This window comes from Eoetvoesiella caeni (assembly GCF_003315175.1).
Taxonomy (GTDB): Bacteria; Pseudomonadota; Gammaproteobacteria; order Burkholderiales; family Burkholderiaceae_B; genus Eoetvoesia; species Eoetvoesia caeni.
Genome location: NZ_QNRQ01000007.1, coordinates 165,620 through 223,290 on the forward strand (window position 1 = coordinate 165,620; position 57,671 = coordinate 223,290).

47 protein-coding genes, 1 tRNA gene and 1 riboswitch (1 of these 49 cut by a window edge) are annotated in these 57,671 nt (G+C 58.2%); of the genes, 25 read left to right on the top strand and 23 right to left on the bottom strand.

Annotated elements, in window-relative coordinates:
- A protein-coding gene (locus DFR37_RS14145; protein WP_242341848.1) for a CocE/NonD family hydrolase crosses the window boundary here: on the bottom strand, positions 1-1,408 show its 5' portion. The gene continues 545 nt to the left of window position 1, outside the view; the window shows 1,408 of its 1,953 coding nt (coding positions 1-1,408); the start codon lies at positions 1,406-1,408; the stop codon falls past the left edge of the window.
- A gap of 493 nt (positions 1,409-1,901) precedes the next feature.
- Here DFR37_RS14145 and DFR37_RS14150 point away from each other — a divergent pair, with 493 nt between their 5' ends.
- The 5 genes from DFR37_RS14150 (at position 1,902) to rfaE2 (ending at position 6,745) form a co-directional block, all read left to right on the top strand.
- The gene (locus tag DFR37_RS14150; protein ID WP_113933960.1) at positions 1,902-2,882 is read left to right on the top strand and encodes a Tim44 domain-containing protein; all 981 of its coding nucleotides are present in this window, start codon (positions 1,902-1,904) and stop codon (positions 2,880-2,882) included.
- A gap of 134 nt (positions 2,883-3,016) precedes the next feature.
- A complete protein-coding gene (locus DFR37_RS14155; RefSeq protein ID WP_113933961.1) occupies positions 3,017-3,661 on the top strand; it encodes a ubiquinone biosynthesis accessory factor UbiJ in 645 nt (214 codons plus the stop codon).
- Positions 3,655-5,211, top strand: a complete 1,557-nt coding sequence (gene ubiB, locus DFR37_RS14160; RefSeq protein WP_113933962.1) for a ubiquinone biosynthesis regulatory protein kinase UbiB — start codon at positions 3,655-3,657, stop codon at positions 5,209-5,211. The genes DFR37_RS14155 and ubiB overlap by 7 nt, the downstream gene beginning before the upstream one ends.
- A 198-nt stretch (positions 5,212-5,409) precedes the next feature.
- Positions 5,410-6,264: a ferritin family protein gene (locus tag DFR37_RS14165; RefSeq protein ID WP_113933963.1), complete on the top strand. Its 855-nt coding sequence runs from the start codon at positions 5,410-5,412 to the stop codon at positions 6,262-6,264.
- A 4-nt stretch (positions 6,265-6,268) separates the two neighbouring features.
- The gene (gene rfaE2 / locus DFR37_RS14170) at positions 6,269-6,745 is read left to right on the top strand and encodes a D-glycero-beta-D-manno-heptose 1-phosphate adenylyltransferase (protein ID WP_113933964.1); all 477 of its coding nucleotides are present in this window, start codon (positions 6,269-6,271) and stop codon (positions 6,743-6,745) included.
- Between the two features lie 44 nt (positions 6,746-6,789).
- Here the strand turns inward: rfaE2 and DFR37_RS14175 are convergent, their stop codons facing one another.
- From DFR37_RS14175 to DFR37_RS14200, 6 genes are all read right to left on the bottom strand, one after another.
- A complete protein-coding gene (locus DFR37_RS14175; protein WP_113933965.1) occupies positions 6,790-8,142 on the bottom strand; it encodes a TolC family outer membrane protein in 1,353 nt (450 codons plus the stop codon).
- Between the two features lie 3 nt (positions 8,143-8,145).
- Complete coding sequence (locus DFR37_RS14180; RefSeq protein WP_113933966.1) at positions 8,146-8,826, bottom strand: protein-L-isoaspartate O-methyltransferase family protein; 681 nt, start codon at positions 8,824-8,826, stop codon at positions 8,146-8,148.
- A gap of 96 nt (positions 8,827-8,922) precedes the next feature.
- On the bottom strand, positions 8,923-9,741 hold the full coding sequence (thiD, locus tag DFR37_RS14185) for a bifunctional hydroxymethylpyrimidine kinase/phosphomethylpyrimidine kinase (protein ID WP_113933967.1): 819 nt from the start codon (positions 9,739-9,741) through the stop codon (positions 8,923-8,925).
- Between the two features lie 14 nt (positions 9,742-9,755).
- Positions 9,756-10,556: a thiazole synthase gene (locus DFR37_RS14190; RefSeq protein ID WP_170139924.1), complete on the bottom strand. Its 801-nt coding sequence runs from the start codon at positions 10,554-10,556 to the stop codon at positions 9,756-9,758.
- Positions 10,557-10,720: 164 nt separating this feature from the next.
- Positions 10,721-11,650: a cobalamin-binding protein gene (locus DFR37_RS14195; RefSeq protein ID WP_113933969.1), complete on the bottom strand. Its 930-nt coding sequence runs from the start codon at positions 11,648-11,650 to the stop codon at positions 10,721-10,723.
- A 98-nt stretch (positions 11,651-11,748) separates the two neighbouring features.
- A complete protein-coding gene (locus DFR37_RS14200; RefSeq protein ID WP_113933970.1) occupies positions 11,749-13,632 on the bottom strand; it encodes a TonB-dependent receptor domain-containing protein in 1,884 nt (627 codons plus the stop codon).
- A gap of 85 nt (positions 13,633-13,717) precedes the next feature.
- Positions 13,718-13,918: riboswitch (cobalamin riboswitch) on the bottom strand.
- A gap of 339 nt (positions 13,919-14,257) precedes the next feature.
- On the opposite strand from DFR37_RS14200, the gene metH reads away from it, so the two are divergent.
- Positions 14,258-18,031, top strand: a complete 3,774-nt coding sequence (metH, locus tag DFR37_RS14205; RefSeq protein ID WP_113933971.1) for a methionine synthase — start codon at positions 14,258-14,260, stop codon at positions 18,029-18,031.
- Positions 18,032-18,064: 33 nt separating this feature from the next.
- Positions 18,065-18,901, top strand: a complete 837-nt coding sequence (locus DFR37_RS14210) for a helix-turn-helix transcriptional regulator (protein WP_113933972.1) — start codon at positions 18,065-18,067, stop codon at positions 18,899-18,901.
- A 102-nt stretch (positions 18,902-19,003) separates the two neighbouring features.
- Here the strand turns inward: DFR37_RS14210 and DFR37_RS14215 are convergent, their stop codons facing one another.
- Positions 19,004-20,440, bottom strand: a complete 1,437-nt coding sequence (locus tag DFR37_RS14215; RefSeq protein WP_379881443.1) for a DHA2 family efflux MFS transporter permease subunit — start codon at positions 20,438-20,440, stop codon at positions 19,004-19,006.
- 64 nt (positions 20,441-20,504) lie between these two features.
- Between DFR37_RS14215 and DFR37_RS14220 the strand changes: the two genes are divergently transcribed.
- The 4 genes from DFR37_RS14220 (at position 20,505) to DFR37_RS14235 (ending at position 22,831) form a co-directional block, all read left to right on the top strand.
- Entirely contained in the window at positions 20,505-20,693 is a 189-nt protein-coding gene (locus tag DFR37_RS14220) for a DUF3460 family protein (protein ID WP_113933973.1), read from the top strand.
- Positions 20,694-20,703: 10 nt separating this feature from the next.
- On the top strand, positions 20,704-21,582 hold the full coding sequence (locus tag DFR37_RS14225; RefSeq protein ID WP_113933974.1) for a segregation and condensation protein A: 879 nt from the start codon (positions 20,704-20,706) through the stop codon (positions 21,580-21,582).
- Between the two features lie 81 nt (positions 21,583-21,663).
- The gene (gene panC, locus DFR37_RS14230; protein WP_113933975.1) at positions 21,664-22,506 is read left to right on the top strand and encodes a pantoate--beta-alanine ligase; all 843 of its coding nucleotides are present in this window, start codon (positions 21,664-21,666) and stop codon (positions 22,504-22,506) included.
- 82 nt (positions 22,507-22,588) lie between these two features.
- Positions 22,589-22,831 carry a response regulator transcription factor gene (locus DFR37_RS14235; protein ID WP_113933976.1) on the top strand — a complete coding sequence of 81 codons (243 nt, stop codon included), beginning with the start codon at positions 22,589-22,591 and terminating at the stop codon, positions 22,829-22,831.
- Here DFR37_RS14235 and DFR37_RS14240 read toward each other — a convergent pair.
- The gene (locus DFR37_RS14240) at positions 22,828-23,547 is read right to left on the bottom strand and encodes a hypothetical protein (protein ID WP_113933977.1); all 720 of its coding nucleotides are present in this window, start codon (positions 23,545-23,547) and stop codon (positions 22,828-22,830) included. The genes DFR37_RS14235 and DFR37_RS14240 overlap by 4 nt on opposite strands.
- 148 nt (positions 23,548-23,695) lie before the next feature.
- On the opposite strand from DFR37_RS14240, the gene DFR37_RS14245 reads away from it, so the two are divergent.
- The 7 genes from DFR37_RS14245 to DFR37_RS14275 all read left to right on the top strand — a co-directional run bounded on the left by DFR37_RS14245 (position 23,696) and on the right by DFR37_RS14275 (position 35,184).
- Positions 23,696-24,469 (top strand): prepilin peptidase, encoded by a 774-nt coding sequence (locus tag DFR37_RS14245; RefSeq protein WP_113933978.1) that lies wholly within the window; start codon positions 23,696-23,698, stop codon positions 24,467-24,469.
- A gap of 19 nt (positions 24,470-24,488) precedes the next feature.
- Positions 24,489-25,112: a dephospho-CoA kinase gene (gene coaE / locus DFR37_RS14250; protein ID WP_113933979.1), complete on the top strand. Its 624-nt coding sequence runs from the start codon at positions 24,489-24,491 to the stop codon at positions 25,110-25,112.
- A 39-nt stretch (positions 25,113-25,151) separates the two neighbouring features.
- Positions 25,152-25,904: a cell division protein ZapD gene (gene zapD, locus DFR37_RS14255; protein WP_113933980.1), complete on the top strand. Its 753-nt coding sequence runs from the start codon at positions 25,152-25,154 to the stop codon at positions 25,902-25,904.
- Positions 25,905-26,097: 193 nt separating this feature from the next.
- The gene (locus DFR37_RS14260) at positions 26,098-27,366 is read left to right on the top strand and encodes an MdtA/MuxA family multidrug efflux RND transporter periplasmic adaptor subunit (RefSeq protein ID WP_113933981.1); all 1,269 of its coding nucleotides are present in this window, start codon (positions 26,098-26,100) and stop codon (positions 27,364-27,366) included.
- Positions 27,367-27,381: 15 nt separating this feature from the next.
- The gene (locus tag DFR37_RS14265) at positions 27,382-30,486 is read left to right on the top strand and encodes an MdtB/MuxB family multidrug efflux RND transporter permease subunit (RefSeq protein WP_113933982.1); all 3,105 of its coding nucleotides are present in this window, start codon (positions 27,382-27,384) and stop codon (positions 30,484-30,486) included.
- The gene (locus DFR37_RS14270) at positions 30,483-33,608 is read left to right on the top strand and encodes an efflux RND transporter permease subunit (protein WP_113933983.1); all 3,126 of its coding nucleotides are present in this window, start codon (positions 30,483-30,485) and stop codon (positions 33,606-33,608) included. Before DFR37_RS14265 ends, DFR37_RS14270 begins: the two co-directional genes overlap by 4 nt.
- A 31-nt stretch (positions 33,609-33,639) precedes the next feature.
- Positions 33,640-35,184 (top strand): efflux transporter outer membrane subunit, encoded by a 1,545-nt coding sequence (locus DFR37_RS14275; protein WP_113934027.1) that lies wholly within the window; start codon positions 33,640-33,642, stop codon positions 35,182-35,184.
- Between the two features lie 35 nt (positions 35,185-35,219).
- Here the strand turns inward: DFR37_RS14275 and DFR37_RS14280 are convergent, their stop codons facing one another.
- Positions 35,220-36,272, bottom strand: a complete 1,053-nt coding sequence (locus DFR37_RS14280; protein ID WP_113933984.1) for a thiamine phosphate synthase — start codon at positions 36,270-36,272, stop codon at positions 35,220-35,222.
- Positions 36,265-37,131, bottom strand: a complete 867-nt coding sequence (locus tag DFR37_RS14285; RefSeq protein WP_113933985.1) for an ATP-binding protein — start codon at positions 37,129-37,131, stop codon at positions 36,265-36,267. The genes DFR37_RS14280 and DFR37_RS14285 overlap by 8 nt, the downstream gene beginning before the upstream one ends.
- A 351-nt stretch (positions 37,132-37,482) precedes the next feature.
- Here DFR37_RS14285 and DFR37_RS14295 point away from each other — a divergent pair, with 351 nt between their 5' ends.
- The 4 genes from DFR37_RS14295 to DFR37_RS22840 all read left to right on the top strand — a co-directional run bounded on the left by DFR37_RS14295 (position 37,483) and on the right by DFR37_RS22840 (position 40,992).
- Positions 37,483-38,448, top strand: a complete 966-nt coding sequence (locus tag DFR37_RS14295; RefSeq protein ID WP_113933987.1) for a polyprenyl synthetase family protein — start codon at positions 37,483-37,485, stop codon at positions 38,446-38,448.
- Positions 38,449-38,585: 137 nt separating this feature from the next.
- Positions 38,586-38,662 (top strand) — tRNA-Pro (locus DFR37_RS14300).
- A gap of 219 nt (positions 38,663-38,881) precedes the next feature.
- Positions 38,882-40,471 carry a tyrosine-type recombinase/integrase gene (locus tag DFR37_RS14305; protein ID WP_113933988.1) on the top strand — a complete coding sequence of 530 codons (1,590 nt, stop codon included), beginning with the start codon at positions 38,882-38,884 and terminating at the stop codon, positions 40,469-40,471.
- A 266-nt stretch (positions 40,472-40,737) separates the two neighbouring features.
- Positions 40,738-40,992, top strand: coding sequence for a hypothetical protein (locus DFR37_RS22840; protein WP_147251628.1), 255 nt, complete (start codon positions 40,738-40,740; stop codon positions 40,990-40,992).
- 210 nt (positions 40,993-41,202) lie between these two features.
- Here the strand turns inward: DFR37_RS22840 and DFR37_RS14310 are convergent, their stop codons facing one another.
- The 4 genes from DFR37_RS14310 to DFR37_RS14325 form a co-directional block, all read right to left on the bottom strand.
- Complete coding sequence (locus DFR37_RS14310) at positions 41,203-41,832, bottom strand: hypothetical protein (protein WP_113933989.1); 630 nt, start codon at positions 41,830-41,832, stop codon at positions 41,203-41,205.
- A 532-nt stretch (positions 41,833-42,364) separates the two neighbouring features.
- A complete protein-coding gene (locus DFR37_RS14315) occupies positions 42,365-42,973 on the bottom strand; it encodes an AAA family ATPase (RefSeq protein ID WP_113933990.1) in 609 nt (202 codons plus the stop codon).
- A 337-nt stretch (positions 42,974-43,310) separates the two neighbouring features.
- A complete protein-coding gene (locus DFR37_RS14320) occupies positions 43,311-43,658 on the bottom strand; it encodes a single stranded DNA-binding domain-containing protein (protein ID WP_113933991.1) in 348 nt (115 codons plus the stop codon).
- Positions 43,659-43,739: 81 nt separating this feature from the next.
- Complete coding sequence (locus DFR37_RS14325; protein WP_242341847.1) at positions 43,740-45,116, bottom strand: replication-relaxation family protein; 1,377 nt, start codon at positions 45,114-45,116, stop codon at positions 43,740-43,742.
- A 729-nt stretch (positions 45,117-45,845) separates the two neighbouring features.
- Between DFR37_RS14325 and DFR37_RS14330 the strand changes: the two genes are divergently transcribed.
- Positions 45,846-46,475 carry a hypothetical protein gene (locus DFR37_RS14330; protein WP_113933992.1) on the top strand — a complete coding sequence of 210 codons (630 nt, stop codon included), beginning with the start codon at positions 45,846-45,848 and terminating at the stop codon, positions 46,473-46,475.
- Here the strand turns inward: DFR37_RS14330 and DFR37_RS14335 are convergent.
- From DFR37_RS14335 to istA, 6 genes are all read right to left on the bottom strand, one after another.
- Positions 46,453-47,502: a filamentous hemagglutinin N-terminal domain-containing protein gene (locus DFR37_RS14335; protein WP_113933993.1), complete on the bottom strand. Its 1,050-nt coding sequence runs from the start codon at positions 47,500-47,502 to the stop codon at positions 46,453-46,455. The two genes, DFR37_RS14330 and DFR37_RS14335, sit on opposite strands and share 23 nt — an antisense overlap.
- A gap of 306 nt (positions 47,503-47,808) precedes the next feature.
- Entirely contained in the window at positions 47,809-48,516 is a 708-nt protein-coding gene (locus DFR37_RS14340) for a transglycosylase SLT domain-containing protein (protein ID WP_242341846.1), read from the bottom strand.
- Between the two features lie 355 nt (positions 48,517-48,871).
- Positions 48,872-49,765, bottom strand: a complete 894-nt coding sequence (locus DFR37_RS14345; RefSeq protein WP_113933994.1) for a DMT family transporter — start codon at positions 49,763-49,765, stop codon at positions 48,872-48,874.
- Between the two features lie 107 nt (positions 49,766-49,872).
- Positions 49,873-50,619 (bottom strand): SDR family oxidoreductase, encoded by a 747-nt coding sequence (locus DFR37_RS14350; protein ID WP_113933995.1) that lies wholly within the window; start codon positions 50,617-50,619, stop codon positions 49,873-49,875.
- 266 nt (positions 50,620-50,885) lie between these two features.
- On the bottom strand, positions 50,886-51,662 hold the full coding sequence (gene istB, locus DFR37_RS14355; protein WP_113933996.1) for an IS21-like element helper ATPase IstB: 777 nt from the start codon (positions 51,660-51,662) through the stop codon (positions 50,886-50,888).
- Positions 51,659-52,690, bottom strand: a complete 1,032-nt coding sequence (istA, locus tag DFR37_RS14360; RefSeq protein ID WP_113933997.1) for an IS21 family transposase — start codon at positions 52,688-52,690, stop codon at positions 51,659-51,661. The genes istB and istA overlap by 4 nt, the downstream gene beginning before the upstream one ends.
- A 236-nt stretch (positions 52,691-52,926) precedes the next feature.
- On the opposite strand from istA, the gene DFR37_RS14365 reads away from it, so the two are divergent.
- Positions 52,927-53,760, top strand: a complete 834-nt coding sequence (locus DFR37_RS14365; RefSeq protein WP_113933998.1) for an IclR family transcriptional regulator — start codon at positions 52,927-52,929, stop codon at positions 53,758-53,760.
- Positions 53,761-53,841: 81 nt separating this feature from the next.
- Here DFR37_RS14365 and DFR37_RS14370 read toward each other — a convergent pair whose 3' ends face one another.
- Positions 53,842-54,927, bottom strand: coding sequence for an aromatic ring-hydroxylating oxygenase subunit alpha (locus DFR37_RS14370; RefSeq protein WP_113933999.1), 1,086 nt, complete (start codon positions 54,925-54,927; stop codon positions 53,842-53,844).
- 177 nt (positions 54,928-55,104) lie between these two features.
- Here DFR37_RS14370 and DFR37_RS14375 point away from each other — a divergent pair, with 177 nt between their 5' ends.
- Complete coding sequence (locus DFR37_RS14375; RefSeq protein WP_113934000.1) at positions 55,105-56,280, top strand: ABC transporter substrate-binding protein; 1,176 nt, start codon at positions 55,105-55,107, stop codon at positions 56,278-56,280.
- Positions 56,281-56,553: 273 nt separating this feature from the next.
- On the opposite strand, the gene DFR37_RS14380 is transcribed toward DFR37_RS14375, so the two are convergent.
- Positions 56,554-57,456, bottom strand: a complete 903-nt coding sequence (locus DFR37_RS14380) for a LysR family transcriptional regulator (protein ID WP_147251629.1) — start codon at positions 57,454-57,456, stop codon at positions 56,554-56,556.
- Positions 57,457-57,671 lie beyond the last annotated feature (215 nt).

Here is a 57,671-nt window from a genome sequence, read left to right on the forward strand (position 1 = left end):
CCGGTTTGAAGCGCCAGGTGGTGAAGTGAATCGAGGTGGCCAGCGTAGTCGGTTCGCCGGGTATCAGCGCAGCAGGTTCAAGCCGTGAAAAACGCTGGGAGGGATTGATGATTGCACCGCTAACCAACGACACCTTGCCGTCCGGAGCAACGTCTTCCAAGCGTACCGTCCACTGATACAAAGGAGCGTCTGCGGCCACACGCAAGCGTACTTGCGGCATGCCCATGATTTCCACAGCTTCGGTTAAAGGGGCCGAGTCGTAGATCAAGCTGTGCGCGTCATCCGCTGCCATGTCGCCCGTTTGTTCGCCCCACCAGCCGCCCGCGGCCATGCCGGTGCCGGCGCGGTAGAACAGGGTTTGGGCGGTTTCCCGCGCTGAGGGCGCATTGCCCAATTGTTGCGCAATTTGAGGGTAGAGGCGCTGGGTAGGGCCGCCCTCCAATGGCAATTGCTTGTCGCAGCGCCAGTAACCGGGGACGGCGGCCAGATTTGTAGCGGGCGGATGCCCGGTGCGCATGAATGCCATCCACCGGGGTTCATCCAAAATTCCGTTGTCTATCCCTTTAAGCCAGTAATCCCACCAGCGCACAGCTTTTTGCCGCCACTCGTAGTTAGGCCCGGGCACGCCGTATTCCGGCCATGCGTGGTTCCATGGTCCGATTTCCGCAATGACTGGAGCCTTGGAGGTCCGGCCCACATCCATGACGAAATCCCGGTAGCCGTCGAGCAATCCACCGATCAGATAGGCTGGGACTTCCAGCGGCGTTTTGAATTTGAGGGACTCCTTGCGCCAGAATTCGCCATCTTGCTGCTGACGCAGCCAGGTGAATATCCAGGGTTCTCTGTCGAAGCGGTTCTGGAAATAGTCTTCATCAATACGATAGTCCGGGCTTTGCGGCATTGAATTATCAGTGTCGATCTGATGCGCATAGGAGTCTATGTGCAAGGCTCCGTCAATGTAGTGAACGTCGTTGTAGAAAAGATCGGTCGAGCCGTGCGCCGCAATAATGGCCTTTAGCGCGGGCGGCTTTCTGTGGGCCGTCATCAGGGAATTGAAGGCGCTCCATGAAAGGCCGTACATTCCCACATTGCCATTGGACCAGCTCTTTTTGGACAGTTGTTCAATCAGTTCCTCGGCATCGGCGATCTCTGCCTGGGAATATTCGCTTTCTGGGATGCTGCCTTCGCTGCCCCCGGTGCCGCGCACATCCACCCGGGCAACGACATAGCCGCGCTTGGCAAAATAGGCACCATACTCATAATCGCCCAGCGCGAAAAAATCATCCTTGCGATAGGGCAGCATTTCCAGAATGACCGGAAAAGTCTCGTTGGGGGTTCTGGCCGAGGGACGATAGTAGGTCACGGCCAAATGCACGCCATCTTTCATTTCAAGTGTGCTGTTCTCCAAGAGAAACTCGTACCGGGCCGTTTCTGCGGGGGGTACTGTGTCCCCAGAGCAGCCGAGTAAACCGGATGCCAGGAAAAGGCAGATCGCCGGTTTTTTTAGGAAGGTTATAGCCCAGCGCATCATTTTCCCCACGTCTTTTGTGCCGCTTTCGGTCGCCCATGGCGAATGTCAATGTGATGATTGCGGCACGGCCTGCCCGCGATCGCCCCGCATCATGGCAGCGGTCATTGCTTTAAGCAAGCCAGCAGGGCAAAAAGCCAGGGGATTCGTTGTCGGTGGATGGGATTTGGCATAGCGGTCTGCTGTCGGGACGGTTAAATAGGGCTTGTATAGGCATTTCTTTGTGTTTCAAAGGCCTTTTCTTTCCACACCGCGGCTCAAGTTTCTATATAATATTCAGGTTCCAGTAAGAAAAGCCCGTGCGGTTGGCGTGGCTTGCCACTACATGCATTTGTCGCGAGCCTCGGCTACGCGTCTCACGGAGAGCACTTTTATGTCTCGAGGTTTTACCAGGTTTTTTGCCATGGCCGTTTTGGCCATCTCGACAGGCGTCCTGCTGACGGCGTCTTTTGACGCCGAGGCGCGGCGCATGGGCGGCGGCCGCAGCTTCGGCCGCCAGTCATCCAATATCACGCAGCAAACCAAGCCGGTGACACCGCCGGCTGCGGCTTCGACAACGCAGCGCAGCGCCGCACCAGCAGCGGGCGCAGCGGCAGGTGCCGCCGGCACTGCGGCAAAAAGCGGCATGTCGCGTTTTCTGGGCCCCATTGCCGGCATAGCGGCCGGGCTGGGCATTGCCGCCTTGCTGTCCCACCTGGGCCTGGGCGGAGCATTTCTTGAAATGCTCTCCAGCATGGTGTTGATCGGCCTGGTGATATTTGCCGTCATGTTCATTGTGCGCCGCATGCGCGGGGGCGGCAGCAAGCCCGCCATGCAAGGGGCGCACGGGGCCGAAGGCGGCATGTTCAAGCAAGCCCATCCTCAGCCGCAGCCGCAAACCGGCTGGCAGCAGCCTGCCGCAGCGGCAGACGCTGCCACGGCCGAAGACCTTGCGCCGGTACCCGCGGCTCCGGTCGACGAAAAATGGTTTATTCCCGCCGACTTCGACACGCCCGCTTTCCTGGCCACGGCCAAGGCGCAGTTCGTCGCCATCCAGGCCGTCTGGGACAGCGGCGACCTGGACAAGCTGGGCGACTACCTTACCGACGACCTGATCGCCGAGTTCAAGCCGCAGATCCTGGCGCGCGAAGGCAAGCCCGAATCGACCGAAGTGGTCTTGCTCAATGCCGAGCTCATGGGTATTGAGGCTGTGGCCGGCGGCCACCTGGCCAGCGTGCGCTACTCGGGCATGTTGCGCGAATCCAGCCAGGCGGAAGCCTTCCGTTTCGAAGAGGTCTGGAACCTGTACAAGGCCGATAACGCTGGCTGGCTGTTGGCCGGCATCCAGCAAATTCCGGTCGAAAACGCAAGCTAGGGTCCAAAAGGCCCATACGAAACAGGCTGGGTTGGCTCCTGCGGGCGCCAGCCCGGCCTGTTTCGCTTATTGTCAGTTAAACTTAAGGCCTTGAACTATCTTCGGGCATTTCGCGCCAGTTGCGAATTTCTGTCATGCTTCCAATTCCCTCCTTCCTGGCCCCTGCAACGGTTTGTGCCGGCGCGCTGAACAAATTGCTGCAGCGCGAGCCGTGGGCGCGCGAACGCCTTGCCCGCCATGCGGGTAAAACCGTGCGCTTTGTCGCCGGTTCCTGGGTTGTGAGCTTGTCTTTGCAGGCCGGTGGCCTGGTGCAGGCCTCCGACCCGGCCATCGTGCCGGATGTCACCTTGACCATTCCAGCCAACCGACTGGGGCAATTGCCCCAAGTGCTGCGTTCGGCCGACCCCGGCGAAATCGCCGAACTGATGCACGTGCAGGGCGATGCCGGCCTGGCCCGAGTGGTTTCCGACCTGGCGCGCGAACTGCGATGGGATATTGAAGACGATCTGGCCGCAGTGGTGGGCGACGTGGCCGCCGTGCGCCTGATAAGCGGTGCGAAGCTGTTTGTCGGGGGTGTGCGCCAGGCCGGTAAACGGCTGGCCGGCAACGTGGGCGAATACTTGTCCGAAGAAAGCGGCGTGCTTTTGTCGCGGCCGGCCTTCTACGAATGGCAGCAGCGCATGCAGTCGGCGCAGCAGCGGCTGGCCGAGCTCGAGCACACTGTGGCCGGGCTGGAGCGCCGTGTGGCAGGCAAGGGTAACCGGAATACCGCATGTTGACGTTGCTTCGCCTGATCCGCATTGTTTTTATATCGCTGCGCTACAGGCTCGACGAGCTGGTGCTGTCCAGCATCAAGCATCCCATCGCCTATTGCCTGCTGCGTATTGTGCGGTTCGGGCGGCCGCCCCGCGTTGCGCGCGGCGTGCGCTTGCGTTTGGCGCTGGAATCCCTAGGCCCGATTTTCGTCAAGTTCGGGCAGGTGCTGTCGACGCGCCGCGACCTTATTCCCTTGGATGTGGCCGCCGAACTGGCGTTGCTGCAAGACCGCGTGCCGCCGTTCCCTTCGGACCAGGCGGCCGCCTGCATACAGGCCGCGCTGGGTGCGACGCCGCAACAGCTGTTCCGCCACTTCGAGGTCGACCCGGTTGCATCGGCCTCGATCGCCCAGGTGCACCTGGCCGTCATGCACGATGGGCGCGAAGTCGCCGTCAAGGTCTTGCGTCCAGGCATGCTCAATATCATTGAAAAAGACCTGGCGCTGATGCGGGCCCTGGCCGGCGTGGTCGAGCGGCTGGCCCCCGACAGCCGGCGCCTGAAGCCGCGCGAAGTCGTGGCCGAATTCAACAACTACCTGCATGACGAGCTGGACCTGGTGCGCGAGGCGGCCAATTGCAGCCAGTTGCGCCGCAATTTCGGGCCTGATACAGGGCGTGCGAATTTGCTGATGGTGCCGGAAGTCGTCTGGGAATACACCACGACCACGGTCTTCACCATGGAGCGGATGCACGGCATTCCGGTAAGCCAGACAGACCGGCTGCGGGCCAGTGGAATCAACGTCAAGGACCTGGCTCGCACAGGGGTCGAGATTTTCTTTACCCAGGTCTTCGCCGACGGCTTTTTCCACGCGGACATGCATCCGGGCAATATTTATGTTTCCGACGCACCCGAAACGCTAGGGCGCTATATTGCGCTGGACTTCGGTATCGTGGGTTCGTTGTCGGAGCACGACAAGAATTACCTGGCCCAGAACTTCCTGGCTTTTTTCCGGCGCGATTACCGCCGCGTGGCGCAATTGCACATCGAGTCGGGCTGGGTTCCCGCCGACACGCGCGAAGAAGAACTGGAAGGGGCCGTGCGCGCGGTGTGCGAGCCTTATTTCGACCGGCCGCTGGCCGAGATTTCATTGGGGCAGGTATTGTTGCGCCTGTTTCAGACCTCGCGCCGCTTCAATGTCGAGATCCAGCCGCAACTGGTGCTGTTGCAAAAAACCCTGCTGAATGTCGAAGGCATGGGGCGCGAACTGGATCCTGGACTGGACTTGTGGCAAACAGCCAAGCCCTTCCTGGAAAAGTGGATGCACGAACGGATGGGGCTGGCCGGTTTGCGCCAGCGCCTGGACAAAGAGGCGGCCCAGTGGGCTCAGATGCTGCCGCAATTGCCGCGCCTGGTGCACACCGCGCTGTCGCGCCCCGACTCGCTGCCGTCCATGAATGCTGAAATCAGCCGCCTGCGCAAGGCGCAAGAACAGACCAACCGTCTTTTAATGGTGTTTGCCGCAACCGTTGCCGTAGCGGTAGGTGTTGCAATTTGGGCACTTGCGGGACAATGAATTGGGTATTACGCTAGTTTCATGTCTTTTTAGTGTAGTGCACCGCATGTAGACTTACCTTAACCGTCACTGGCGTTTCACTGACAGGCGACACCATGAAGGCGCCGCCTTCGATTTTTGCCGTAAATGCCGTCGCAGGACCGGCACGTTTCCGGGCTGTTATCCGGAAGCCACAAACATTACACAAGAGAGATCCTTATGCTTTATCCTGAATTGTTCAAATCGATGGAAGCGGTACGCTGGAATATGGCGTCCGACATTCCATGGGACGACTTTGATGGCAGCAAGCTCTCGGATGATCAGGCATATACAATCAAGATGAATGCCATTACCGAATGGGCGGCCTTGCCAGCTACTGAAATGTTCTTGCGCGACAATCGCGACGACAGCGATTTCTGCGCGTTCATGTCCATCTGGTTTTACGAAGAGCAAAAGCACTCGCTGGCCCTTATCGAGTATTTGCGCCGTTTTCGGCCGGAACTCACACCCACCGAAGAAGAACTGCACAAGGTGCGGTTTGAATTCGACCCGGCGCCCGCGCTCGAAACCCTGATGCTGCACTTTTGCGGCGAAATCCGCCTGAACCACTGGTACCGGCGCGCCTCGGACTGGCACTCCGAACCGGTCATCAAAAGCATCTACAAGATTATTGCGCAGGACGAAGCCCGCCATGCCGGCGCCTATCTGCGCTACATGAAGCGTGCGCTGGTCCACAAGGGCAAAGAATTCGGCGAGCAGGCCCGCCTTTCGTTCGCCAAGATCGGCGTGCTGATGGCTTCGGCCCATCGTACGCCGCAGGCGCTGCACCCCACCAATCTGCACGTCAACAAAGACATGTTTCCCAACGACACCGTACAGTCCAAGCTGCCGTCGCCGGGCTGGCTGGAAAACTGGCTCGACAACCAGATTTGTTTCGATAAAGAATGGGAAGGCAAAGTCAGTTCGCGTATTTTGCACAATATGTCGCTGCTGATGGATACCACCTTCAATACGGTGCAAGACCTTAACCGCTATCGCAAGGAAATCATCAAGTCCTTGCCGGTGGTGGCTTAAGCAGGTGGCGGCCCGTTTTGAAGCCAAGGTATTAAGCCGCGAAGCTTGCGTTGCCGCAGCGGGCGAATTCGCCCGGCCGCTGGTGTTTACCAACGGCGTATTCGACATCCTGCACCGGGGGCATGTCACATACCTTGACGCCGCCGCCCAGTTGGGCGCGACGCTGGTCGTGGCGGTCAACACCGACGAGTCCGTGCGCCGCCTGGGCAAGGGGGCCGACAGGCCGCTGAACCGCCAGGAAGACCGCGCCGCCATGCTGGCCGCGCTGCAATGCGTTTCCGCCGTGACGGTGTTCGAAGAAGACACGCCGCAGGCGTTGATCGAACAGCTCAGGCCGGACATCATCGTCAAAGGGGGCGACTACGACATGGCCAGCTTGCCCGAGACCGCCAGCGTTGAAAGCTGGGGTGGCAAGGCGGTGGCGATACCGTTCGAGTTCGAACGTTCGACCACGGCGTTATTGCGCAAAATACGAGGCTAGTTTTGATCGGGCAACTGCGGCTGCGCCGTGGCCTTCTTGTTGATTTACCGGCTTAGCGCTGCGGCCGGGCCGGTTTCAAGCAACTGGTTGATGGCCGTGATGTCGGCTTCGCTGAGGATGCCGCTGCTGGCCTTGAGCCGCAGGCTGTTCATCAGCGTATCGTATCGGGCGCGAAGCAGGGCGCGCTGGGTTTCGTAAAGCTGTTGCTGGGCATTGAGTACGTCGATATTCACGCGCACGCCGATTTCGTATCCGATTTTGTTGGCATCGAGCGAAGCCAGGCTGGATTTTTCGGCTGCCTGCAGGGCCTCGATTTGGGCCAGGCCCGAGGTGACGCCCGAGAAATACTGCTGGGTTGACTGCACCGCCTGGCGCCGCGCGGCTTCAAGATCGTAGCGTGCCTGTTGCAGGCGCGAGGTCTGCTCGCGCACCTGCGACGAAATCTCGCCGCCGGAATAAATGGGAATCAATAGCTGTACGCCGACCGTGGTGTCGAGCGAGCGCGGGCCGTTTTGCATGCCGTAGACGCCTCGGTCGCTGATGCTGCCGGTCTGGGCATACAGGCTGAGAGTGGGCGCGTGCCCGCTTTTGGCGATGGCGATTTGCTTTTCGACGATTTTGGCGGAGAGCTGGGCACGTGCGACGGCCAGGTTGGCTTGGCCTGCCTGCGCCGTCCAGTCGCCCAGCTTGTTGGGCTGCGGGGGCGGCAGCGTGGTCGTGGAGGCCAGGCCGGCCAGCGCGCCGGGACGTTCGTAGATGATCTTGGCAAGCTGGTCTTCGCTGACCTGGACCGCATTGCGGGCTTGCAGTTCGCCGGCATTGAGCAGGTCCAGCCGCGACTGCGCTTCATAGGTGTCGGCGATGGTCTTGCCGCCCAACTCGAATCCCTTTTTGGCGGCATCCAGTTGCGAGCTGACCGCTTGCTTCTGGGCCAGCACGGTGCGCAAAGTGTCTTGTGCCGCCAGCACATCGAAATAGGCTTGCGAGACGCGCAGTATCAGGTCCTGATAGGCTTGCTGCATGCCCAGGTCGGCAGAATTGGCCACAAACTGGGACTGTTCCAGCTTGTTCCAGTTGCCGATGTCGATGATGGGCTGGGTCAGCGTCAGCGCCCATAGGCCGCGCCGCTTGGTTTCGCCTTGGCTCAAGCCGCGCAGTTCGCGGTTGGTGTCGACTTCGCCGGCGGCGCTGGCGCTTATGTAGGGCAAAAGCTTGGCTCGTGCCTGCGGGACGATTTCCTGGTCGGCGTTGCGCTGGGCTCGGGCGGCTGCGTAAGCGGGGTCGCGTTGCAATGCGGCATCCCAGACCTGTTGCAGGTTCTGGCGATGCTGGGCATGCGCCGGACTGCCCAGCAGAGCCAGGGCAATAAGGCTTGGCACCCAGGATGCGATGCGCATGGTCTAGAACTTGAACTGCGACACAGCGGTGCCGCGCAGCGGCTTGATGACAGTGTCGAACAGCGCGACGGTATCGAAGCTTGCAGCGCTGGTTCGGGTAATGCGCATTGCCGTCATGATGGGACCCTGGCCGACGACAGCCACCATGCGCCCGCCGATGCACAACTGATACTTGAGTGCATCGGGGACGGTGGGGGTAGAGCCGCTAAGCAAAATGGCATCGTATTCGGCGGTTCCCCAGCCGGCATTGGCCGCGCCCACTTCGACCTTGACATTGTTGATCTGGTTGCGTTGCAGGTTGTTTTCGGCAAACGCAGCAAGGCGGCTTTCGATTTCTATGCTGGTAACCTGCTGGGCCAGTTGGGCCAGCAGGGCAGCCTGGTAGCCCGAGCCTGTGCCGATTTCCAGTACACAGCAATTGCTCGTAAGCTGAAGTTCTTGCGCCAGCCTGGCCTCGACCTTGGGCGCCAGCATGGTCTCCCGCGTGTCGATGGAGTTGATGATCAGCGGCAGCTCGATATCCGAGAAGGCCAGTGCCTGTAGGCCGGGCGGCACAAATCGCTCGCGGCGAACCGTAAACAAGGCTTGCAGAATGTTTTGGTCAAGGACGTCCCAGGGACGGATTTGCTGCTCGACCATATTAAAGCGAGCTTGTTCGATTTCGGAAAGACCAGTCACGTTCATGGGTATGAGATAGGAAAAACCAGGATGGAATCGATCATTGTACTAAGGAATCCCGCCGTCAAGGCGGGGGGGCCTTTCAGGCTGGAGCGTTACGGGTTATTGGGCCGGCCACGCGGCATGGAAATGATGCACCGGGCCGTGCCCGCTGCCCACTTGCAGCTCGCCCGAGCGGGCGATGGCCGCCACGAGATAAGCTTTGGCCTGGCGGGCGGCTTCGGGCACATCTTCCAGGCGCGGCAACAAGGCGGCCAGCGCGGCCGACAAGGTACAGCCCGTGCCGTGGGTGTTCTTGGTTTCGATGCGTCTTCCCGGCAGCTCGATCATGCGGTCGCCGTCGTGCAGAATGTCGATGGTGTCGTTGCCGGGCAAGTGCCCGCCTTTCAGGAATACCCAGCGCTCGCCGCGGTCGTTCAGCAGGCGCCGCAGCTTTTCGGCGACGCGGCGCATTTCCTTGACCGAGTCGACCGGGCTGCTGCCAAGCAGCACGCCCGCCTCGGGCAGGTTGGGCGTGATGACGGTGGCCAGGGGAATAAGGTGTTCGCGCAATTCCTGTATGGCCGATTTTTCCAGCAGGGCATCGCCGCTTTTGGCGATCATGACCGGATCCAGCACAATATGCGCCGGCTTCCAGTGGGCCAGCCGCTCGGCCACGACGCGTGTCACGGCCTGCTGGCCCAGCATGCCGATCTTGACCGCGTCGATGCGCACGTCGGCGAACAGAGTATCGATCTGCAAGGCGACGAAGTCGGGCGGCACTGGGCAGACGCCGGCCACTACTTGCGTGTTCTGCGCGGTAAGCGCCGCAATGACCGCCGTTCCGTAGGCGCCCAGCGCGCTCATGGTTTTTATGTCGGCCAGGACGCCGGCTCCGCCGGAGGGGTCGACGCCGGCAATGGTCAGGGTATTGGGGATCATGCTGCGGGCGCGCCTTATTTGCCGACGGACTGCAGTAGCCCTTCGGTGGGCGAGCTGGGGTCGGCGCTGTAGAACTTGCGCGGCATGCGGCCGGCGCGGAACGCTTCGCGCCCGGCCTCGACGGCCTTTTTCATGGCGCCGGCCATCAGTATGGGGTCGGCGGCGCCGGCAATGGCGGTGTTCATGAGGATGGCGTCGCAGCCCAGCTCCATGGCAATGGCAGCATCGGAGGCTGTGCCTACGCCGGCGTCGACCAGCACGGGCACGGTGGCCTGGTCGAGAATCAAGCGCAGATTCCATGGGTTGAGAATGCCCATGCCCGACCCGATAAGCGAGGCCAGAGGCATGACGGCAACGCAGCCCATGTCGGCCAGCATGCGGCACTGGATGGGGTCGTCGGTGCAGTAGACCATGACCTCGAAGCCTTCATTGACCAGGGTTTGGGCCGCTTTGAGGGTTTCGGGCATATTGGGAAACAGGTTGTCCTTGTCGCCCAGTACCTCCAGCTTCACCAGCTTGTGTCCGTCCAGCAACTCGCGCGCCAGGCGCAGTGTGCGCACGGCGTCGTCGGCGGTATAGCAGCCGGCCGTATTGGGCAGGATGGTGAATTTGGACGGCGGCAGGAAGTCCAGCAGATTGGGTTCGCCCGCGTTTTGGCCTATGTTGGTGCGGCGGATCGCCACGGTAACGATCTGGGCGCCGCTGGCGTCGATGGCCTGGCGGGTTTCGTCGAAGTCTTTGTATTTGCCGGTGCCTACCAGCAAGCGTGAGTCGTAGTTGCGGCCGGCAAGGTTGAAGGTGTCAGAGTGGTTCATGTGAGGTGCTGCGCTTGGGGTGGTTGTCGTGTGCCTGAAAGGATAATCGATTTTACGGCGCATCCGTGAAAAAGCCCATTCCGCTTGCGGCTTTGCCGGTGCGCAGCGTCATGGATCCAGGCAGCAGCGGATCAGCATGGAGGAAGCAGGTAGCAACGCCTAATTCAGTTTCTTGCTTGATCCAGGTCCTTGCACAATTGTTCCGCGGCGTCGATCAGGCGGGGGCCGGGGCGAAAGAGCTGGTCCGGGTCCAGGGCGTAGATGCGGTGCTTCAGTGCGGCGCCCAATTGCAGCCGAGTCCATGCCTGGACGCGTTGCTCAAAGCCGGTTTCAGTGGATTCGGCAGTGACGATGGCGTCGGGCTGCCTCAGCATCAGGGTTTCGGCGCTGACTTGTGGCGCGGCGATGGCGGAATCGGCGAAAAGATTGACGCCGCCGCAGGTTTCGAGGACATCGTTAAGCAAGGGGTCGCGGCCGATGGTGTAAAGCGGTGCGGCACCTACTTCAATAAAGACGGTGACGGGGCGCTTGCCGGCATAGCGCCGCCGCAGCGTGTCTATGCGCTGAGCCAGTGCCGCGGCGGCTGGCTCGGCACTGGCTTCGGTGCCGAATATCCGCCCCAGCCTCAGGACTTGTGCGGGGATGTCTTGCAAGGTTTGCGGCGCGGAATAGATCAGCGGGATATGCAGCTTGGCCAGGCTGGGGGCCAGCGTCCGGGCAGCCCCGGAAGCTTGCCAGGCGGCGACCAGGTCCGGATTCAGGGTCAGGGCTTTTTCGACATTGATATTGAGGCCGTCGCCGATTTTCGGAATGCCCGCGGCCGCGGCGGGATAGTCGCTGCTGATGACCGTGGCGACAATATGCTGGCCCGCGCCGGCGGCAAAGATCAGTTCGGTAATGTGCGGCGCCAGCGATATGGCGCGTGTTGCGTGCCGCGGTTCCGGTTTTTCTGCGGACGTTGCCACAGATGGAGCGGCAGGCAATGGAGTGGTCGCGGCCCAGGCTTGGCCGGCATCCGATCCCGCCAGCGCTGCTACGCAGGCTATGGCCAGCGGGCGCGCGATACGAAGAAGAATACGTGTGCAGGTCTGCATGCTGTCTGTTCCGGGCTGGGTCCGTGGGCTATTGCGTAAAACAAAAGGCCGACGAAGCCGGGCCGCAAGTCCGGCTTCGCGAGGCGGCCTTCAACCTTCTACATGCGCACGGCCAGGTTCACGAACACGTTCGAACCGGCCGTGTTGTAGCCGTACGGAGCGTTGTAGAGGGCGTTGGAATATTCCTTGTTCAGGACATTGTTCCAGCGCACCTGAACCGCCACGTTCTTGGTGAAATCATAGCTGGCCGTCAGGTTCAGCAGGCCATAACCGCCCAGGCTGTTCTTGTTGGCCCCGTCGTCATAGCGCTTGCCGACAAACATGTATTCGCCGCCCAGAACCCATTGGTTTATGCGGTGGTCGGCATTAAGCCGGTAGACCTGGCGCGCGCGGCGGGCAAGCTGGTTGCCGTTGGAGTCGTCCTTGGGGTTGACGAAGTCCGCATTGGCCCGAACGGTTGTGGCGCCAAAGCGCTGTTCGGCGGTCAGCGTCAAGCCGCGTATGGTCGCTTCGTTGACATTCTCGGGGCGGCCCAGCACGCACCAGCCGCCGGCATAAGACTGGCATACATAGGTGCTGACAAGGTCGCGAATCTTGTTCTGGTACACCACGGCTGCCAGCTTGGTGGTTTCGGTCTGGTAGCGCAGGCTGGCTTCAACATTCCTGGACTTTTCAGGCTTGAGATCGGGGTTGCCTTTGTAGTCGTAGTAGGGGGCCGACAACGGGTAGTACAGGTCGGCGAATGTCGGGGCTTTGAATCCCGTATTGCCGGCCACGCCGATGCGCCACTGGTCGCTGATGTCGAAGTCGTACGCCAGGCCGCCGGTGGTCTGGTTGCCATAGCCGGAAATATTATCGTTGCGCACGCTGGCCTGCACATGGTGGGCGCCGAAATTGCCGCGGTAAATAAGCCCGGCTGCATTGGTGTTGCGCTGTTCGGTCAAGTAGGGTTGCGAGCCCAGGGTGCGTTCTTCGCGGCGTTCAAGCACAAGCGAGACTTGCTGGCCCGAGCTTAGCTTGAGGTTGTTCTGCCATGTGTACATGCGTTGCAGGCTGCCGAAGGTGCTGCTGCTGTCCGGGTCGCGATTGTCGCCGGCGTCCCGGGTAAAGCCGAAACGCAGGACGCTTTGCCAGAAGTCGGTGATGTCGTCGGTGCTGGTCAGTGAATAGGCTTCCTGGCGCGTGATGGCAAGCGCGGGCTCCGGCGTTGCGAAGTAGGCGTCCGTGTCGCCCCGGGTATAGCCGTTATAGGCCGTTATGCCCAGATGGTGGCCGGGACGCCATTTATATCCCAGCGAAGCGGACAAAGTATGTTGCGTATAGCCGTCGTTGTCGGTCCTGCCCGGATACGAGGTAACGCTGTAGCCGCCGCTGTCGGCCAGGCTGGTGGCCAGCGCATAGTCCCAGCCGGAACTCGCGCCCGACAAGCCCAGGCTGGACTTGAACGTGTTGTAGCTGCCCAGTCCCAGGTTGGCATAGGCGCTAAGGGGCCGGTCCGCGCCGGATTTTTTGGTGATGATGTTGATGACGCCGCCGATGGCGTCCGAACCGTAAAGACTGCTTGCCGCGCCCCGCACGATTTCGACGCGGTCGATGTTGGCCGGGTCGATGGCGTTCCAGTTGACGCTGCCGGTTGTCGAGCCGTTTATCCGTAGTCCATCCACCAGTACCAAGGTCTGGTTGGCGTTGGTGCCGCGCAGGAACACGCCGGTTGCGGTTTGCGGGCCGCCGCTGTTGTACATCTCGATGCCGTGGTGGCGCGACAGCACTTCGGCCAGGCTGCTTTGGCCGGCTTGTTCCAGCTCTTTGCTGTCGATTACCGTTACGTCGCCCAGCGTTTCTTTTTCCAGTTGCGCAATGCGGCTGGGAGTGACGACGACATGCTCAAGCTGGGGAATTTGCGAGGCGGTTTGGGCCAGGGAGGCCAGGGGCAGGGCACAGGCTGCGGCGGCCAGCGCGCGCAGGGTGGGTTTCGGATTCATTGTCAGACCTGAAGATAGCAGGCGTCCCCGCATGCTATTGATGGGTAAATCGCTGCGCGCCGGTTTTGCTTTTCAGGGCTGCGCAACGAGCCGTGTGATGGGGGCCGGTGTCGGGCTGGCATGCGAGGCATGCTGACCGTTGCGGGGGCAGCACAGCTACGTGCGCGGGGCGTCGAAGACGCAATGCACGTTCTGTTTCCCGTTTAACTTTCGCAGGGCGGGGCGCTGTTGTTTGCAACAGCGCGGCGGACAATCCGCTCCGAAAGCACCTCAATCAGACGAAAATTTAACACGGCACAGCCTGTTGCGCTGTTGCACGCATAGTGTGCATTCTTTAGTTGAGAAATACTCATGTTAATAAAGTCCCTGGCTTGCCGGATGCCGTTGCATGCCCTCGTACAGGCAGTCATGGCGGGCGATTCCACAGGTTTGGGAATCCGGCGCGCCCGTAGACGGCCCAATGGCGCAGCGCTCGAAAGGTCGTCCGGCCAAAAGGGTTACATGGCGGCCCGCCGGGCGAAGCCGATACAATAGTCCCTTACTTTCCCGCCTTCACGACAAGTGCCGCCGGCTTGCGCCGCGCCATTTCGCTCCATGGCCCTTCAACTGTCTTCAGGTAATACGCGTGTCCTATCCAGCCTTGCCCTATCCTATATCCGCTTATACCCACGGCGCCGAGTTCGCGCGTTTGCTGGCCAAGCGTATTTTGATACTCGACGGGGCCATGGGTACCATGATCCAGCAGTACAAGCTGACCGAAGCGGATTTTCGCGGTACGCGTTTCGCCTCTCATTCCAAGGATGTACGCGGCAACAACGAATTGCTTTCGCTGGTCCGGCCCGACATCATTGCCGCCATACATCGCCAGTATCTCGAGGCCGGCGCCGACGTCATTGAAACCAATACATTTGGGGCAACCACCGTGGCCCAGGGCGATTACGCCCTGGCCGAGATCGCCTACGAACTCAACCTGGAATCGGCCAAGCTGGCGCGCGCCGCCTGCGACGAGTTCAGCACGCCCGACCGTCCGCGCTTCGTAGCGGGCGCCTTGGGGCCCCAGCCCAAGACGGCCTCCATTTCGCCCGACGTCAACGACCCCGCCGCACGCAACGTCACGTTCGAGCAGCTGCGCGTGGCTTACACCGAACAACTGAACGGCCTGCTGGACGGCGGCATCGACGTGGTCCTTATCGAGACAGTCTTCGACACCCTCAATGCCAAGGCGGCCATCTTTGCCGTCGAAAGCGTATTCGAAGAGCGCGGCGTGCGCTTGCCGGTCATGATTTCAGGCACGGTCACCGATGCCTCGGGCCGTATTCTGTCGGGCCAGACGGTTGAAGCGTTCTGGAACTCGGTGCGCCATGCGCGGCCCATTACCATAGGCCTGAACTGCGCCCTGGGTGCCGCCTTGATGCGCCCCTATGTGGCCGAACTGTCCAAGATCTGCGACACCTACGTCTGCGTCTATCCCAATGCCGGCCTGCCCAACCCCATGGCCGAGACCGGCTTCGACGAGACGCCGGCCGATACGTCCTCCTTGCTTGAAGAGTTCGCCCGTTCGGGCCTGGTGAACATGGCCGGCGGCTGCTGCGGCACGACGCCGGACCATATCCGCGCCATTGCCGACAAAGTGGCCGCGTTGCCGGTGCGCGAAGTTCCGGTCATTCCGGTCATGACCCGCTTGTCGGGCCTGGAAGCCTTGAACATCGACCAGGATTCGCTTTATGTAAACGTGGGCGAACGCACCAACGCAACCGGCAGCAAGATGTTCCTGCGCCTGATCCGCGAAGAAAAATACGAAGAAGCTCTCAGCGTGGCGCGCCAGCAAGTTGAAAACGGCGCCCAGATCATCGATATCAATATGGACGAAGCCATGCTGGATTCGGCCGCATGCATGCACCGCTTTGTCAATCTGATCGGTTCGGAACCCGACATTTCGCGCGTGCCGCTGATGATAGACAGCTCCAAGTGGTCGGTCATTGAAACCGGCCTGCGCTGCGTGCAGGGCAAGGCCATTGTCAATTCCATTTCCATGAAAGAAGGCGTCGAGCCCTTTTTGCAGCAGGCGCGCCTGTGCCGCAAGTATGGCGCCGCCGTTGTCGTGATGGCATTCGACGAGAAAGGCCAGGCCGACACCCTGCAGCGCCGCAAGGACATCTGTGGGCTGGCCTATAAGCTGCTGGTCGAAGAAGTCGGCTTCCCGCCCGAAGACATTATTTTCGACCCCAATGTATTTGCCATTGCCACGGGCATCGAAGAACACAATCATTACGCCGTCGACTTTATCGAAGCCACCAAATGGATTACCGACAACCTGCCGTATGCGCGGGTGTCGGGCGGCGTCTCGAACGTCAGTTTTTCGTTCCGCGGCAACGAGCCCATGCGCGAAGCCATTCATACGGTCTTCCTGTATTACGCCATTCAAAACGGCATGACCATGGGCATCGTCAATGCCGGGCAACTGGGCGTGTATGCCGACATCGACAAAACCTTGCTTGGCCTGGTCGAAGACGTGGTGCTTGACCGTGCCGAACCGGTGGGCAAGACCGATCCCGCCGACGAGCGCAGTTCCACCGAACGTCTGGTCGAGTTTGCCGACAGCATCAAGAACTCGGGCGTCAAAAAAGAAGAGAACCTGGCCTGGCGCGATCAGCCGGTCGAAGACCGTCTGTCTCATGCGCTGGTGCATGGCATCACGACATTTATCGTTGAAGACACCGAGGAAGTGCGGGCCAAGATCGCGGCGGCCGGCGGGCGGCCCATTCAAGTAATCGAAGGCCCCCTCATGGACGGCATGAACGTGGTCGGCGACTTGTTCGGCGCCGGCAAGATGTTCCTGCCCCAGGTGGTCAAGTCGGCCCGGGTCATGAAGCAGGCGGTTGCGCACCTGGTGCCCTTCATCGAAGAAGAAAAGCTGCAAATTGCCGCTGCCGGCGGCGACGTGCGCTCCAAAGGCAAAATGGTCATCGCCACCGTCAAGGGCGACGTGCACGATATCGGCAAGAACATCGTTACCGTGGTCATGCAGTGCAATAACTTCGAAGTCATCAATATGGGCGTCATGGTGCCTTGCGCGGAAATCCTGGCCAAGGCCAAAGAGGTCAATGCCGACATCGTCGGGCTTTCGGGACTGATCACCCCCAGCCTTGAAGAAATGGCTTATGTGGCGTCGGAAATGCAGCGCGACGAGTACTTCCGCAGCCGTAATCTGCCCCTGATGGTGGGCGGCGCGACCACCAGCCGCGTGCATACTGCCGTCAAGATTGCACCTCATTACGAAGGCCCGGTCATCTATACGCCCGACGCCAGCCGTGCCGTCGGCGTGGCGACCAATCTGGTTTCCGATAACGTGGAAACCTTTCTGGCTGAAATACGCGAAGAATACGAGGTGGTACGTACCCGCCACGCCAACCGCAAAGAAACGCCTCTGATGCCGTTGGCCGAAGCGCGCGCCGGCAAGCCGCAGATCGACTGGAGCAGCTATGTGCCGCCGCGCCCCAAGTTCATCGGGCGGCGCACGTTCGAAAACTACGACTTGAACGAAGTCGTGAAGTATGTGGACTGGACGCCGTTCTTCCAGACCTGGAGCCTGTTCGGCCAATATCCGGCCATCCTGGAAGACAAGGTGGTGGGCGAACAAGCCCGCAAAATCCACGTCGAAGGCCAGGCCATGCTCAAGAAGATCATCGAGGGCCGTTGGCTCAAGGCCAGCGGCGTGGTGGCGTTTTACCCGGCCAATACGGTCAACGACGAAGACATCGAGGTTTATCGCGACGAGACGCGTTCCGAAGTGCTGTTTACCTGGCGCAATGTGCGCCAGCAAAGCATCAAGCGCGAAGGCGTCGACAACAAATGCCTGGCCGACTACATTGCGCCGAAATCGACGGGCATTCTCGATTACATCGGCATGTTTGCCGTAACCGGCGGCCTGGGCATGGAAAAGCACGACGAAGCTTTCCTGGCCGACAACGACGACTACTCGAGCATTATGCTCAAGTCCGTGGGCGACCGGCTGGCCGAAGGCTTTGCCGAATGCCTGCATGCCCGTGTGCGTCGCGATCTGTGGGGCTATGTGCCCGACGAAGCCCTGGGCAACGAAGAACTTATCGCTGAAAAATACCAGGGCATCCGCCCGGCGCCCGGCTATCCGGCCTGTCCCGAACATACCGTCAAGAAAGATATGTTCAGGGTTCTGGAACCCGAGGAAATCGGCATGCAGCTTACCGATTCCTTCGCCATGTATCCGGCCTCCAGCGTATCGGGCTTTTATCTTAGCCACCCGCAGTCGCAGTACTTCAATGTAGGCCAAATCGGCGCCGACCAGGTCGAGGACTACGTGCGGCGCAGCGGCCGCAGTGAAGAAGACGTGCGCCGCGCCCTGGCCAGCGTCCTGCGCTAAGCCCGAACTTTCAGCGCCGCCGCGAGAGCCAGCATGGACGAGCCTTCCATCGACACCGGCACCGGAGCATCGGACTCCCAGGCGCGCTCGGTCAGGCGGCGGGCGCTGGGAGAATTCCTGCGCAGTGTGCGCGCCCGGGTATCGCCCGAAAGCGTGGGCCTGCCCAGCGGTACGCGGCGGCGCACGCCGGGCCTGCGGCGCGAAGAGGTTGCACAGCTTTGCGGCATAAGCGTTACTTGGTATACCTGGATAGAGCAAGGCCGCGATGTGTCGGTTTCGGCCGGCGTCTGGAGCCGTTTGGCGACTATCCTGCATTTGTCGCGTGCTGAACGTCATTATCTGTTCGAGCTGGCCGAATGCGCCGACCCGGAGCATGGACGCGAACACGACGAAGCCTTGCCCCAGGGCCTGGCCGCGTGCGTGCACAGCATTACCGCGCCGGCCTATATTCTTGATCGTTGCTGGAACGTGCTGGCGCGCAACGAACCCCTGCTGCGCTTGTTCGACGGCTGGCCCGACCGCTCGGCGCAGCCGAATTTGCTGCGCTATATTTTCCAGGATCCCGCCGCCAAGCAATTGGTCGTGGATTGGGAGTCGCGGGCACGGCGCGTGGTGGCCGAATTCCGGGCCGATGCGGCGCCATACGCCGAAGAGCCCGACCTTCGCCTATTGATCGACGACCTGTCGCAAAGCAGTCCGGTCTTCGCGCATTGGTGGACGCGCCAGACTGTGGTCGAACGCGAAGGCGGCCGGCGCGAATTCCGGCATCCCGACATGGGCATTGTGCATTATCAGCAGATTACCTTCCGACTGGCCATACGTCCCGATTGCAAGCTGGTGATGCTGCTGGACGAGGACAGCCAGGGCTGACCCGATTTTCCGGCCGAGCCTGCGCGGCGCCTCGTGCCTGCCGGATCACGGCAGGGCCGGGCCGTATCAAGGCCTATCAAGGCCGTTGATTCTGCGATGGCGCTATTTTGCCTGCCGGTTGATATGCTCGGCGGTGTTGGCGGGCAAGCGCGCAAACGAAAAGTACGCCGCCATGGCCAGTGCGCCAATGATTACAAAGGCCCACATGACGTCCACTTGTTCTAGGTGGACGGCACCGCGCCAGGCCATGCTCAAGTTCAGGATAAGCGCCGCGCAGCCGACGCCCAGGCTGATCCCCAACTGCTGGGCCATGGCGGCAAAGCTGCTGGCGCGGCTCATGTCGGCAGAGCTCAGGTCGGCATAGGTCAGCGTATTGACGGCGGTGAATTGCAGCGACCGAAAAATGCCGCCAATGAAAAGCACCACGATTATCAGCCAAACCGGCGTATCTGCCTGGAAAAAGCCGCAAACTATCACGAACGCGCCGGTTAATAGCGCGTTATAGGTCAGAATAGGCTTAAAGCCCAGGCGGCCAATTACGTGGGTGACGATCAGCTTCATGAACAAGGCGCCCGCCGCGCTGGTAAAAGTAATCATGCCCGCGGCGAACGGCGTCATGCCAAAGCCCACTTGCAGCAAAATTGCCAGCAAGAAGGGTGTGGCCCCGACGCTGAAGCGGCATAAATTGCCTCCCAGGATGGAGACTGCAAAAGTCTGGGTGCGCAGCAGGGTCAGGTCGATAATCGGATTGGCCGCGCGCCGGGCATGCCAAACGTAAAGCAAGCCGCAGGCCAGGCCCGTGCCCAGCAGCAGGGCCACGTACTGGCGCGACACATCGCTGCGGCCCAGGGCTTCGAAGCCCGAGACCAGAGTGGCCAGGGCAATGCCGCTAAGTATGAACCCCGGCCAGTCCAGGCGCGGCCTGCTTGCCGGGATGTCGTCAGGGATATAGCGTAGTATCAGCGCGATGCCCAGCGCCCCCACCGGTACATTGATCAGGAATATCCAGTGCCAGGACGCGTAGGTAACCAGAAAGCCGCCCAGAGGGGGGCCGATAATGGGTCCCAGCAGTGCGGGCATAGACAGGAAGGACATGGCCTGCAGCAGCCGGTCCTTGGGCGTTATGCGCAATAATATGACCCGGCCGACCGGAACCATCATGGCGCCGGCCATGCCCTGGAATATGCGCGCCACCACCAGTTGGGGCAGGCTTTGCGAAAACGCGCAGGCCACCGAGCTGAGCGCGAACAGGACAATGGCGGCAATAAATATGCGCCGGGCACCGAAGCGGTCCGCCGCCCAGCCGCTGATCGGCACGAACACTGCCAAGGCCAGCAAATAGCTGGTGATGGTGACGTTCATTTTGACGGGCGTGGTCTGCAGCGCATCGGCCATGACAGGCAGGGCGGTAGCCACGACGGTTGCGTCCAGCATTTGCATGAAAAGCGCGCATCCGACAATGAAGGGAATCATCCGGATGGCGGTTTGTTCGCGGGCGGACAGGTGCCGGCTTGGTTTTGAAGTCGAATCGGTTCGCATGCGTAATTCTAACTTTGTTAGTCTGAAGTAAACTGGGGCCTCCAGGTAAATTTATTGACGCATCATGGCCAATCATTACGAGTCGGAAATTACCCAATTTCTGAACCAATACAAGAAACAGCACGCGGGCACCGAACAGCGCCAGCGCGAAGGGCGCGCCCGCTTGTGGGACAAGCAGATCGACCCCGAGCTGCAAGAGGGCTTTCGCGCCGCGCGCGTTCCGCAGCAGCCTTATGTGTACCAGACCGAATAAATATAGCTAAATGGCACAGTCCGGTGGCATGACGGCCGATCTGAATGCGCTGGTCGATCCCAAGGTCGACAGTACGCCCGACGTCGTCGATAGCGTGGCTTTGGCTCGCCTGTACGGCGAGCCCTTGTTTTCCATGCCGCAAGACCTCTATATTCCGCCAGACGCGCTCGAGGTCTTCCTGGAAACCTTCCAGGGTCCCCTTGACTTGCTGCTGTACCTGATCCGCAAGCAGAACTTCAACGTCCTGGACATCCCCATGGCCGAAGTCACGCGCCAGTACCTGTCGTATGTCGAGCAGATCCGCGACCAGAACCTGGAGCTTGCGGGCGAGTATCTGCTGATGGCGGCCATGCTTATTGAAATCAAGTCGCGCATGCTGCTGCCGGTCAAGAAGTCCGATACCGGCGAAGAGCCGGACGATCCGCGCGCCGAGCTGGTGCGCCGCCTGCTTGAATACGAGCAGATGAAGCTGGCCGCGCAAAAGCTGAATGAATTGCCGCAGATGGGACGCGATTTCCAGCGCTCGCATGCTTTCCTGGATTTAAGCGTCGAACGCATGCTGCCCGAAGTCAGCCCCGAAGACCTGCGTCTTGCATGGGCCGACATCATGCGGCGCGCAAGCCTGAATGCGCATCACCGGATCACCAAAGAGCATTTGTCGGTACGCGAGCACATGACCAGCATTTTGCGGCGCCTGAGCGACGTCCGCTACATGGAGTTCGGCGAGCTCTTCCTCGAGCGCATCAAAGAAGGCGATGCGGTAGCTGTTATCGTTGTGCATTTCCTGGCCATGCTGGAGCTGGCGCGCGAGTCGCTGCTCGAGATCACGCAGGCCGAGCCCTATGCGCCCATTTATGTGCGCCTGTCCTACATTCGCGCGGCCGCTTAAGGCGGCCTGGCCGTTTGCCGTACACCAATCGATATATCCAATAAACCAGTCATCCAGTTTTATTCCGGACGGAGAAGATTCTTGAAGGTAGTTCATACGATTGAAGAATTGCGCGACCAGTTGCGCGGCCAGTTGCGTGCGGCGTTTGTGCCGACCATGGGCAATCTGCACGACGCCCACTTGTCGCTGATGCGCATGGCTCGCCAGCATGGCGATCCCGTGGTGGCCAGCATATTCGTGAACCGCCTGCAATTCGGTCCAAATGAAGATTTCGACCGCTATCCGCGCACTTTGCAGGAAGACATTGAAAAGCTTGAACGTGCGCGCGATGTTTATGTGCTGTTTGCGCCCAACGAGTCCGAAATGTACCCCGAGCCGCAAAGCTACCGGATCCAGCCGCCCGCCGATCTGGGCGGCATACTCGAGGGCGAATTCCGCCCCGGCTTTTTCGATGGCGTCAGCACGGTGGTGCTGAAGCTCTTTTCCTGCGTACAGCCCAGCGTGGCGGTGTTCGGCAAGAAGGACTACCAGCAATTGATGGTGGTGCGCAATATGTGCCGCCAGTTCCAGTTGCCGGTGCGCATACTGGCGCACGAAACGGTGCGCGACGCCGATGGCCTGGCGTTGTCTTCGCGCAATAGGTATTTGTCGCCGGCCGAACGCGCCGAGGCGCCGCAGCTTTATGCCGCGCTGCAAAGCGTGCAGGCCAAGATCAAGTCGGGCCTGACCGACCTGGCCGAAATCGAAGGCACGGCGGCACAGGAGCTTGCGCGGCGCGGCTGGCAGGTGGATTACATTGCCCTGCGCCGCCAGCTTGACTTGCACATGCCCTCAGACGGGCAAATCAAGCAGGGCGAACCGCTGGTCGTGCTGGCCGCGGCCAAGCTGGGCAAGACACGCCTTATCGACAATCTGGAGATTTAAAACTCTGTAAGAAATGACAGGCGACAGGGCCGCGGCTTGTGTGACAGAATCCCGCTCACAATTAGTGCAGAAGGAGTGTTTCATGACCGCAGTCCCTGTTCCAGACTACTCTCTTTACTCGGCGCTAACGCCCCGTGAATTCGATGTCATGCATTACGTGGCCATCGGCAAGCCCAATAAAATCATCGCCGCCGAACTCGGGGTGTCGCAACGGACCATCGAAGCACACCGTGCCCGTATCTTTCAGAAAATGCAGGTCAAGAACGCCGTAGAGCTTGCGCGCTGCGTGTTGCAGCAGCCGCCCAAGCCCGGCGCGCACGGCTAGCCTTGGTCGGCCCCGCACTTCAGCGCGGCGCGCTTGCCCATTTCGTCGATGCCATCTACATCGGCCTGGCGCGTCAGGTGGTAGTCCAGCGCCGGCTTGTTGTCGTTGATGGCGTTAATGCGCAATACATTGTCATTCAAGAAGCTCAGGCTGGCGGTGCGTGGCGTGTTTGGCGATTTCAACAGAATGCGCCACGGGTCCATGCCGGTCAGGCTCCAGCAGCCTTGCTCCAGCACAGGCTTTTGTTGGCCGGCGGCTCCCAGTATCTGCGTACGCGAGCGCCACTCCCCGCTGGGAGCCAGAGTCAGCGTTACGCGCGCGGCGCTGCAAGCGGCTTCGCCGGTCAGGCAGGGTACTGTGCCAAGAAAGGTTTTGGCTTCAAGCAGCGGGCGCACGGCGGGCATGGCGCTGGTGGCCGCGGCTTCGGCGGGGGCGGCTTCATCGGCGGGTTTTTTCTTTTGTTCGGTGTCGCCAAAGCCCAGCTGGATTTGCGACGGCGCGCGTGCCGCGTTGCGACCCTGGGCCTGCTGCCGGGCATCGCTAAGCGTGCTGTCATGTTCTGTGTTGTAGTAGCCCGGGGCGCTTTGCTTGGCACAGCCGGCAAGCATCAGGGCCAGAACCGCGGCGCCCAATGCGGGGCGCACGGCGCTTCCGCGAAATATGTTCAAGCCATTTTTACGTACAGAGTCTTGCGCAGTTAAAACGGGGGCGGACATGACGGCTTCCATCGAATAGTTAAGTTTGCATATTCTACGCATATATCGGCCCTGCTGTATAACCTTGCGCCGTCCTGTTTCATACAGTATTGGCGCCGATATCGAAGTTTGCCCCCGAGAAGCCGTGTTTTGGGGGCAAGGGGGGGCGATGTTGTCGTCTTTTTTTCCGGATAGCGGGTGGTTTGCCTGGCCTTGGGCCGCATTCGCGGGCTGCGCCGCTTTGGCGGGCTGGTGGTGCGCCGGCTTCGCCTGGCGTTGCAGCCGGTTGTTGCTTGTGGCGGGGCAGGCCGGCTTGCCTTGCTTTGCGGCCATGGATCCCGGGGCGGCCGTGCTGGCCGCCTTGTGGGGCCGGTCGGCAAAACGGCCATCCTTCCAGGGCGGCCCGCCGCTGGCCCTGGCCTTGTTCATTTCGGCCATATCGGCGGCGTCGGCCTTTGCGCTGGCCAGCCGCTACGGTATAAGCCTTGCCGGCGCGGCCTCGGCGCTTGCCGTACTGGTGCTGCTTGCGCTGGCTGTCATCGACGCTTATACCGGGCTTTTGCCGGATGTCCTGACCTTGACGTTGTTGTGGCTGGGCCTGGCTTTGGCATGGACCGGAAGCGCCATCGGGCTGCACGACGCGGTTGCCGGCGCCATGCTCGGCTACGGTTTGCTGTATGCCTTGTTTCTTGGCTTCAAAGCCTGGCGCGGACGCGAGGGCATGGGGTACGGCGACTTCAAGCTGGCCGCCGCATTGGGCGCCTGGGTTGGGCCCTTGCCTTTAGCTTATATATTGCTGGCCGCCAGCTTGCTGGGCACCGCCTATGCCTTGTGGCGCTGGAAGGCGCGGGGTTTGTCTGCCAGCTATCCCTTCGGACCTTTTCTGGCCGCGGCGGGAATCCTTGTTCTGGGCCGCTTTACTGAGTTACATTTGGGGTTTTGAATCAAAGGCGGACGGGCGCATGTACAAGATTGGGCTCACCGGAGGGATAGGTTCGGGTAAAAGCCGGGTAGCCGATTTTTTCCAGGAATGGGGCGCCAGCGTCATCGACACCGACGCGATCGCGCACGAGCTTACGACGGTTGGCGGCGCGGCCATCGAACCGCTGCGCGCGGCCTTTGGGGCAGGCATGATCACACCCGAGGGCGCCTTGAACCGGCAGGCCATGCGCGATGCTGTGTTTCGCGACCCCTCGGCCCGTTTGCGGCTTGAAGCCATTATTCACCCAATGATAGGTCGAGTTACACAAGAGCGAGCGGCGCTGGCGACGGGATGTTATCTTGTGTTTGTGGTGCCTTTATTGGTAGAGTCGGGACGTTGGCGCGACAAGGTCGATCGCATCTGTGTCGTCGACTGCGACCCTGCTACGCAAGTGGCCAGGGTGCAGGCACGCAGCGGGCTGACGCCCGAGGCTATTGCGCGTATTATGTCAGCGCAAGCCTCTCGCGAAGAACGCCTGGCCGTTGCCGACGATGTTGTGCTCAACGATAAAGACACTAGCCTCCAGGCCCTGGCCCAGAGTGCGCGCATATTGCACGATGCTTGGTGCACCGCGGCGCGTCAACGCCAGGCCGGGACGGATTAATGAACGAAACAAGCAATCACTGAATAGGTTACTGATCGCGTGATCCTTTACGAGTATCCATGCAACGAACGGGTCAGGACTCTTCTAAGGGTCGAGCACCTCTTTGGGCGGCTGTTTTTCTTTGCCGATGGCGCCGATATTCATCACCATCAAATTGCGCTGGCCACTTTATTCGACTTGCTTGAAATCTCCGACCGAACCGACCTGCGCGGCTCGGTCCTGCAAGACCTGGAGCGTCAGCGGGTGGCCTGCAACTCCTTGCGCCAGCATCCGGGGGTCGATGTCCAGGCGCTCGACGCCGTCATTACTGAAATGCAGCTGGTTTCGTCCGAATTGGGCGCCCAGGGGCGTATCGGACAGGTGTTGCGCGACAATGAATGGCTGGCCAGCCTGCGCGGGCGCCTGTCTGTGCCGGGCGGCTCGTCGCCTGCCGACATCCCGTCTTTCTACGCATGGCAGATCAAGCCCCATGAGGTCCGTGTGCACGACCTCAAGGTCTGGATAGAGCCATTTCTGGCTTTATATAAAGGCCTGGCACTGGTCCTGCGCTTGCTGCGGGAATCCAGCGAAGTCGTGTCCTTTCAAGCGACCCAGGGCGCCTACCAGGAAATGCTTACTGGTAAAACCTTCCAGTTGCTGCGGGTCTGGGTCGATCCGGCGCTGGGCGTATTCCCCGAAATGAGCGCCAACAAATACGTAATCTGGGTGCGCTTTTCAACCCAGGACAACGAGCTCAAGCCGCAACCGGTCACGCGCGACATTCCCTTCAAGCTGGCGCGCTGCAACGTCTAGGCGGCAGCCTTCCCAACAATACACCGGAGGCGCCGCGGCTATGCCCGTGAACTGCGCCGGTTGCCTTGGACCCATGCTTTGCCGGAAGCGGGAAGTTGTTGCGCCTGGTTTCAAAGCTTATGGTTTTTTGTCCATTCGGTCGTTAATCGGAGAAAATAGCGGCATTGCGTTATTTTGAGATGGAGAAACGCGTATGCCGGAACCTGGCTTCGCATTGAGTCGGCCCTCGCGCACCCGCAAGTGGGTGGTGGGCCTGGTCGTTTTGGTGGTGCTGGCTGGCGGCGCTTATTGGATCTTCGGTAAGCCGCCCGGCGGCGCCGCTCCCGGGGGCTTTGGCGCGCGCGGCGCGGCCATGGGGTTTGCCAAAGTCCCGGTCAAGATTGCCGTCGCGCAATCAGAGCCTATCAACGTAGTGCTGAAGGCCATTGGCACGGTTACGGCCTACAACACTGTCACGGTAAACAGCCAGGTTGCGGGCCAGTTGAAGAAAGTGGCTTTCCAGGACGGTCAAAAAGTCCAGGCCGGCGACCTGCTTTTCCAAATCGACCCGCGCGCGTATCAAGTCCAGCTTGACCAGGCCTTGGGCCAGCAAAAGCAGAACCAGGCACAACTGGACAATGCCCGCCGCGATCTGCAGCGTTATCAACTGCTTTACAAGCAAAACTCCATTGCCAAGCAGCAGGTCGACACTCAGGCGGCGCTGGTTCAGCAATACCTGGGTTCCCAGAAAAGCGACCAGGCCGCCGTCGACAGCGCCCGGCTGCAGCTAAGCTATACGCAAATTACGGCACCGATCAGCGGTCGCGTGGGCTTTCGCAGCGTGGACGAGGGCAACCTGGTTTCGACCTCCAGTACGACCGGTCTGGTCGTCATTACGCAAACCCAGCCTATCTCCGCCATATTTACCCTGCCGCAGTCGCAGCTGGCGCAGGTGCTCGAGCAAATGCGCGCAGGCCAGACCTTGCGCGTCGACCTCTACGATCGCGACGACATAAAAAAACTGGCGACCGGCGAATTGATGTCGGTCGACAATCAAATCGATGTCGCCACGGGCACGGTCAAGTTCAAGGCGCGTTTCGCCAATGAGGACGAGGCCTTGTTCCCCAATCAGTTCGTCAATGTGCGCTTGCTGGTCAGCACCCAGGCTGGAGCCGTCGTCATTCCCACGGCGGCTTTGCTGCAGGGCTCCATCGGCGGCTTTGTGTATGTGGTGGACGATGGCAACAAGGTGCATATTCAGCCAGTTACGGCTGGAACCATCGACGGCGCGCGCGTTGCCATCGTCAAGGGGCTGGAGGCGGGGCAGAAAGTCGTGACCGAAGGCGTGGACAGGCTTAAAGAGGGCGCCGAGGTCGAGGTGGTTACGCCCGAGGCCCAGGCCGAAGTAGCCAGAAAGGCCGACGAGGCCAAGAAGGCGGCCAAGCCGGCCCGCGGCGGCCCGGCCGGCGGGCGCCGGCACTGACGCCAGGCGGATACTGTGAATTTGTCGCGTATTTTCATTCTTCGCCCGGTTGCTACGACGCTGGCCATGGTGGCCTTGCTGATTGCCGGCCTGCTGGCTTACCGGCTGTTGCCGGTATCGGCGCTGCCGGAAGTGGACTACCCCACTATTCAGGTGTCCACGCTGTATCCGGGTGCCAGTCCCGACGTCATGACGGCGCTGGTGACGTCCCCGCTTGAGCGCCAGTTCGGGCAGATGTCCGGTTTAAGCCAGATGACCTCCAGCAGTTCGGGCGGGGCGTCGCTCATTACGCTGCAGTTCGACCTGAACCTGCCTTTGGATGTGGCCGAACAAGAGGTGCAGGCCGCCATCAACGCGGCTTCCAACCTGATGCCCAACGATTTGCCGGCGCCTCCTGTTTATAACAAGGTCAATCCGGCCGATACGCCGGTGATCAGCCTGGCGATCACTTCGCCCACCATGCCCTTGTACCAGGTGCGCGACTTGATCGATATTCGCGTGGCGCAGAAGCTGTCGCAGATATCGGGCGTGGGTCTGGTCAGCATTGCGGGCGGGCAAAGGCCCGCAGTGCGCATTCAGGCCAATCCGCGTGCCCTGGCCGCGCATAACCTGACCCTGGCCAATGTGCGCACGGCCATAACGGGCGCCAACGTCAATCAGCCCAAGGGCAATCTGGACGGGCCGCAGCGCTCGACCACGATCAACGCCAACGACCAGCTAAGTTCAGTGCAGGACTACGAAAACCTTATCGTTGCCTACGAAAACGGGGCGCCGCTGCGCCTGAAGGATGTGGCAACGGCGGTTCAGGACGCCGAAAATCTGCACCAGGCCGCATGGATAGGAACGACGCCCGCCATTTTGCTGAACATCCAGCGCCAGCCGGGCGCCAACGTCATCGACGTGGTCAACCGGGTAACGGCCATGCTGCCGTCGCTGAAGCAATCCCTGCCCGTGGGAGTGGATGTCAGCGTAGCGACCGACCGTACGCAGACCATACGCGACTCGGTGAATCATGTGCAGATCGAAATGCTGCTGGCGATTGCTTTGGTGGTGCTGGTTACCTTCGTGTTCTTGCGCAGTTGGACGGCCACATTCATTCCCAGCGTGGTGGTGCCTTTATCGCTGGTCGGCACGTTCGCCATCATGTATTTGACGGGCTTCAGCATAAACAACCTTACCCTGATGGCGCTGACCATTGCCACCGGCTTTGTGGTGGACGACGCCATCGTCATGATAGAGAACATTGCCCGGCATATCGAAGATGGCGACAGCGCCTTGCAGGCCGCCCTGAAAGGCGCGTCGCAAATAGGCTTTACGCTGATCTCGCTGACGCTGTCGTTGATCGCCGTGCTTATTCCCCTGTTGTTCATGAGCGATGTCATTGGACGCTTGTTCAGCGAATTCGCCATTACCCTGGCCGTCGCGATTTTACTGTCGCTGCTGATTTCGCTGACGCTTACCCCCATGATGTGCGCCAAGCTGCTGCGGCCCGAAGCGGAAATGAAATTCGGGCTTTTCCAGCGCAAGGCGGGACAATGGATGGATGCGCTCATTCATAAATATGACCAGGGCTTGCGCATTGTGCTGTCGCACCAGGTGCTGACCCTGTGGGTGGCGCTGGGTACGCTGGTGCTGACCGGCATCTTGTACGCGCTGGTGCCCAAGGGATTTTTTCCGCAGCAGGATACCGGCCTTATCCAGGCCATCAGCCAGGCGCCGCAAACGGTCTCCTTCCGTTCCATGGCGCAGCGCCAGCAGCAGGCGGTCCAGGCCATACTCAAAGACCCGGCGGTCGAGGCGGTCTCGTCCTTCATCGGCATCGACGGCACCAACGCCACCCTTAATACCGGCCGCATGCAGATTGCGCTGAAGCCCCTGGTCCAGCGCAGCGACAACGCCCTGGCGGTCATCAATCGACTGAGCGGCGAGCTCAAGGCCTTGCCGGACATCCAGGTGTTCATGCAGCCGGTGCAGGATCTTAGCGTCGAAGACCGGATCAGCCGCACACAATACCAGATGACGCTGTCGGATCCGGACCGTGCCAACCTGGTCGAGTGGGTGCCGCGCGTGGTCCAGGCCATGCGCGCGTTGCCGCAGTTGACCGATGTCGCCGACGACCTGCAAAGCAGCGGTTTGCAAACTGTCTTGCGCATAGACCGCGATGCGGCCGCAAGGCTGGGAGTGACGAATTCCACCATCGACGATGCCCTGTACGACGCCTTCGGCCAGCGCCTGATTTCCACGATTTTTACGCAGTCGACGCAATACCGGGTGGTGCTGGAAGTGGCGCCGCAGTTCCAGCAAGGCCCGGCTTCGCTGTCGCAGATTTATGTGGCGACCAGCGCCGGCGCGCCCGTGCCCTTGACCAGCATTGCGCGTGTTGAAGAGGCCAGCGCCTTGCTGTCGATAGAGCGTCTGGGCCAGTTCCCGGCAACCACTATTTCGTTCAATCTGGCGCCCGGTTCGGCCTTGTCGGACGCCGTCGAAGCCATTGACGGAGCCCAGGCAGAACTGGATATGCCGGCTTCCATCGAAAGCCGCTACCAGGGCGCGGCACGGGCGTTCCAGGCCTCATTGAGCAGCACGCTGTGGCTGCTGCTGGCAGCCATCGTGGCGATGTATATCGTGCTGGGCATTCTGTACGAAAGCTACATCCACCCCATTACCATCCTGTCCACTTTGCCGTCGGCCGCGATCGGAGCATTGCTGGCCTTGCTATTGACGGGCAGCGAGCTGGACATGATAGGCGTCATCGGCATCATTCTGCTGATAGGCATCGTCAAGAAAAATGCCATCATGATGATCGACTTCGCCCTGGATGCCGAGCGGCATCGCGGCCTATCGCCGCAAGCCGCCATTCACGAGGCGGCGCTGTTGCGCTTCCGGCCCATACTCATGACGACGCTGGCGGCATTGTTCAGCGCGATTCCTCTGATGCTCGCCACCGGCGCGGGTTCCGAATTGCGCCAGCCCCTGGGGCTGGTAATGGTCGGCGGCCTGCTGTGCAGCCAGTTGCTTACCTTGTTCACCACTCCTGTCATCTACCTGATGTTCGATCGCATAGGTATGCGCTTCAAGGCTGCGCCCGTTGACCGCGTGGGCAGCGAGGGTGCGCTATGAGGTTTTTCGCCCTGTTCATCATGAGGCCGGTGGCAACCACCTTGTTATGCCTGGGCATGGTGTTGACGGGCGTTCTGGCGTATAGGCTGCTGGCCGTTTCGCCGCTGCCGCAAGTGGACTTTCCCATTATTTCGGTTTCCGCCCGCCTGGCCGGCGCCAGCCCCGAAACCATGGCCTCCAGCGTGGCCACGCCTTTGGAGCAGGCGCTGGGCTCGATAGCCGGCGTTACCGACATGTCGTCGCGCAGCACCGAAGGCTCGACGCGCATTACCCTTATGTTCGATCTAAGCCGCGACATCAACAGCGCGGCGCGCGACGTGCAGGCAGCCATCAATGCGGCGCGGACCATGCTGCCTTCGAGCCTGCGCAACAATCCCACCTACAACAAAGTCAATCCCAACTCCGCACCTGTCATGGTGCTGGCGCTGACCTCGCCGACGCAGACCCAGGGCGAACTCTACGATCTGGCATCGACGGTCATTGCCCAGAAATTGGCGCAGGTGCAGGGCGTGGGCGAAGTCACTGTGGGCGGCAGCTCGCTGCCCGCCATCCGCGTAAGCCTGAATCCGCAGGCCTTGGCGGCTGCCGGCATTGCATTGGACACCGTCAGGACCGCGTTGACCAATGCCAACACGATGCGGCCCAACGGCATGGTCGAAAGCGACAGCCACCACTGGACGATTGCGTCGGGCGGGCAATTGACGCGCGCCGCGCAGTACGCGCCGCTGGTGGTGGCATGGCGCGACGGTTCGCCGGTGCGGCTCAAGGACATTGCCACCGTTGAGGACTCGGTTGAAGAAATCTACAACGTCGGTTTTTTCAACGACAAAACGGCGGTGCTGCTTATTATCCGGCGCCAGCCCGACGCCAATATCATTGAAACCGTCGACGCCATTCGCAGCCAGTTGCCCAGTTTCCAGGCCATGCTGCCGGCGCCGGTAACGCTTTCCGTGGCGCAGGACCGCACGCCCAGCATACGGGCTTCGTTGCACGAGGCCGAGCTTACGCTGATCATTGCGGTGATCCTGGTGGTGCTGGTGGTATTGCTGTTTTTGCGCAACTGGCGCGCGGCGCTGATTCCCAGCATTGTGGTGCCGGCCTCGTTGATCACCTCGTTCAGCCTGATGTGGTGGTTCGGGTTCACGCTGAACACCATCTCCTTGATGGCACTGATCGTCGCCACCGGCTTTGTCGTAGACGATGCCATTGTCGTGCTCGAGAACATCATGCGGCATCTCGAGAAAGGCGTGCCGCCTGTGCGTGCCGCCATGCGGGGCGTCAAGGAGGTCGGTTTTACGGTCGTTGCCATGAGCTTGTCATTGGTGGCTGTATTTATTCCCTTGCTGCTGATGGGTGGCTTGATAGGGCGTTTGTTCCGGGAGTTCGCCATTACGCTGTCGGCCACCATCATGGTTTCGCTGGTGCTGTCCCTTGTCCTTACGCCCATGATGTGCGCGCGTTTTCTGAAATGGCAGCCGCAACGCGAGCGGCGCAGCGGCGCATTGCAGCGGCTGACGCAAGGCATGGGCGAAAGATTCTGGCGCGGCTATCGCGCGTCGCTCGATTGGGCGTTGGCGCACGGCCGCTTCATGATGCTGCTGCTGGCGGCAACGGTTGGGCTCAATATCTATTTGTATGCGTCGGTGCCCAAGGGGTTTTTCCCACAGCAGGACACCGGTCAGCTGCTGGGTTTTTTCCGGGTGGACCAGGGCACCTCGTTCTATGCCATGCGTCCCAAGCTGGTGCAGTTTCGCAACTTGCTGCTGCAGGACCCGGCCATTGAAAGCGTGACCGGCTTTGCCGGCGGGCGCGGCGGAAGCAACAGCAGCTTCTTGATGATACAGCTCAAGCCCCTGGAACAGCGCCAGGCCAGCGCCAATGACGTGGTGAATCGTTTGCGCAGCAAGTTCCTGGGCGTGCCGGGCGCGCGGCTGACTTTGGTTCCGCAGCAGGATATCTTCCTGGGCGGCCGCCAAAATTCTTCGGCTTCCTACGACTACAGTTTGCTGGGCAGCGACCTGGCGCTGCTGAAGCAATGGCTGCCCAAAGTACAGCAGGCCATGCTGGCCCTGCCGGAACTGGTCGACGTGGATAGCGACGTCGAAGACAAGGGCCGGCGGGTCAACCTGATCATCGACCGGGACGCGGCGTCGCGCCTGGGGGTGGATATGTCGCTGATAGCCTCCACTTTGAACAACTCTTTCAGCCAGCGCCAGGTTTCGGTGATCTACGGTCCGCTCAACCAGTATCACGTTGTCATGGCTGTGGACCCGCGCTACGCGCAGGATGCGGAATCCTTGAAGCTCGTAGAGGTGATTACCAAGGACGGCAACCGCGTGCCGTTGTCGGCGTTTACCCGCTACGAGGTCGGCACGGCGCCGCTTAGCGTTTCGCACACGGGGCTGTTCGCCGACGAGTCGATTTCGTTCAGTCTGGCACCGGGGGTGTCGCTGGAACAGGCAACGCGTTCGATCGAAGACGCGGTGGCGCGCACCGGGCTGCCGTCCAACGAAATCCAGGCCGGCTTCCAGGGTACGGCCAAGGCCCTGCAGCAGTCCTTGTCGCAGCAGCCCTGGCTGATACTGGCGGCCCTGGTCACCATGTACATCGTGCTGGGCATGCTGTACGAAAGCTATATACATCCGCTGACCATTCTTTCGACATTGCCTTCGGCCGGTATCGGCGCTTTGCTGGCCCTGATCATGCTGGGCCAGGAGTTTTCGCTGATTGCGCTTATTGGCGTGTTCCTGCTGATCGGCATCGTCAAGAAGAATGCCATCATGATGGTCGACTTTGCCGTGCGTGCCGAGCGCGAGCGCGGCTTGTCGTCGCGCGATGCCATTTACGAGGCCTGCCTGATACGGTTCCGCCCCATCATGATGACCACGGTTTCGGCTTTGTTCGGCGCTTTGCCGCTGGTGCTGGCTTCCGGCGCGGGCGTCGAGATGCGCCGGCCTTTGGGTATAACGATAGTCGGCGGGCTTATTCTTAGCCAGATCCTTACGCTGTATACGACACCGGTGGTGTATCTGTACCTGGACCGCTTCCGTTTATGGGTGGACAGCCGGCGCCAGCGCCGTTTGGCCCGCAGGCAATTGCGCGCCGCCGGCGGTGCCGAGTGACGCAGGCATTTTTATGCAAAACCAAGAGCCAATGCAAAAACACAATACGAAAACTGGGACAGTGCGCACTTTCAGGCTGACGCGCTTCAAGGCGGCGGGCCTGCTTGCGCTGGCGCTGCTGGGGGGCTGCGCGGTCGGTCCCGACTACCAGCGGCCCGAGGTTGCGGTGGGCGAAAGCTATGGGGAAATCCAGGGCTGGGTCCAGGCCAATCCGGCCGATACCGAATTGCGCGGCGACTGGTGGAAAACATATTCCGACCTGGAGCTGAACCGCCTGATGGACGATTTGCTGGCGTCCAATTTGTCGATAGTCCAGGCCGAAGCGCAATACCGGCAGGCCCAGGCACTGGTGCAATCCGCAACGGCCGGCTTTTTTCCGACGGTTGGCGTGAATGCTTCCGTGGCCCGTTCAGGCTCGGGTTCAGGCAGTGGGCAGTCGAGCTTTTCGGGGACGTCCGGTTCCAGCGGCAATGCGAATCAGCAATATGCATTGAACGGCAGCGTCAGTTGGGAGCCCGATGTCTGGGGCAAGGTGCGCCGGTCGGTCGAATCCAGCGAGGCTGGTGAACAGGCCAGTGCGGCCGACCTTGCCAATACGCGCCTGAGCATGCAGTCCACGCTGGCCCAGACCTATTTCCGGCTAAGGGCGCTTGATGCCGAAAAACGTTTGTTCGACCAGACCGTGGCGGCCTACGAGCGCTCTTTGCGCACCACGCGCAACCGCTACGAAGCCGGTGTGGCCGGACAGTCGGACGTGGCGGTTGCGCAGACCCAGCTGGAGAACGCCAAGGTGCAGCAACTGGCCTTGAACTGGCAGCGCGCGCAGCTTGAACATGCGTTGGCTGTATTGGTCGGCAAGACGCCCTCGGCCTTCAGCCTGAAGCCGACATTGGCAACCAATACCGTGCCGGTCATTCCGGTTGACGTGCCCTCCAAGCTGTTGCAGCGCCGCCCCGACGTGGCCGCCGCCGAGCGGCGCACGGCCGCCGCCAATGCGCAGATAGGCGTGGCCCAGGCGGCCTGGTTTCCGGACCTGACGCTTAGCGCCCAGGGCGGGTATCGCAGCGGCCAATGGGCTCAGTGGCTGACGGCGCCCTTCAGTTTTTGGTCCCTGGGCCCGACGCTGGCCATGACCATATTCGACGGCGGCGCCCGGCAGGCGCAGATAAAGCAGGCGCGCGCCGGATACGATGTACAAGTGGCGTCGTACCGCTTGACGGTGCTGACGGCCTTGCGCGAAGTTGAAGACTACCTGGTGCAGCTGCGCGTATTGGAACAAGAGCAATTGGCGCAGAACCGCGCCTTGGAGTCGGCGCGCGAATCGCTGCGGCTTATACAGAACCAGTATGACGCTGGCTTGATCGACTATTTAAGCTTGGTTCAGGTCGAGACTGCGGCCTTGAGCGCCGAGCGTTCGGCTTTGTCCATGACGGCCGACAGGCTGGTGGCCAGTGTGCAATTGATTGCGGCGCTGGGCGGAGGCTGGCAGGCTGCGCCGTCCATGGCCGCGGGTCTGTCAGCCCCGGCTCCGGCATTAGCCCCGGCGCCCACCCCGGCTTTTGTTCCAGGAAATTAAAGCGCAAGGCGGCGCCTTGCCGCCCGTATTGGCTTCTAGCCCGCCGCGAGCAGGCCCCGCATTCCGGCAATGCCATGGGCGCCGTGCTGACGGGCGCTGGCCAGCGTGGTCTGGGACTGGCCGCCAATTGCAAATACGGGCAGCCCCGAAGCTTGAGCCAGTGTGGCAAAGGCATTCCAGCCCATGCCCGGTTGGTTCGGGTGGGAAGGCGTTTCAAGCACGTGTCCCAGCACTGCGAAGTCGGCATTCAAGCTGCGCGCCGCGGCCAGGTCTTGCGCCGTGTGCGCCGAAACGCCCACCAGCTTGTGCGACTGCAGGTGCGCATCGGGCAAGGGCGCTTCAACCGGCAGCGTCGTGTCGGTCTTGGCGGCGGGTTGGTCGGGGCCAGCGCCTGGGGCGCTGATCGCCGCCGCCTGTGCTGCCGCGTCCCGGGCGCGCCAGTGCACGCCGTCCGCCTGGGCTTGCCATGCTTGCGGATGCACGCTGTTGAGGAGGCAACGCGCGCCAAACTCGTGGCAGCACCGCAATACTGCTAGAAAGCCTTCATGGACTTCGTCTTCGCACGCCTGCTCGGCCCAGGCAGGCTCGCGAAACTGCACCAGCCGCACGCCCGCCTTCAGGGCCGCGGAAAGCTGTTCCAGGAAGCCGGCCAGCCCTTGTTGGCTGCCGATGGCGGTGACCAGATAGCGGTCGGGCAGTTGCAACCAGCGCAACGGCGGCTGGGTGGCAGGCAGCAACGGGCCTACGTCCAGGGGCGCGTGGGGATTCACCCAGGCCAGTCTTTGGCCTTCGATGCCGGTCGGGCTGCCTTGCCACTGGGTAACGCGGCAAAATGCCAGGCGGACGATGTTCTTGGGGTACTCGTGCACATAGGTAACCCAGGGCGTGGCGGTGGTGACGACGATGTCCAATTCTTCTTTCAGTTCGCGCGCCAACGCCTGCAGTACGGTTTCGCCGGCCTCGATCTTGCCGCCGGGCAACTCCCACCAGCCCGGCCAGGGCTTGTCGCCGGGTCTTTCAGCCAGCAGCAGCGAGCCGTCTTCTTGCAGGATGAGCCCTGCCGCAACATCGATGAACGGCTTAGACATAGCGGGCGGCCCAGTCGCGTGCGAACTGGCGTGCCACGCGGCCCGAGCGCGAGCCTCGTTCCAGCGCCCATTGCAAGGCCTCGGTGCGCGAAGCTTCGATGTCGGCCTGCGCGCAGCCGTGAACGCCCAGCCAGTAGTTCACGATATCCAGGTAGTCGTCCTGCTTGAATGGGTAGAACGACAGCCACAGCCCGAAGCGCTCGGAAAGCGAGATTTTTTCTTCGACAGTTTCGCCCGGGTGGATCTCGCCGTCTGCCTGGTGCTTGGCGTCCAGGTTTTCGCTCATGTATTCGGGCATGAGGTGGCGCCGGTTCGAGGTGGCGTAAATAAGGACATTGTCGCCGGAGGCGCTGATGGACCCATCCAGCACCGACTTGAGCGCCTTGTAGCCGGGTTCGCCTTCTTCGAAGGAGAGATCGTCGCAGAAGATGATGAAGCGTTCCGGGCGCGGGCCGAGAATGTCGACGATGTCGCCAAGGTCGGCCATGTCGGCCTTGTCCACTTCGATCAGGCGCAGCCCCTGGCCGCTGTATGTGTCCAGCATGGCCTTGACCAGCGAACTCTTGCCCGTGCCCCGGGCTCCTGTCATAAGGACGTTGTTGGCCGGCTTGCCCGCCAGGAAATGCCGGGTATTGCGGTCGATGATGTCTTTCTGGCGGTCGATGTGCTGCAAATCCTGGCTGTGGATGCGCGAAACGTGCCGCACCGCATCCAGCCACCCCCGCGAACCGCGCTTGCGCCACCGGAACGCTTGGGCGGACCAGTCTGTTTCGGGCGGTGCGGGCGGCAACCAGGCTTCAAGTTGCGCCAGAACGCGTTCGGCGCGGCTGATGAGCGTGGTCAGATCAATGGAACTCAAGGTTTTCTCCGGGCTCAGGATGGCAAAGCGTTATTATCGCCATTTTAATAAAGGGCTGCTGTCGGCCCGCCGCTTGTCTGATTTGAATGCATGCGGCAATTCAAGCGCTTGTGGCAGGGAGCGGAGCGCGGGGAAGGGCGTTTTTGCACGCTGGCGCAGCATAAGCCGGACACCTGGCCGCAAAAACGTATAATCGTAGCCTTGATCCGCATTGCAATCGTCAGGACCAAGCATGCAGGCATGCTGTATTGTTGTGCCGCTATTCCAAAATATGGCATGGCGGGCGCGCACAAGGGTGAAATGCGGCGTGTTTATTTGGCCTGCCGGCTTACTTGAAACCTGGATTTTCTTTTGAATCTTGCCGAAATAATCGCTCCTATTGCCGACGACATGAACGCCGTCGACGAGGTCATTCGCCAGCGTCTCAGTTCCGAAGTGGTTTTGATCCGGACCGTCGGCGACTACATAATCGGGGCCGGCGGCAAGCGCATGCGTCCGGCTCTGTTGCTAATGATCGCCAAAGCGCTGGGTTATCGCGGCGCAATGCACCACGTGCAGGCGGCGGTCGTCGAATTCATCCACACCTCCACCTTGTTGCACGACGACGTGGTCGACGAGTCCGACCTGCGGCGCGGGCGCAGCACGGCGAACGCCGTTTTCGGCAATGCGGCCAGCGTGCTGGTCGGCGATTACCTGTATTCGCGCTCGTTCGAGATGATGGTCGAAGCCGACAGCATGCGCATCATGCAAGTGTTTTCGCAGGCCACCACCATCATTGCCGAAGGAGAAGTGCTGCAGCTGCTTAATGTGCACGATCCCGACGTATCGCTCGAGCGCTATTTGCAGGTTGTGCGTTACAAGACCGCCAAGCTGTTCGAGGCGTCCGCCCAGGTCGGCGCAATTGTCGCCCAGGCCACTCCCCAGCAGGAAGAGGCCGCTGCCGCCTATGGCCGCCACATCGGCACAGCGTTCCAGCTGATTGACGATGTGCTGGACTACAGCGGCGATGCCGAGGCGCTGGGCAAGAATGTGGGCGACGACCTGCGCGAAGGCAAACCCACCTTGCCGCTGATCCGCGTCATGGAAGTCGGCACGCCCGCGCAAAAGCAGCTTATCCAGGAAGCCATCAAGACCGGTGAGGCCGACTTCAAGGCGGTTGCCCAGGCCATATTCGAAACCGATGCCCTGCAATACACGCGCCAAGCCGCCGTGGCCGAGGCCGAAAAGGCAAAAAGCGCGCTTGCCGCCTTCCCGATTTCCGAACAACGCGAATCTTTGCTAAAATTTTGCTCTTTCGCGGTTGAACGAGACCGCTGAAAGCCATCGTATTGCCTTTGCGCCCAACCGGCGCGGCAAGGCGAAATATAAAGCGGTGGCGAAAGCGAGTAGTATTGAAAAGCAGTAAAGGCCTGGCTTTTTTCCCTGGAAGCCAAGCTGGCGGTAATGTCACAAGTCGGGGCGTAGCTCAGCCTGGTAGAGTACTGCGTTCGGGACGCAGGAGTCGCATGTTCGAATCATGTCGCCCCGACCAAACGAAATAGTTTAAAACCTTGTTAATACAAGGACTTAGGCGCACGGCAATGGTCGTGCGCTTTTTTGTTTTTGGACGTAGATTTGCCATCGGTGACAAAACGGTGACAAATCCACGGCTTTCGGTTGAGCGTAGGAGCTTTTGTGTTTTGAGCAAAAACTTTTCGAACGAATAAAACAGCGAGCTACAGGGGGTTCCTTTTCTAATTAGGAGTCCGCCATGGCCACCATTCTTAATCGTAGCCGTTACACCGTCGCCGTCAAGCACCGCGAGGATCTGTATAAGGAGTTTCCCTGCACCGCCAAGCAGGCCGCCCGTGAATATTGCAAAAGTCTGCGTTCTCAAGGCTTAAAGCCCAAAGTTGCGCAGCTTGAGAATAAGATTCTGGTTCGAATTCGTAATAAGGGCTTTCCCGCAGAGGAGGGGCAGTTTGAGTCCATGGCCGAGGCTGAGCATTTCATTCAGAAGGTGGAGAGCGAGCATCGAGAAGGAAAGGCAACGACCTTTCTCAAGAGTCGCAAAATATCCTTTGTGCAACTGCTGGAACGCTACATTTTGCAGGAAGGTCCCAAACGCCCTGTGCCGTGGGAAACCGTGGAGAAATATCGGTTCAACAAATTTCTTCGCGAGGGTACTGGAAACTTTAATGTCCGTGAACGTCGGAAACTGGCGAAAGAACTGGATGTTGCTCTCCAAGATTTGCCAAAGAAGTTAACGCCCGACCATCCCTGGATGCAAAAGCCGTTTGCCGACGTAACTGCGGAGGATATCGAGGATTACATTCAAGTGCGTCAGGATGAAGGCCTTATGCCCTCCACGATAGACCGGGAACTGGATAGTATCTCCGCTGTGTTTTCTGTCGCAATCAACGTTTGGGGTTATTCCGTCACGGAGAATGCCATGAAGAAAATACGCCGACCCAAGTATTTCAATGAGCGGGACCGTAGACTCAAGGTGGATGAGCGGCGACGGTTGTTGTTGGCGGCCTGTGCTGAAGACAATAGACGGTGCTATTCCAGTTTTGTGGATGAGATGATGGAGCAGGTGCGCAAAGGGGAGTCGTTCGGTACCTTAACGGCTGCAGAACGTAAGGTGCGCACAAAAGTGTTACGTGCGCAGTTTCATGCACGAGCGGAAAAGGAGTGTGACCCGGTGTCAACGTTGGAAACGCTCATTGTTTTCCTGCTGTGTACGGCCGCCCGTCGGGGGGAAGCCCTTGCGCTGAAATGGGAGCACGTTGATTTGGAAGGACGGTCCGCACACTTTCCCATGACGAAAAATGGCCGCCCGCGAACTGTCCCTCTTCGGCGTGAGATCGTAAATATGCTTGGAGATTTACCCCGAAAGGGTGATAACGTATTTAACGTTTCGGTCGACACATTAAAGAACGCGTGGCAACGGATGCTCAAGGGCGCGGCAATCAAGGATCTGCATGTTCATGACTTGAGACACGAAGCGATCAGCGCAATTGCGGAAACTGGAAAATTTTCGCTGATTGACCTGCAGGCGATCAGCGGCCACAAGGACGTACGGATGCTGCTTCGATATTCACACCTGTGCGTTAGAAAGCTGGCCACCCGATTGGATGAGGTTTTCGCCCAAGAGCACGAGGAAGATAGCGCCCAGAAGACGATTCACCGCGGGCGGATACGATTGCCGAGTGGTAAAGGCTTAAAAATGGGTGACCTTATTCAAGAGTCGATTCAAGCTGTTGCCGTAAGAGAGCCTGAAGAGGTTAAGTTGGATATGGCTGCCTTGTCGCGGAGTGCCGTTGTGGTTGAAGAGAAGGAGCAGCGCGCCGCGGCCTAAAACAAAAGGGGGGGGGCTAGTAGACCAGCGCTGGTGCCCCTTACCCGTTGTTAAGTTTGCGTCGATGGTGCGCATTTTTTGTTGTTACGAGTTGCGAAACTAGGACACTGATTCATAACGGCGTTACGTTACTGACCCATTTTGTCTCGGAGTTACGAAATTGAATTCGTCATGGAGTTACGAAATTGAACGGCTTTGTAACGCCGTTATAAAAATATAAATTGTCTTTGCTATATGAAGAGTCATAACTTTTTAGAACTCTGATAATGAAAGACAAAAACGACGATAAAACGTGCGAATTAGCACTCGTTGTGCTTGAGGCTAAGAAAACGCCGGGCCGGCCCAAAATTTACTTTGATAATGCTGCTCGTCAAGCGGCGTATCGCGCTCGCAAGCGAAGCAACGGATTTAGAGAAGTGTCGCGATTTTTTCTGGACGTGCGCGACATTAACAAACCTTTGAAATCAAGCACAATTGACTTGTCAGAAGTGCGGCGATCGCGTCTTCGCCGTTCTTCTTAGTCTAACCGCCAAAATCTCATGTGGCCCCTATCAAGATGTGGATGGCCAGCTTTTTGTGCGCTGACGAAACTACGCCATGCAGGTGCGCCATGGCCTCATGGCCGTGACATGCGTTTGTGGCGTTGTCGTAGTAGGTGCCGGCCAGGTGGCCGCATTCAACGAGTAGGCCCCTCACCTTGAGGGGCCTATGAGAATAAAGACCTTATGCTGTTAATGCATCGGCCCTACAACGTCTTCCATAGTTCTGATGTAGTCAGGCCCTTCCAAAACATTACTGATGACAAATAGCTGCACTTCGTCCACAGTTTCACCTGGCAAGGACGAGGAGAGTGCTTCGCTTTTGAGCAGCTCCAGGGTTGCGGGCACCAACGCGGTCAATACATCTTCAGCTGTTAGGTCTTCCGGTACATGTACCAACGCCCGCATTGCCTTGGCGTCGGGAAAAGGGTGGGGACTTTGCAGTAGTGCCAACTGGTTGGTCTCTGGCACATCGACGAAGCAGGCGAGCGTTTTATTCTGAATGCACCAGTCCAGCCAGGCTAGTGACTGCTCGTCAATTAACGGGATGGCTGCTCGCGCTTGAAAGTTACCGCTTTGGATCGTTACGACCGCTAGCATATAGCCGGTTAGCATGGGATATAGAGTGAAGCGTATCGGGACTTGGTTCCTGGCTTGTTCCAGATGGCGCAGATGTACATCAGGAAGAGAAAGCAGCAGCGCGTATCCGTTGAAGTCAGGCCCTTTTTTCAGGGTTGTGCCGATCGTATCTATATCGCGGGGGGTGAGCAGGCGGCCAGTACGGAGCCGCCCTATGTTTTCGTATGCGAGTTGGGGACTCATGGTTTTCCTTTCGAAAGAGTTGGCCATGTAAGCAGGGGGCTTACGCTACGTATAGCGAGGCTTTCGAAAGATGCGTGAGGCGACGCGGTCCTTGCTGTGAGTGCACCATGTGGTCAACGACGCAGAGCGTCAGAAATGGGTAACGCCGGTAACAACGTAACGTGTGACTGGGACCGGTCATTTGCCAGGTTAGGCTTTGACGTCAAAATTGCTTGGTACTTGGTAGTTATCGGACGTAACAGGGGTAACAAGAAAACCGGGCCCGACAGAAGTCGTTAGCTTGAGAGACGCACTGAACACCACTGCCAGTGATGGTGGGGGGGAGGACATGAAACTCATATCTAAAAAATGGCGGGAGTTTAAGGCTAAAAAGATATGCCTATAGGAACTAGGCAATTCCGCCCGTTACCCAATGAGTTAAGTAAATGTCCTTTTCACACAAAATTATTAATGAACATATTTTTATGTCGTTCCCGTACGAACTGAAAGACACATTTCGCACGTTGTTCAAAACGGCAAAATGGAACTCCACTCAAAAAGCCTTTGTCGCAGCCCATACACCGCAAAACCTTCGCAAATGGGAGAAGTTCATCCAAGCGGCAGACACTGCGAATAAATTACTTGCGCAGAAGGACAATGAAGAAGCAACACTCAAGGATCTGGAGGAACTAGCAGATGCGGCAAACAAACTTGTGATAACGCTGACTACTGACCTTGAATGCGCTCGGCAACGTAGTGTGGATGTGCAGAAAGACACAGCGCATGCAACGGCTAAAGCAGCAGAACTGCAAGGCGCCATTTCGGATAAGCGTGTAAAGGTATTGCTTACCACGACCTTTTTACCTGCTTTGAGTGACTGACGCGTCATGTTTTGGCACCAGGCGTGTGCATCCCGAATGCGCGCGGCGTCATATTGGTAGCTCCCGTTTTGCATAAAGAACATATCGGCTTCGTAGTGTTCGTACCCGAGAAGTGTCAGTACCTCGGCCATGGTCGATTTACCGCTACCGGGTAAGCCGCGTATTAAGATCAGTTCGCCAGGAGCCTGAAAATGGGTGGGTAAGGGTATCGCAATCTGACTGTTGTGAGGGTGACGTAGCTGAATGTTCGCTTGATTGGGTGTGGATTGAAAATTTTCCATTTGATGACCTTTCTATAGAGTTGATTAAGTGGCCTTGGTTTAGAACCCATGTTTATATTTTTGATGGCTTTTTATAAATAGTGTTTGATGAACTAACCAGTGTGGATATTCACCAAGCGACCCCCAAGAAGGCGGTCAATTAATAAAAGAAAAAGAGCGCGTCTGCGCCACTCCTTAATGGGGGAGGTAAAACGCAACGCAGGTGCTCATGGGCCGCCTGTGATGGTTGAGTGGGATATCGATATCCAGGCTCTTCTGCGTGTGGCCTATCGTTAACAGGTGCTTTATCCAAAAAATCGGCCACCGTAAGCGGTAGCCGATTTATGTAATCAAAAAACTAGTTTTTTACTTCAGTTGCGGTTTCAGGCTGCTCTTCAGATGCTGCCCGTGGTGCGGGCTTGCTGATTTTGCTGGCTTCAAACGCAATAATAAGAAGTGTCCCGGTCGGTTTTCCTTCGCGTGACAGATAAAAGTCTGTTTTCAGCTTTCCTGTGACTTTCACAAAATCACCTTTAGCTAGGCCTGGGTCTAGATCCCGCATGATGCGCACGGAGTACCACATGACCTGTTCTGAGCTTGTGTCGTTGCGATGGGATTCGGCAATTCGCATTTCATAATAGAATTTTCCTGACGATTTGGACTGTTTTCGAATCGGGAGGGTACCTACGTTCGCAAATACTTGCATTGAGATGTCCTTGACGTGGCGATGAACCTATTCATCTACTTCGTATAGCAAGCTGTGGAAAACGTCTTTTTCGTTCCTTGATTACAGAAGCGGGGAGGTTGGCACCGGCCAGGGTGATTGGCCAGCAGGCCGCCGGTAAGGCAGGTAGTCCTCCGAAAACCACCCAGCGGTTGAGTATTGGCGCCGATTGTCGATCCTAACTTTTGGCAACCAGAGGGGGAGCATCTGGATAATGACATGTCCGACCAGTGCGGGCTCAAGGCCGGTTCTGTCACTCCCGAATTTCTTTATGATTTCCGTCCAAACCTCAAAGACCCCAGTACTACTTTCTTTCAGTATTCGTGTGCCTTGTGTTGAAAACTTCAATTCGCCGGGATCATTAACCAGCTCTTGAGCGAGCGACATCGCACGCTTCAGAATGCGCTCTGATTTTGTGAGAACGACTACGGTGCCTAAAACATGTCCATTCTGCAATTGCCTGCCCACGGCTCGGAATAGGGCGGTTAGGCATGCTTCTCGATCTGCGCCGCGTTTGCTACGGTCAATTTCAAACCATGTCACAGTAGACTTGCCCCCCGGGCTTGTCGGCTTCTCGTAAGCGATGGCATCGGGACGCAGGATTCTTTTTTTTGACCCGTTCCCTTTGAGTATGTTGACCGTGATCAGACCTTGACTAACAGGCTCGCCTTTCCCAGTGTTCCGGTTCAGGCTCTTCATCAGCTCTGTTTCTGTCAATGCCGATAGCCCACGAACTTCACAGCAGGTCACGATGAAGTTTGACCAAAGAAGGTGTTCGGGGTTCGTCATGTCGCTGACGCGGCGCACCGATGACGACGCGTCAACACCGCGGTCGTCGAGCCACTGTGCTCCTTTTTGTGTCAGCCCATACACATGCTGTTGTCGGTCGGTGCGATAACGAATGAGGAGGTTGTCTTTGACCATAGAGCGCATTGCTCGTTGAGCGGCTGTCAACGCGGCTTTGTAAGGACGTTCTGGGAAGCAGATGGCGGCTACGTCAAAGGTCCTGATGACGCGGAATCGGTTGGCAGCAGAGAGTGCTCGAAGCCGGATGGCCTGGCGTATTTGCCCTGTTGAGGCCACGTTGGTCAGACCTCTATCGATACGGTAGGGTTTTTCGTGCTGTGTTTCTGGCTCTGGTGCCTTTGTTGTTCTAGCCCCGGTGGCACGGGTGGCGTGGTCATGGGGGAGGTATCCCGTTGGCACCCGTTCTTGGCCGGTTTTGTCAGCGGCTACGGTTTTTGACTCGACGTTGTCGTGTGCCAGCGCGCCGTTAATAGAAAGTGCTTGAGCAAGGGGGAGCTTGAGCATGATGTTCTCGCGATGAAGAAAGTGTTCTAGGCCGCTGTGCATCGTTGTTACTCGATGCGCAAAGGATGTGCTTTCTATAGCGATGTCTTTAGCGACAACATGTCGCAAAAGACCAGACACCACGCGCATTTGCCAGTGTTTGTGCTGGCTAGGACTTGAAGAGCGGTCTTTTTATGGCAGGGGGCAATTGTTCTTTCCCATAAAATGCCCTTGTGGGCGCGGGGGCCCACATCCTCAACGTATTCGTCGCGACGTCCATCTAAGGCGAAAGTACTACTCCGGCTGCGCCGGGGCGAAACCCCGCCGCCGACCGCATACCGTACTGTCAAATATAGCTGTGCTTTCAGGGTCGTCGGCTACCGTGTTATCAGCATGCCGTTTCATCTTCGTTTGCCCCAAATGCGGAAAGCATATGTACTCACGTCCGCACTCGGGGACCCCGACGAAAGCCTAAGCCAGGCCATGGGGCCAGGCTCCGTGCGTCCTATGTCTGCATGCCCAGGCCGGCGGCGGGGTTTCGCCCCACCTTGCCGGCCAGTCGCGAGCAACTCTTCTCCCAAAAACCTTCTGTCATCAGCAACCGTGACCCCAATACGCAACCATCGCATTTTCAAAGGACTCGGCTGAACGCCTCGCCGTCCTCCTGCTACTGCCGTCAAGAGCCTGGGATCGGTGCCTTCGGGCCGGGCCTTTATGAAATCGTACTGGGCGATGGTGAGGGTTCTACCGTTGCGTTCTGCGACACAGGCATCAGTCCCCAACGCCACCGTACCCACCATCCATCTGTCCCTATGGTCGCAGGCGATTGTTCACCAGGGCGCTATACGGTGTATCTACAAACGTACTGGAGACAACCCGATGGCTTTCATCATCAAGAAAAACAAGTTTTCTGCTCGCATAATTCGACGTACCTACGTTCCGAAAGGCATGCAGGACAACACGCACTCATTCTTTGAGGACACTACCGTCGGCAACATCCCTTTGGCAGCAACTGAACTGCCGCCAGGTTTCCCCGCCTTAACCGAGCATGAGCTTGGACGAGTTGAGTCTTCGGTCTTTGAACCGGCGCGCCAACTCGCTATCAAACAGCGATTGGCTGGAGCCGAGCATGAGGCGGATCCTATATGGCGAGTTATGGAAGCGATGAAGTGGATAGGGGAGGCCGCGGCACGGAGCGAGAACCGCCCCTTGGCAGCAGATGTCGTTCAAGACTTGCTGGCAGCAATGCAAACGTTGAAGACAAATGAGCCTTTCGGTGAGGCAGTATCTTCGGACCCTCTGGAGGTCGTTAGGTTGGCTGGGAAGGCTGCTGTTGCTGCTATTGAAGGCGGTTATTACGGAGTCAATAAGGTTGGCGTTTCGATGAAAGATAGCCCGGCGGCAATAAAGTGGGCGGAGGTACGCTCAATCATTTTGGATGATGACACGAAGAGCATTAAAGCTGCGTTGCAAGCAAAGGGCTGGGTCAAGAGTAGGGGAAGAGCCTAACTCTAATACCTGTGTGTATATGCCAGGTGCCGGTTTTGCCGTTGGCAGCCAGGGTGCTGATCCTGGCTGCGTCGGCCACCTGAACGTATGCACCCGAGGTTTCAATGAAGCCGCCATCGCCTCCGTCAGGCGCCGACGCATCCAGCGTACCGTTCACCGTGCTTGTGCCCGCCTCCATTCCTGCCAACAATACGATTTGGCCTTTATGACTGGCCACGGTTTGCGCTTGAATCACTCCGGTGTTATTCACCACGCTGGCCAGCAGACTATTCTTTGCCCCCGCGCTCATCAAGACCTGCCCGCCATCGGCCACGATCAGTTGCTTGTTCTCGGCCAGCGCATTGAGCTCGTTCGCATCGACCTGCATCGAGAGCAGGTGGTTGGCATCAAAGCTCAGGCTCACGGCGCTGCCTGCGCCCAGAGCCGCCGTGCCGCCCGGCGCGTTGATCGTACCCTGGTTCGATACCTGCCGGCCCAGCAAGGCCACATAGCCGCCCGGCGCAGCAGTGATCGTCCCATGATTGACCACAGCGCCTGCGCCGCTACCACTGAAGTGCCGCGTGGCAGAGGCCAAGTCGCTATCGCTTATATTCAAAGTCGAGGCCACCAGCCCGCCCACATTTACTTGGGCGCCGGCACCAAACACAATCCCGTTGGGATTGATGAGAAATACCTGCCCGTTCGCGTTCAGGCTTCCCAAAATTTGGCTCGCGCTCGTATCGGCAATCCGGTTCACGGCAATGGCTGCCGCATTGGGCTGCACGAAGTTCACGGCCTCATGTGCGCCCACATTAAAACTTTGCCAGTTCAGGGACAGATTTTGGCTGGCTTGGCTGACCGTTGTGTTGCCAGCCGTCTGGCTAATGGCGCCCGAACCGGCTGTGATCTGCCCGCCGGTGGGTGCGGCATAGCTGGGTAGCGTCCCGAACAGGCTGCCTACGAGAACCAGACCGCCTAAGAATCTGTATGAAGATCCACTGGCAATACGTCGCAATTGCTTGGCGTAAAGAACATTTTCTATTTGCACGGGCTACCTCGTCATTTTTATCGGGCCCAAGCAAGCAAAGATAAGTTCACTTACATTAAGGTGAGTAAGTGTAAGCTTCCAATTTCCATAAGTACAACAAAAAAATAAGCCACCAGCGAAAACAATGGCGCCTTAACAACGGCATTGTTTGAGGCCAAGAAAACTTCCCATGCGAATTGCTCGCAAGCGGCGGTTTTAGCCCCTATGGACTGCTTATCACCCCACGCTCTATCTGATCGCGCTTGATGGATTCAAAACGCCCTGGGGAACGATCGCGGCGAGCATTAGCGCGACGCCAAGCGCGCCTTATCCTGCCTGTCCTGCCGATGATGGGTCAAAGAGCCCTGGGGTCATCGCCACTTGGGCTGCGGCAGTATCGGCAACTTGCGCCAACTTGCGGGACTCGTCAATGACGGTCTTTGCATAACCGCGAGCATTGCCGGAGTATTTGGGCAGGGCCTCCGACAAATCGCCGTCAGCCGATTCCAGATATTCTTCCAGTATGTCGGTGCCCACGCGAATATTCACGACTGGGTCAAACAGCGACTCTGACGCATGCAGCTTTTCTCGATGCCAGCGTCGGACCACCTGCATCAGCCCTTGCGCACCGTATATGCTTTGCACTTTGGGCCGAAAAACGCTTTCTTTTTGGATGATGGCGATTAGCAACTCGGGGTCAAGCCCAATACGGCGGCTGGCTTCCTTCCATGCAAGCTCTACATACCGCTGCACTGTCTGCGGCGATTGGCGCAGCTTTTCCGCAAGATATTCAACCTGCGCCTGCTTGCGGGCCTCATCGACGATAGAGGCTAGATCCTGTACTTGTTCCAGGTCGATTCCCAATGCAGGAACTGGCTTGGCTGGTTCTGGCAGCGCTGGCTTCATCTGAGCATCTGCTGGATGCGCTTGTTCCGGCCGCTGATAGACGGGATCGAGCGCGGTAATTTGCTCTGGCGCGGCAACCGCCACATCGCCGGCTGGCTCCCCAGCCCAGGCACCGGGAGAGGCAAGCAAACTGCCCGCAACACAACTCGCGGCAGCAAATAGCAAGGTTCGGTTATGAACTTGGCGATAAAACGGTTTAATGCAAGTTAGTAAAGTTTTTTTAGCAATCATCGGTCCCAGGCGCCCATAACCACACGCACTCGCAGAAGAAAGCTCCTGAATTGGTCAGGCGGCTTCGCTTTTTTGATTGCTATATGGATAGCCGACTCCTGCATTGCCTGGAGCCGAGCGGTTTTGAAAGGCGTCGTCAATTAAAGTTGAAAGACGGCGCAATGGCGCCGTCCTTTTCCTTCAAGACCATAACACTACAAACGTTGCTGCAATGCTAAAAGATGTAAGCGCATTTTTCGGCAAAGTGCCTGCTCTAGTGACGGGAGCTGTTTCTCCCACGATATTCAGCAAAGCCAATCCCTGCCAATATCATTATCAAAGCAACTGCATGATAGAGGTGGAACGCCTCTCCGAGGATGATGACCGCCAGCCATGCCCCCCAAATGGGCAGCAGGTTAATGAACAGGCCAGCCCGGTTCGCGCCAATCAGCTCCACCGCCCGAATGTAGAAAACCTGCCCCAAGAGGCTCGGAAAGATGGCGATATAGGTGATTACCGACCACCCTGACAGGTCTGGAACTATGGTGGCGCCTTGTGCCATTTCAAGGGCCAGCAAAGGCAAGGACGCCAATGTTGCCCCAAGGCAGAGAACGAACATCAAACTAGTCCAGTGCATTTGAGGCTTGCTACGTAACGCAGCAGTATAGATTCCATAGGAAACGATCGCGGCAAGCATTAATGCATCACCAAAATTGATGTCAAGAGCAATCAAATTGCCGAAGTCACCTCTTGCTGCAATGGTGATCACTCCTATAAAAGAAATGACAAACCCTATCGCCTGTTCCAGGCCTACACGGCTACCAAACAAAACGAAGCTGGCACAAAATACGAAAAGCGGCATGCCTCCTTGCAAGATGCTGGCATTGATTGCCGTGGTGTAGACCAACGCGTAATAGAGCGCAACGCTGAACCCCGTAAAACCAAGCGCTCCCATAAATAACAGATAAGCCAGCCGTGGCCGAATAGCGGGCCAATCCGCGGCGATCTGTTTTCTCTTGAAGACATACAGTGCCACCATGACTACCGACCAGCGAATGGCGACAAGAACCATAGGAGAGGCATGGCCAACCGCCAATTTGCCCGCTATGGAATTTCCTGCCCACATGAGCATCGTCAATGCCAGAAGAGCGTAGGCTTTATAAATCACAACTCATTTGATCCTTAGCTGTACCGGACCTGCGGTTCTGAAGCTGTATCCAGCTTGATATGGGGGTATCAACGAGAGTGAACGGACTCACGTAAGGAGCCAGTTCGCTAATAGGCCTGCAGTGTCGGTCTGAATACAATTTCATTCACGTCGACGTCCTCAGGCTGGCTCATGGCGAACGCCACAGCACGTGCGAATGAGTCCGCAGGAATAGCAACCTCTTCGTAAAGTTTGTTGATTCGCTCGGCAACCACCGGATCGGTCACTGTATTGGGGAGTTCAGTGGCAACGGCGCCCGGCGAAACGACTGTCGTGCGAATATTGTAAGGCTTGACCTCTTGGCGCAGCCCTTCCGATAGCGCCAGCACAGCATGCTTGGTGGCCGAGTAGACGGCGCCGCCCGGGCCAACCTTATGGCCGGCCACGGAAGAGACATTGATAATATGCCCGAATTTTTGCTCTTTCATATAGGGCAGCGCCGCTGCAATACCATAGAGCACCCCTTTGATATTGACGTCGATCATCCGGTCCCAGTCATCGACCATCAGGCTTTCAAGCAATGATTGCGGCATCAATCCAGCGTTGTTTATCATGACGTCGATACGTCCATAAGTTTGCACAGCCACATCGACCAATCTCTTTACCTGCTCGCGCTGTGTAACGTCCGTTTCCAAGGCGATTGCCTTACCGCCGCTGCCAGCCAGCCTGGCTGCCAATGCGTCGATACGATCTACGCGCCGCGCTCCAAGCACCAGCCTCGCCCCTTGCGAGGATAAATGCACGGCGGTCGCCTCACCCAAGCCGCTGCTTGCGCCCGTAATGACGACAACTTTGCCTTCGATGTTATTGCTCATTTCCGACTCCTGTTTGATGCTGGATGGATTAATGGCCTACCAGCTTTTGCCGATCTGGCGAGCAACGATCATATCCAAGCACAGCCATGCGCGTGACAAGCGGTAAGGTTTTTATGGTAGCAGCTGTAGGAATATTGCTTTGTCCAGGCACGTTCGTGCATTATCCATAGGACGACAGCTTGCTCGCACTGCCCTCCTGGTGTCAAGCGCATTTGAAATTTGAGCCACTTCGCGCAAGATCGCGCAAAGTAAATCTGAGCCAGTGATTATTTGGCGGCAGCCGGAAAGTGCCCGGCCTTGCGTTGTTGTTTAAGCCGGTAACTGTCCCCTTTGATTTGAACGATATGTGAGTGGTGCAGAATGCGATCCAGCATGGCCGCCGTCAGTGTGGTGTTACCGCCGAAGGTCTGGTCCCATTGGGTAAATGGCAGGTTGCTCGTCAGTACCATGGATCCTCCTTTCTCATAACGCTTGGCAACGATCTGGAAAAAATGGCTTGCCTGGTCGCCGGTCAGCGGCAAGTATCCGATTTCATCGACGATAAGCAAGCGCGGCCCCAGCACGTTATGGCGCAGCACGGCGTTATAGCGTTCTTGGCGCATGGCAGCCTCTAGTTGCAGCATCAAATCAGCGGCAGTGATGAATTTGGTTTTTATTCCGGCCTGGGTCGCGGCGTATCCTAAAGCGATGGCCACATGGGTTTTACCGACGCCGGAAGGACCCAGTAGCACAACGTTCTCCCCCCGATCAATAAACCGCAGGCTCGCCAGCTCGTCGATCTGCTTTTTAGGCGCCCCTGCGGCGAAGCCGTAGTCATATTGATCCAGGGTCTTGATAGTCGGAAAACCAGCCATACGGACCAGTGTCTGGCGAGAACGTACTTGGCGGGTGTCGCGCTCCAGGGCGAGTGCCTGTTCTAGGTAGTCAAGAAAGCTCCACTGCTTGCCTATCCCTTCGGCAGCAAGCGCCCGGTAATTGTGCATTAGCCCTTCAAGCTTGAGCGTCTGGCAATGGGCGTCGATGCGTTCATGTTGCAGATTCATGCGTGCACCTCGCTCAGCAGTTGCTGGTAGACCGACAGCGGGTGCTGCAGTGATGTGCCCAGGTCAGGCAATGGGCGCTGAGTAAGGACAATCGATTGTTGCGGCACACGGGCAAATGCCGGCAGTGGCTGCAAGGCGGCTCGCTCTTGCTCATCGAACAGCACAGCGGGGGCCTTATTGGTGACCGGATGAATGCGCTGATTGGCGACGTCGCGCAACCACTTGCCCACTTCAGCGTTGGCCGTATCCACGTCCAGTATCATGCCGCATTGCTTGAGCCAGCTGGACAAGGGAACATAGAAGTTGCCACGCAAATAACGATGAAAGCGTTCAATCTTGCCTTTGGTACGTGCACGGTACGGTTGGCACAGACGCGGCATGAAACGGTAGTGCTTAGCCAGATCCAGCATCCCCGCGTGCCAACGATGGTGGCCGGGACCATACGCATCGCGATCAATAACAATCGTCTTGGCGTTATCGTAAAGAATCTCCTTAGGCACACCACCCAGACGCTCGAACAAGGCATGATGGCATTCAACGAGTGTGGATGCCTTCTCATTGCTGGCAAATCGAACCCAGCGCCAACGGCTGTAACCGAGCGTGGCCGTGAAAGCATAGAGCGGATTGCTGCCCCGGCGAAACACGACAGAATCGCATTGCATCTGACGACCAGGCGCCGTCTCGAAACGCACAACCGGCTCGGGCGTCGGTGCCGGCCGATGCGCTTGCATGAAGGCTTGCACGCTGCGTAGTTGCCCCTGATAGCCTTGCGCCTTGAGCTCTCGCAGCAGCGCCGGGGCGGCGATCGTATCCGGTTCAGCAGCCTGCATGCGCTGCACGATGTAATTGTGAAAAGGCTTCAACTTCGTGGGCCGAGCTTCACGCGGTTTGTACCGTGGCACGTCCGGCGAGGCGAGGTAACGCGTTACGGTATTGCGGGAAATGCCCAGGCGTTGCGCGATCTCGCGCAGTGACAAACCTTGGGCCTTGAGTACATGGATGGACATCCACTGATCCTTCTGAAGCATCGTTGGCCTTTGCGCACAAAAGGCTAACTTTACGAAAAAGTGGCTCAGTTTTACTTTGCGCGAAGTGGCTCATTATTACTTTGCGCGCAACACTGGGAATGCGTGGCTGCCGGCGTCGCGCCGGAATAGAGGTGCGACGCAACCAGATCTAGCGCTTCATCGCCCATGTCTGTGCTCGAACTTGCTGAACCATTCATCGTTACACTAAGATGGTGAATTAAGTGTACGGATGACCCATGGCAGAAAAATCTTCGCTCGTAGATCAGAATAACCTAGAGGCGGCACAAGGCAGTACGCGAAGTACCAAACCCCGCGGGATTCAGTCAATCCTTATCGGTTTCCATGTTCTAGATCGACTGGCCGAGTCTCCAACTCCGCTTGGGCTGAAGCATTTAGCCGAGGCCAGCAACATGCCAACCAGCAAGCTGCGCTTTTATCTGGTTAGTTTTCTGGAGCTTGGTTTAGTCGTACAAGAGGCGCCTAGCGGACGCTACAGCCTGGGTCCGACCGCATTACGCCTCGGGCTGGCAGCCCTCGAAAAATTCGATATCGTTAGCCTCGCCCGCAGCGAAATGCGACTGCTGGCGGACCAATTAGGGTTTTCAGTATTTCTTGCCGTCTGGGGTACGCACGGGCCTACAATCATCGACCGGGTAGATGGACGCAACCGCACCGTACTGGAAATCCGCGTAGGAACGGTGCTGCCTTTGCAAACCTCCGCCATGGGGCGCGCTTATGCAGCCTTTCTTCCCAAAGCAATAATCGCCCCGCTTCTACGACTCGAACGCCGACAAGGCCTTAAGGTAAATGGCTTTCCGATGCAGGGCACTCCCGAAGGCAAGGAAATCCACACATCGCGCTTGTCGGCCGCATCCGGAAGGCTGTTGGCGGGGTTTACCGCCATCGCCTCGCCGATACTCGATCGAGCAGGTGCGCCAGTGGCAATGCTCTCTGTAGTCGGGCCTGTAGGTCCTTTGAAAGACAGGTACGAGGATACGCCCGCCCACGCCTTGATCGAATTGACAACGCGATTAAGCCTGCAACTGGGGTGGTCGGAAGAAGACAGCTAGAATGTCATGACCAGAATTGGCTGCCCGGAACTCTTAGAAGCTCAGGGGCCCTGCAAGAGCTTTGCCGGTGCGATAGTAAGCCTACACCTCCTCCAACAAGGCGAACGAATGCTCAGGAACCAGGCGCGGCGGTGCTATAACATGCTTGGGGTCCGCTGCTTCATCTTTTAGACGCTGCTCCAGCAAACGACGAGCTTGTATCGGTGCTTGATCCAGCTTGATTGCAACCACCGGAACCTCTGCATTGCGTTCCTCCATTTGCTTTTGCTGAATTTCAAGAAGGACTTTGTCTTGATCGAACGTAGCAGCGATCGCCTTTTGCACTGATTCCGTCATCGCATGGTCTTCTATTTTATAGTTGCGAACAAAAGCCCAGAAATAATGTGTGCAGGTCTCTGTCTCGGGGGTCAACAAATGCAATACGTGGCCGATCAACGCTCCAGAACGATCTGTATCGACCGGATGAAAACCCACGATTGTAAGGTTGATGGACGGCACCAGATTGATGGCTGACTGCCATCTATTGATGGTGGTGGCGCCCCCCAGAGACATCGCGAAAAATGGCGGCGCATCAATATTTGGCATTTCGCGGTGGGCCCGCGTTAAGCAATTAGCTTCGACCGTAACATTCACTGCATAACTGGCTATTGACTCTTCCTCGTCGTTCCCAATAGTGTCCTCGTGTACATACGTTTCGTGGCTGAGATCGAGCAGATTATCGTTGAGTAACCTGAAGTTGGCATCGATATGATGATAGCCGCGCGAGGCTGCCCACTCTGCGCTGTTATTCCAATGAACATCTGGAATTAACTCAGGGTCGGCAAGAGCTTCCTCGCCCATCCATATCCAGGCAAAACCATGACGCAGTACGAGCGGGTACGTCTTGACCTTGGCAGCGGCAGGAATATTGGCCTGTCCAGGGACATGAGTACATTCGCCTTCTGCAGAAAAACACATGCCGTGGTAACCACAGCGGATTTCGTCATTGATGCGCTTCCCCCTGGACAGAGGCATTAGACGATGGGGACAGGCATCGTCCATGGCTGAAAGAAGCCCCGCCGACGTGCGGAACATGATCACGGGCACATTCAATATACGTCGGGCAATAAACGGTTGATCAAGCTCAGCCTCAAAGGCAGCGATATACCAAACATTTTTTACAAACATGATCAACTCCTGTGGAAAATTTGGCGGCCGGCATAGTGCAACACTACTGTCATAGAGCAACTTTATATCATGTTTTAGGCTATTCAAAACTAGGGAAATTACCAGACTCTCGTATAAATTGTTTGATGTTATTGTATCGAGACAACAATATTCTCAAAGACAACTAAGGAGAACCGGATGAAATATAAATGGATTGCGCTATGTCTAGTATCTGCTCTTGGAATGCTAAGCACTGCCGCAAATGCCGATGAAATCAAGATTGGCTATGTCAACACCTTCTCGGGATCCGGCGCCAACTTAGGCAAGCATTACCGCGATGCATTCGAACTCGCCTTGAAGGAACTGGGCGGAAAAATGGCCGGGCTGGACGTCAAGGTCGAGTATGGCGATGATCAACTAAAACCCGAAATCGCCAAAAGCGTCGTTGAGCGGATGGTTGAACGCGACAAGGTGGACATTGTGGCTGGTTTCAATTTCTCGAATGTGCTGCTGGCTTCACTCAAAACAGTGACCGGTGCCAATAAGCTGCTAATCAGCTCGAATGCGGGCCCTTCGAATCTCGCCGGCGAACAATGCGATCCAAATTTTTTCGATGTTGGTCAACAAAACGACGGCGCAAGTGAAGTGCTGGGCCGGTATTTGAAGAAGCAAAACGTAGCAAGCGTATACGCCATCGCGCCTAATTATCAGGCCGGCCGCGATATGATCGCGGGCCTCAAACGCGGGTTCGGTAAACAGCTCGCCGACGAAGTGTATACACAATTGAGTCAAACCGACTTTCAAGCGGAACTGAGCCAGATACAAGCCGCGAATCCCGCAGCAGTATTTGCGTTCATGCCGGGAGGAAATGGCATCAACTTTGTAAAACAGTGGGCGCAAGCTGGCCTGATCGGCAAGATACCGCTCTACTCCGTGTACTCGGTGGACCACACCACTCTGTCGGCAATCGGTCCCTCTGCTGAAGGCACATTGGGCGTTTCACAGTACGTAGAGGATCTTCCATTCGAAGCCAACCAGGAATTCGTCAAGAAATTCGTCGACCACTATCACTACTACCCTTCTGAGTATGCCGCCAGTGCTTACGACACGGCGATGCTGATCAATAGCGCTGTAGTGGCCACCCATGGCAAACTGGATGACATTGATGCTTTGCGGGCAGCAGTGCAAAAAGCGGATTTCAAGTCAGTGCGCGGGCCGAACTTCAAGCTGGGCCATAATCACATGCCGATTCAGAACTATTACCTGCGCGAAACTGTAAAACGAGAAGATGGCAAGTTCGGGTTCGTTACCCGCGACACCGTCGCGGAAAATTACAAAGACCATTATGGCGCTCAATGCACCAATATCAAGTGATCGACGCCATACGCAGCGACAAAAAAAGAGATAGGGTTTTTAAGCAAAGATGCCGACTGTCTAACGGCAATCAGCAAGCTTGGCAATTGACAGGCTTTATTCCAGACCGAAACTTTATCTCCTCTTTCAACGACGAGACGAAGAAATAAAGTCTCTCGATTATTTCATGTGAGTGTTTCTGGAAAACGAAGTAAAGTCTGTCGACATGGTTTTCGGCGCCTAGCCGCCTAATAAATTGAACGAAAGGCTGTCGAAGTAGTTCCGGTTATATCACTAGAGCGTCATCAAGGCATCCCGCACAATGTCGATAAACCATTTCTGTGCAGGATTGTTTTCATAGCGCTTATCCCAATGCAGCGTAACTTCGATGGAAGGAATTTCTATGGGGACCGGGAGCGTTTTCAATGGCGCATATGCTTCGAATACGTGAGCAACGCGGGATGGCAATATAACAAGCAAGTCGCTGCGAGAGATCAATTGAGGCAGCACAGTAAAATGAGGTATCTGCAACGCGACGCTTCTCATCACCCCAGCTTTGCGCAACGCTTCTTCTACTTGCCTATGTCCTGAGTAATTGGCAGATACAAATGCGTGGCGCGCAGCAAGAAACAAATCGAGCGACAGCGAGTCCTTAATGACCGGGTGGTTTTCGCTTAAGAGGCATACGTAATGTTCGTTGAACAGCGATATATGACGCGTGAGAGAAGAGATGGAGGCTAAATTTCCCACCGCAGCATCGATCTTTCCCGAAGCCAAGCAGCCGGAAACTTCATCGGCCACAAGTTGCACCACCTCTAGTTCCACACGAGGACCGTATTGCCCCATTCGCTCGAAAATAGGAGGCAAAAAGTTTGCCGCTCCAATATCAGACATGGCGATTTTGAACCGACGTGTGGACTCGGCGGGAACAAAACGGCGGGTCGTTTCAATAGCATCATCGATCGCTAACAGAGCGGTGCTGAACCGACGATAGCACTCATGGGCGGAAGCTGTTGCGATCATTCCGCTAGAGCCCCTCAGGAACAATGGGTCGTTCAAGGTGTCGCGCAGCTTGCTTAAACTATAGCTTACGGTCGGTTGCGTTACGCAAAGCCGTTCGGCTGTCGTAGTTAGGCTGCCAGTCTCATAGATAGCTATAAAGGTTCGCAAAAGCTGCAGGTTCAACTGTTGTTCCACCACGCCTCCATATAGATAACATCTATTTCCATTATAGATAGTATCAAGTGGTTAGATTATTGCCGGCTACTTATACTAATCGAAGTCGGAACATCCAGCGTGCGCATGGTGAAGCGCCTTATTCAATCTCGCACCGGGCGATTACTCACGCAGAAACAGAGACGACCCGAGATTCGGCATTAGGCTATTGCCGGCAAGTGCAACGGCTCTCCCCG

Coding starts and splice junctions, on each gene's coding strand:
- DFR37_RS14370 (WP_113933999.1), bottom strand. CDS start 54,927: ATGTTTGTAAAAAATGTTTGGTATATCGCTGCCTTTGAGGCTGAGCTT.
- DFR37_RS14225 (WP_113933974.1), top strand. CDS start 20,704: ATGGCACAGTCCGGTGGCATGACGGCCGATCTGAATGCGCTGGTCGAT.
- ubiB (WP_113933962.1), top strand. CDS start 3,655: ATGTTGACGTTGCTTCGCCTGATCCGCATTGTTTTTATATCGCTGCGC.
- DFR37_RS14325 (WP_242341847.1), bottom strand. CDS start 45,116: ATGCGCGTGGTGTCTGGTCTTTTGCGACATGTTGTCGCTAAAGACATC.
- DFR37_RS14210 (WP_113933972.1), top strand. CDS start 18,065: ATGGACGAGCCTTCCATCGACACCGGCACCGGAGCATCGGACTCCCAG.
- DFR37_RS14375 (WP_113934000.1), top strand. CDS start 55,105: ATGAAATATAAATGGATTGCGCTATGTCTAGTATCTGCTCTTGGAATG.
- DFR37_RS14220 (WP_113933973.1), top strand. CDS start 20,505: ATGGCCAATCATTACGAGTCGGAAATTACCCAATTTCTGAACCAATAC.
- DFR37_RS14155 (WP_113933961.1), top strand. CDS start 3,017: ATGCTTCCAATTCCCTCCTTCCTGGCCCCTGCAACGGTTTGTGCCGGC.
- coaE (WP_113933979.1), top strand. CDS start 24,489: ATGTACAAGATTGGGCTCACCGGAGGGATAGGTTCGGGTAAAAGCCGG.
- DFR37_RS14175 (WP_113933965.1), bottom strand. CDS start 8,142: ATGCGCATCGCATCCTGGGTGCCAAGCCTTATTGCCCTGGCTCTGCTG.
- DFR37_RS14180 (WP_113933966.1), bottom strand. CDS start 8,826: ATGAACGTGACTGGTCTTTCCGAAATCGAACAAGCTCGCTTTAATATG.
- istB (WP_113933996.1), bottom strand. CDS start 51,662: ATGAATCTGCAACATGAACGCATCGACGCCCATTGCCAGACGCTCAAG.
- DFR37_RS14200 (WP_113933970.1), bottom strand. CDS start 13,632: ATGAATCCGAAACCCACCCTGCGCGCGCTGGCCGCCGCAGCCTGTGCC.
- DFR37_RS14365 (WP_113933998.1), top strand. CDS start 52,927: ATGGCAGAAAAATCTTCGCTCGTAGATCAGAATAACCTAGAGGCGGCA.
- DFR37_RS14320 (WP_113933991.1), bottom strand. CDS start 43,658: ATGCAAGTATTTGCGAACGTAGGTACCCTCCCGATTCGAAAACAGTCC.
- DFR37_RS22840 (WP_147251628.1), top strand. CDS start 40,738: ATGAAAGACAAAAACGACGATAAAACGTGCGAATTAGCACTCGTTGTG.
- DFR37_RS14330 (WP_113933992.1), top strand. CDS start 45,846: ATGGCTTTCATCATCAAGAAAAACAAGTTTTCTGCTCGCATAATTCGA.
- DFR37_RS14315 (WP_113933990.1), bottom strand. CDS start 42,973: ATGGAAAATTTTCAATCCACACCCAATCAAGCGAACATTCAGCTACGT.
- DFR37_RS14195 (WP_113933969.1), bottom strand. CDS start 11,650: ATGCAGACCTGCACACGTATTCTTCTTCGTATCGCGCGCCCGCTGGCC.
- thiD (WP_113933967.1), bottom strand. CDS start 9,741: ATGATCCCCAATACCCTGACCATTGCCGGCGTCGACCCCTCCGGCGGA.
- DFR37_RS14310 (WP_113933989.1), bottom strand. CDS start 41,832: ATGAGTCCCCAACTCGCATACGAAAACATAGGGCGGCTCCGTACTGGC.
- DFR37_RS14280 (WP_113933984.1), bottom strand. CDS start 36,272: ATGTCTAAGCCGTTCATCGATGTTGCGGCAGGGCTCATCCTGCAAGAA.
- DFR37_RS14190 (WP_170139924.1), bottom strand. CDS start 10,556: ATGAACCACTCTGACACCTTCAACCTTGCCGGCCGCAACTACGACTCA.
- istA (WP_113933997.1), bottom strand. CDS start 52,690: ATGCTTCAGAAGGATCAGTGGATGTCCATCCATGTACTCAAGGCCCAA.
- DFR37_RS14305 (WP_113933988.1), top strand. CDS start 38,882: ATGGCCACCATTCTTAATCGTAGCCGTTACACCGTCGCCGTCAAGCAC.
- DFR37_RS14150 (WP_113933960.1), top strand. CDS start 1,902: ATGTCTCGAGGTTTTACCAGGTTTTTTGCCATGGCCGTTTTGGCCATC.
- DFR37_RS14350 (WP_113933995.1), bottom strand. CDS start 50,619: ATGAGCAATAACATCGAAGGCAAAGTTGTCGTCATTACGGGCGCAAGC.
- DFR37_RS14240 (WP_113933977.1), bottom strand. CDS start 23,547: ATGTCCGCCCCCGTTTTAACTGCGCAAGACTCTGTACGTAAAAATGGC.
- DFR37_RS14245 (WP_113933978.1), top strand. CDS start 23,696: ATGTTGTCGTCTTTTTTTCCGGATAGCGGGTGGTTTGCCTGGCCTTGG.
- DFR37_RS14215 (WP_379881443.1), bottom strand. CDS start 20,440: ATGCGAACCGATTCGACTTCAAAACCAAGCCGGCACCTGTCCGCCCGC.
- DFR37_RS14260 (WP_113933981.1), top strand. CDS start 26,098: ATGCCGGAACCTGGCTTCGCATTGAGTCGGCCCTCGCGCACCCGCAAG.
- DFR37_RS14165 (WP_113933963.1), top strand. CDS start 5,410: ATGCTTTATCCTGAATTGTTCAAATCGATGGAAGCGGTACGCTGGAAT.
- DFR37_RS14270 (WP_113933983.1), top strand. CDS start 30,483: ATGAGGTTTTTCGCCCTGTTCATCATGAGGCCGGTGGCAACCACCTTG.
- DFR37_RS14235 (WP_113933976.1), top strand. CDS start 22,589: ATGACCGCAGTCCCTGTTCCAGACTACTCTCTTTACTCGGCGCTAACG.
- DFR37_RS14275 (WP_113934027.1), top strand. CDS start 33,640: ATGCAAAAACACAATACGAAAACTGGGACAGTGCGCACTTTCAGGCTG.